Annotated in this window: 48 protein-coding genes (2 of these 48 running past the window's edge); 23 read left to right on the plus strand and 25 right to left on the minus strand. The window is 49.6% G+C overall.

The window, feature by feature from the left end:
• Positions 1 to 795, minus strand: partial view of a thiamine phosphate synthase gene (locus NDA01_RS17490; protein ID WP_431193431.1) — the 5' portion only. 264 nt of this gene lie to the left of the window's left edge; the window shows 795 of its 1,059 coding nt (coding positions 1-795); the start codon lies at positions 793 to 795; the stop codon falls past the left edge of the window.
• Between the two features lie 396 nt (positions 796 to 1,191).
• Here NDA01_RS17490 and NDA01_RS17495 point away from each other — a divergent pair, with 396 nt between their 5' ends.
• Positions 1,192 to 3,942 (plus strand): DUF1565 domain-containing protein, encoded by a 2,751-nt coding sequence (locus NDA01_RS17495; protein ID WP_348228950.1) that lies wholly within the window; start codon positions 1,192 to 1,194, stop codon positions 3,940 to 3,942.
• Here NDA01_RS17495 and dapF read toward each other — a convergent pair.
• Positions 3,934 to 4,800 (minus strand): diaminopimelate epimerase, encoded by an 867-nt coding sequence (gene dapF / locus NDA01_RS17500; protein WP_348228951.1) that lies wholly within the window; start codon positions 4,798 to 4,800, stop codon positions 3,934 to 3,936. The genes NDA01_RS17495 and dapF overlap by 9 nt on opposite strands.
• An 88-nt stretch (positions 4,801 to 4,888) precedes the next feature.
• On the opposite strand from dapF, the gene NDA01_RS17505 reads away from it, so the two are divergent.
• Positions 4,889 to 5,104 (plus strand): Hfq-related RNA-binding protein, encoded by a 216-nt coding sequence (locus NDA01_RS17505; RefSeq protein WP_190438881.1) that lies wholly within the window; start codon positions 4,889 to 4,891, stop codon positions 5,102 to 5,104.
• 45 nt (positions 5,105 to 5,149) lie between these two features.
• On the opposite strand, the gene NDA01_RS17510 is transcribed toward NDA01_RS17505, so the two are convergent.
• Entirely contained in the window at positions 5,150 to 7,492 is a 2,343-nt protein-coding gene (locus NDA01_RS17510) for a monovalent cation:proton antiporter family protein (protein WP_348228952.1), read from the minus strand.
• Positions 7,493 to 7,767: 275 nt separating this feature from the next.
• Here NDA01_RS17510 and NDA01_RS17515 point away from each other — a divergent pair, with 275 nt between their 5' ends.
• Together NDA01_RS17515 and NDA01_RS17520 are read left to right on the plus strand one after the other, a co-directional pair.
• Entirely contained in the window at positions 7,768 to 8,664 is an 897-nt protein-coding gene (locus NDA01_RS17515; RefSeq protein WP_431193432.1) for a M23 family metallopeptidase, read from the plus strand.
• Between the two features lie 118 nt (positions 8,665 to 8,782).
• Positions 8,783 to 9,331, plus strand: a complete 549-nt coding sequence (locus NDA01_RS17520; protein ID WP_190551926.1) for a late competence development ComFB family protein — start codon at positions 8,783 to 8,785, stop codon at positions 9,329 to 9,331.
• Between the two features lie 70 nt (positions 9,332 to 9,401).
• Here the strand turns inward: NDA01_RS17520 and NDA01_RS17525 are convergent, their stop codons facing one another.
• A complete protein-coding gene (locus NDA01_RS17525) occupies positions 9,402 to 9,983 on the minus strand; it encodes a L,D-transpeptidase (protein WP_242017017.1) in 582 nt (193 codons plus the stop codon).
• 166 nt (positions 9,984 to 10,149) lie between these two features.
• Positions 10,150 to 12,012 carry a putative bifunctional diguanylate cyclase/phosphodiesterase gene (locus NDA01_RS17530; RefSeq protein WP_348228953.1) on the minus strand — a complete coding sequence of 621 codons (1,863 nt, stop codon included), beginning with the start codon at positions 12,010 to 12,012 and terminating at the stop codon, positions 10,150 to 10,152.
• Positions 12,013 to 12,120: 108 nt separating this feature from the next.
• On the opposite strand from NDA01_RS17530, the gene NDA01_RS17535 reads away from it, so the two are divergent.
• Together NDA01_RS17535 and NDA01_RS17540 are read left to right on the plus strand one after the other, a co-directional pair.
• Positions 12,121 to 12,888, plus strand: coding sequence for a DUF1350 family protein (locus NDA01_RS17535; RefSeq protein ID WP_348228954.1), 768 nt, complete (start codon positions 12,121 to 12,123; stop codon positions 12,886 to 12,888).
• Positions 12,889 to 12,900: 12 nt separating this feature from the next.
• The gene (locus NDA01_RS17540) at positions 12,901 to 14,664 is read left to right on the plus strand and encodes a metallophosphoesterase family protein (protein ID WP_348228955.1); all 1,764 of its coding nucleotides are present in this window, start codon (positions 12,901 to 12,903) and stop codon (positions 14,662 to 14,664) included.
• Here the strand turns inward: NDA01_RS17540 and NDA01_RS17545 are convergent.
• Complete coding sequence (locus tag NDA01_RS17545) at positions 14,642 to 16,414, minus strand: sensor histidine kinase (protein ID WP_348228956.1); 1,773 nt, start codon at positions 16,412 to 16,414, stop codon at positions 14,642 to 14,644. The genes NDA01_RS17540 and NDA01_RS17545 overlap by 23 nt on opposite strands.
• A gap of 637 nt (positions 16,415 to 17,051) precedes the next feature.
• Between NDA01_RS17545 and lepB the strand changes: the two genes are divergently transcribed.
• Entirely contained in the window at positions 17,052 to 17,624 is a 573-nt protein-coding gene (gene lepB, locus NDA01_RS17550) for a signal peptidase I (protein ID WP_348228957.1), read from the plus strand.
• An 18-nt stretch (positions 17,625 to 17,642) separates the two neighbouring features.
• Here lepB and NDA01_RS17555 read toward each other — a convergent pair whose 3' ends face one another.
• Positions 17,643 to 18,203: a helix-hairpin-helix domain-containing protein gene (locus NDA01_RS17555; protein WP_348228958.1), complete on the minus strand. Its 561-nt coding sequence runs from the start codon at positions 18,201 to 18,203 to the stop codon at positions 17,643 to 17,645.
• Positions 18,204 to 18,211: 8 nt separating this feature from the next.
• On the minus strand, positions 18,212 to 18,610 hold the full coding sequence (locus NDA01_RS17560; RefSeq protein ID WP_348228959.1) for an SHOCT domain-containing protein: 399 nt from the start codon (positions 18,608 to 18,610) through the stop codon (positions 18,212 to 18,214).
• Positions 18,611 to 19,162: 552 nt separating this feature from the next.
• Between NDA01_RS17560 and NDA01_RS17565 the strand changes: the two genes are divergently transcribed.
• Positions 19,163 to 20,068, plus strand: coding sequence for a J domain-containing protein (locus NDA01_RS17565; RefSeq protein WP_348228960.1), 906 nt, complete (start codon positions 19,163 to 19,165; stop codon positions 20,066 to 20,068).
• A 127-nt stretch (positions 20,069 to 20,195) separates the two neighbouring features.
• A complete protein-coding gene (locus NDA01_RS17570) occupies positions 20,196 to 20,519 on the plus strand; it encodes a DUF1825 family protein (RefSeq protein ID WP_190438912.1) in 324 nt (107 codons plus the stop codon).
• A gap of 23 nt (positions 20,520 to 20,542) precedes the next feature.
• Here NDA01_RS17570 and NDA01_RS17575 read toward each other — a convergent pair whose 3' ends face one another.
• The 4 genes from NDA01_RS17575 to mrdA form a co-directional block, all read right to left on the minus strand.
• Entirely contained in the window at positions 20,543 to 22,798 is a 2,256-nt protein-coding gene (locus NDA01_RS17575) for a PBP1A family penicillin-binding protein (RefSeq protein ID WP_348228961.1), read from the minus strand.
• 233 nt (positions 22,799 to 23,031) lie between these two features.
• Positions 23,032 to 23,535 carry a signal peptidase II gene (gene lspA / locus NDA01_RS17580; protein WP_190438918.1) on the minus strand — a complete coding sequence of 168 codons (504 nt, stop codon included), beginning with the start codon at positions 23,533 to 23,535 and terminating at the stop codon, positions 23,032 to 23,034.
• A gap of 86 nt (positions 23,536 to 23,621) precedes the next feature.
• The gene (locus NDA01_RS17585) at positions 23,622 to 24,245 is read right to left on the minus strand and encodes a biotin transporter BioY (RefSeq protein ID WP_199295796.1); all 624 of its coding nucleotides are present in this window, start codon (positions 24,243 to 24,245) and stop codon (positions 23,622 to 23,624) included.
• A 246-nt stretch (positions 24,246 to 24,491) separates the two neighbouring features.
• Positions 24,492 to 26,306: a penicillin-binding protein 2 gene (gene mrdA, locus NDA01_RS17590; RefSeq protein ID WP_190551941.1), complete on the minus strand. Its 1,815-nt coding sequence runs from the start codon at positions 26,304 to 26,306 to the stop codon at positions 24,492 to 24,494.
• Between the two features lie 325 nt (positions 26,307 to 26,631).
• On the opposite strand from mrdA, the gene NDA01_RS17595 reads away from it, so the two are divergent.
• Genes NDA01_RS17595 through NDA01_RS17610 form a run of 4 tightly spaced genes read left to right on the plus strand, consistent with a single transcriptional unit; the run spans position 26,632 to position 30,700 of the window.
• Entirely contained in the window at positions 26,632 to 27,759 is a 1,128-nt protein-coding gene (locus NDA01_RS17595; RefSeq protein ID WP_190438921.1) for an ABC transporter ATP-binding protein, read from the plus strand.
• A 28-nt stretch (positions 27,760 to 27,787) separates the two neighbouring features.
• Complete coding sequence (locus NDA01_RS17600; protein ID WP_190558531.1) at positions 27,788 to 28,876, plus strand: polyamine ABC transporter substrate-binding protein; 1,089 nt, start codon at positions 27,788 to 27,790, stop codon at positions 28,874 to 28,876.
• Positions 28,877 to 28,908: 32 nt separating this feature from the next.
• Positions 28,909 to 29,805, plus strand: coding sequence for an ABC transporter permease (locus NDA01_RS17605; protein ID WP_348228962.1), 897 nt, complete (start codon positions 28,909 to 28,911; stop codon positions 29,803 to 29,805).
• Positions 29,780 to 30,700, plus strand: coding sequence for an ABC transporter permease (locus NDA01_RS17610; RefSeq protein WP_190558527.1), 921 nt, complete (start codon positions 29,780 to 29,782; stop codon positions 30,698 to 30,700). The genes NDA01_RS17605 and NDA01_RS17610 overlap by 26 nt, the downstream gene beginning before the upstream one ends.
• 24 nt (positions 30,701 to 30,724) lie before the next feature.
• Here the strand turns inward: NDA01_RS17610 and NDA01_RS17615 are convergent, their stop codons facing one another.
• From NDA01_RS17615 to pdhA, 5 genes are all read right to left on the minus strand, one after another.
• Positions 30,725 to 31,144 (minus strand): hypothetical protein, encoded by a 420-nt coding sequence (locus NDA01_RS17615; protein ID WP_348228963.1) that lies wholly within the window; start codon positions 31,142 to 31,144, stop codon positions 30,725 to 30,727.
• A 42-nt stretch (positions 31,145 to 31,186) separates the two neighbouring features.
• Positions 31,187 to 32,176 (minus strand): protein translocase subunit SecF, encoded by a 990-nt coding sequence (gene secF / locus NDA01_RS17620; protein ID WP_348228964.1) that lies wholly within the window; start codon positions 32,174 to 32,176, stop codon positions 31,187 to 31,189.
• The gene (secD, locus tag NDA01_RS17625; RefSeq protein ID WP_348228965.1) at positions 32,173 to 33,597 is read right to left on the minus strand and encodes a protein translocase subunit SecD; all 1,425 of its coding nucleotides are present in this window, start codon (positions 33,595 to 33,597) and stop codon (positions 32,173 to 32,175) included. The genes secF and secD overlap by 4 nt, the downstream gene beginning before the upstream one ends.
• Positions 33,598 to 33,676: 79 nt before the next feature.
• Positions 33,677 to 34,660 (minus strand): alpha-ketoacid dehydrogenase subunit beta, encoded by a 984-nt coding sequence (locus NDA01_RS17630; protein WP_190438929.1) that lies wholly within the window; start codon positions 34,658 to 34,660, stop codon positions 33,677 to 33,679.
• Positions 34,661 to 34,875: 215 nt separating this feature from the next.
• A complete protein-coding gene (pdhA, locus tag NDA01_RS17635) occupies positions 34,876 to 35,910 on the minus strand; it encodes a pyruvate dehydrogenase (acetyl-transferring) E1 component subunit alpha (protein WP_348228966.1) in 1,035 nt (344 codons plus the stop codon).
• 492 nt (positions 35,911 to 36,402) lie between these two features.
• On the opposite strand from pdhA, the gene NDA01_RS17640 reads away from it, so the two are divergent.
• From NDA01_RS17640 to NDA01_RS17660, 5 genes are all read left to right on the plus strand, one after another.
• A complete protein-coding gene (locus NDA01_RS17640; RefSeq protein WP_348228967.1) occupies positions 36,403 to 38,739 on the plus strand; it encodes an IMS domain-containing protein in 2,337 nt (778 codons plus the stop codon).
• Positions 38,740 to 38,942: 203 nt separating this feature from the next.
• Positions 38,943 to 39,704: a winged helix-turn-helix domain-containing protein gene (locus tag NDA01_RS17645; RefSeq protein ID WP_399313466.1), complete on the plus strand. Its 762-nt coding sequence runs from the start codon at positions 38,943 to 38,945 to the stop codon at positions 39,702 to 39,704.
• 74 nt (positions 39,705 to 39,778) lie between these two features.
• Positions 39,779 to 41,305, plus strand: coding sequence for a sensor histidine kinase (locus tag NDA01_RS17650; RefSeq protein WP_348228968.1), 1,527 nt, complete (start codon positions 39,779 to 39,781; stop codon positions 41,303 to 41,305).
• Between the two features lie 76 nt (positions 41,306 to 41,381).
• Positions 41,382 to 42,137 carry a pseudouridine synthase gene (locus NDA01_RS17655; RefSeq protein ID WP_348228969.1) on the plus strand — a complete coding sequence of 252 codons (756 nt, stop codon included), beginning with the start codon at positions 41,382 to 41,384 and terminating at the stop codon, positions 42,135 to 42,137.
• Between the two features lie 69 nt (positions 42,138 to 42,206).
• Positions 42,207 to 43,148, plus strand: coding sequence for a helix-turn-helix domain-containing protein (locus NDA01_RS17660; RefSeq protein WP_348228970.1), 942 nt, complete (start codon positions 42,207 to 42,209; stop codon positions 43,146 to 43,148).
• Between the two features lie 68 nt (positions 43,149 to 43,216).
• Here the strand turns inward: NDA01_RS17660 and malQ (NDA01_RS17665) are convergent, their stop codons facing one another.
• The 4 genes from malQ (NDA01_RS17665) to malQ (NDA01_RS17680) all read right to left on the minus strand — a co-directional run bounded on the left by malQ (NDA01_RS17665) (position 43,217) and on the right by malQ (NDA01_RS17680) (position 48,291).
• The gene (gene malQ, locus NDA01_RS17665) at positions 43,217 to 44,719 is read right to left on the minus strand and encodes a 4-alpha-glucanotransferase (protein WP_348228971.1); all 1,503 of its coding nucleotides are present in this window, start codon (positions 44,717 to 44,719) and stop codon (positions 43,217 to 43,219) included.
• A 79-nt stretch (positions 44,720 to 44,798) separates the two neighbouring features.
• Positions 44,799 to 45,275 carry a GNAT family N-acetyltransferase gene (locus tag NDA01_RS17670; RefSeq protein ID WP_348228972.1) on the minus strand — a complete coding sequence of 159 codons (477 nt, stop codon included), beginning with the start codon at positions 45,273 to 45,275 and terminating at the stop codon, positions 44,799 to 44,801.
• A 97-nt stretch (positions 45,276 to 45,372) separates the two neighbouring features.
• Positions 45,373 to 46,701, minus strand: a complete 1,329-nt coding sequence (locus NDA01_RS17675; protein ID WP_348228973.1) for an ABC transporter substrate-binding protein — start codon at positions 46,699 to 46,701, stop codon at positions 45,373 to 45,375.
• A gap of 81 nt (positions 46,702 to 46,782) precedes the next feature.
• The gene (malQ, locus tag NDA01_RS17680; RefSeq protein WP_348228974.1) at positions 46,783 to 48,291 is read right to left on the minus strand and encodes a 4-alpha-glucanotransferase; all 1,509 of its coding nucleotides are present in this window, start codon (positions 48,289 to 48,291) and stop codon (positions 46,783 to 46,785) included.
• A gap of 64 nt (positions 48,292 to 48,355) precedes the next feature.
• On the opposite strand from malQ (NDA01_RS17680), the gene NDA01_RS17685 reads away from it, so the two are divergent.
• Together NDA01_RS17685 and NDA01_RS17690 are read left to right on the plus strand one after the other, a co-directional pair.
• Positions 48,356 to 48,829 carry an NUDIX domain-containing protein gene (locus NDA01_RS17685; protein WP_431193433.1) on the plus strand — a complete coding sequence of 158 codons (474 nt, stop codon included), beginning with the start codon at positions 48,356 to 48,358 and terminating at the stop codon, positions 48,827 to 48,829.
• 193 nt (positions 48,830 to 49,022) lie between these two features.
• Positions 49,023 to 49,412: a RidA family protein gene (locus NDA01_RS17690; protein WP_348228975.1), complete on the plus strand. Its 390-nt coding sequence runs from the start codon at positions 49,023 to 49,025 to the stop codon at positions 49,410 to 49,412.
• Between the two features lie 174 nt (positions 49,413 to 49,586).
• Here NDA01_RS17690 and NDA01_RS17695 read toward each other — a convergent pair whose 3' ends face one another.
• The 4 genes from NDA01_RS17695 to NDA01_RS17710 form a co-directional block, all read right to left on the minus strand.
• Entirely contained in the window at positions 49,587 to 50,348 is a 762-nt protein-coding gene (locus NDA01_RS17695) for an HAD family hydrolase (protein WP_348228976.1), read from the minus strand.
• A gap of 99 nt (positions 50,349 to 50,447) precedes the next feature.
• Entirely contained in the window at positions 50,448 to 51,680 is a 1,233-nt protein-coding gene (locus NDA01_RS17700) for an aldo/keto reductase (RefSeq protein WP_431193434.1), read from the minus strand.
• Between the two features lie 21 nt (positions 51,681 to 51,701).
• On the minus strand, positions 51,702 to 52,412 hold the full coding sequence (gene rpiA, locus NDA01_RS17705) for a ribose-5-phosphate isomerase RpiA (RefSeq protein ID WP_190438955.1): 711 nt from the start codon (positions 52,410 to 52,412) through the stop codon (positions 51,702 to 51,704).
• Positions 52,413 to 52,571: 159 nt separating this feature from the next.
• Positions 52,572 to 54,758 carry a GAF domain-containing sensor histidine kinase gene (locus NDA01_RS17710; RefSeq protein ID WP_348228977.1) on the minus strand — a complete coding sequence of 729 codons (2,187 nt, stop codon included), beginning with the start codon at positions 54,756 to 54,758 and terminating at the stop codon, positions 52,572 to 52,574.
• Positions 54,759 to 55,469: 711 nt separating this feature from the next.
• Between NDA01_RS17710 and NDA01_RS17715 the strand changes: the two genes are divergently transcribed.
• From NDA01_RS17715 to glgB, 3 genes are all read left to right on the plus strand, one after another.
• Positions 55,470 to 55,616, plus strand: coding sequence for a hypothetical protein (locus NDA01_RS17715; protein ID WP_190438965.1), 147 nt, complete (start codon positions 55,470 to 55,472; stop codon positions 55,614 to 55,616).
• 510 nt (positions 55,617 to 56,126) lie between these two features.
• Positions 56,127 to 56,441: a hypothetical protein gene (locus tag NDA01_RS17720; protein ID WP_348228978.1), complete on the plus strand. Its 315-nt coding sequence runs from the start codon at positions 56,127 to 56,129 to the stop codon at positions 56,439 to 56,441.
• Between the two features lie 483 nt (positions 56,442 to 56,924).
• Positions 56,925 to 57,671 carry the 5' portion of a 1,4-alpha-glucan branching protein GlgB gene (glgB, locus tag NDA01_RS17725; protein ID WP_348228979.1) on the plus strand. The gene runs 1,560 nt beyond the window's last position, so 747 of the gene's 2,307 nt are visible here — the first part of the coding sequence; the start codon lies at positions 56,925 to 56,927; its stop codon lies off the right edge, out of view.

A 57,671-nucleotide genomic window follows, 5' to 3' on the forward strand; every position in this document is an offset into this window, starting at 1 on the left:
GGGCGTTTCATACACTGGTCCCACGCCAATATAGTCAGCCCCTTCCTGAATTGCCTGTCGCATTTCCTCTGAGTTCGTGGTGGAGCGACCAATCAACCGATGCGGGCCTAACAGTTGCCGTGCCGTGGCGATCGCAATATCTTGCTGACCTAAATGCACACCATCGGCATCCACAGCCAGCGCTAAGTCTACTCGGTCATTAACGATAAATAGAGCGTTGTAATCTTGGCAAATTTGCCGCAGTTTTTTGGCATTGCTGAAACGCACATTGTCGTCTGCGGTTTTGTCCCGGTACTGCACCAGAGACAAGCCGCCTTGGAGGGCTGCTTCCACCGTGGCAAATAGATTCTCGGCGGGAGAAGTGACGAGGTAGAGGTGCGATCGCTCTAGGAGTTGCTGCCGTTGAGGTACCAGCAGATTACTTTCTAGGGTATAGACGCGATAGCGCATTTGCTTACAGGCCATGCCCATTTCTGGGGTGTAAATCTTGCCGTATTCTTCCAGCACTCGAAGGGCTTCTTCAACACGGCACAAGTTAACCTGCAAAACTTGCTCAATACTGGAGCGCTGCTCTTCTTGCGGGTGAGTGAGTTCTGTGCCTGGATCGCCTGGTGTATCGCGAGCCGCTCGCAGTTCTGGAGCATGCCAACGCGCCAATTCCTGCCGCATTTGCTTGCACTCGTCAGTCAGCGGTGCGCTGTTGAGGCCAAATCGACACCATTCTTCGACGATCCTCAAGCCTTCACGAGCCCGATCCAGATTGGCATCTAGAATGCGGTAGAGTGCGGGCTGCACGAGTTTACTCCCGGTAGATCTATCGCCCATTAGAACAACCCCATTCCCATTCATGTTTCATCCTAGCGCCAGATTCCCCCTTCCTAGATAAAAATTTCTCGCCCGGAGAAGTCGGGTGTTTGCTGGAACTAAAACCCATTGCAAAGCACATGCGGGGGTAGGGGCAATAAAATCTTGCTATTTGTCGGTTGTTTAGTTTAACTATTCTTAAGTTTCTCAGTCAAACTTTGCAGATGGGGCAAGAGACGGTTATTTTTAGCGGGTATCTAGGGTAAGATAGCTCCCGATTTTATCGCTTGTTTTGTATCGCTGATTGGTGGGCTGTGTGGAGCGCCAGCGATCGCTAAATTCAACTACTGCCTTTCACCCAGTGCGGTCAAGAGGAGATTTGTGAGTATGACCCCCGACAACTATCAATCCTTGATCCAGCCCCCCAGCGGTCATGTTGGCTGGTATGCAAGTAACCGTTTGTTTTCCCACAGCTTGATGGGCGTAGGTCTGACCATTGCGGCTTGGGCAGGTTGGTCTACGGAACCTGCGATCGCTCAATTTGATGGGTCTGATGGGTCAATGCAGCTAGCACAGGTGCCAGCTAGAGCCAGGGCCATGTCTAGCTTAAACTTGCTCTACGTTAATCCAGTCGCAGGCGATGACGCAGTGGGCAATGGCGGTGAACGGGCTCCCTTCAAAACTATTACGCAAGCCCTCAAAGCAGCCCAGCCCAACACGGTGATTGTGTTAATTCCGGGCACCTACAGCGCCCAGACTGGCGAGGTTTTTCCGCTCAAACTCAAACCCGGCGTGACGATTCAAGGGGATACTCGCACTCGCGGCAAAGATATTTTGATTCAGGGTGGTGCTCCTTACCTCAGCCCCACCTTTGCCAGCCAGAACATTACGATTCTCGGAGTTCACCAGGCAGGTTTAGCAGGCGTTACGGTCACAAATCCCAACCCGCGAGGCTATGGTCTCTGGATTGAATCAGCCAGCCCTGTGATTCTAGAAAACACATTTACAGGCAATACTCACGATGGCATCTCTGTAGTAGGAAGTAGTGCGCCTGTGGTGCGAGGCAACTACTTCTATGCCAATGGAGCCAATGGCATCACGATTTACGGCAACTCTCGACCCGAGGTGCGCGAGAATTTATTCATCAAAACTGGTTTTGGCATCAATGTCGCTCAGGATGCCGCACCAACCATCATTGGCAACCGGATTGTGCAGAACCAAGACGGGATTGTGGTTCAAGCTAACGCTCAGCCGATTATCCGGGGCAACTTAATTGAGCAAAACCTGCGGGATGGCGTGGTGGCGATCGCCCAAGCTCGGCCTGATCTGGGCAGTGCAGCTGATCCTGGCGCTAATATTTTCAGCAACAATGGTCGGTTTGACATTAACAGTAGTGCTTCGAGTCAAGCAGTTTCTGCTTTCGGTAATGAACTGAGTAGCGATCGGACTAGGGGACGCATTGATTTAGCTGGCACAGCTTTAGCAAGCACGGCAAGCACAACTCCTTCGGTTAGCGTTGCCCCCACCTCCTCGCCTGCTAGCATCGCTGCCCGACCAGTCACCAATTCTGACAAAACTGCGACCATCGCTCCGTTGGAAGTGCGGGTCGAGCCTTTCAAGCCAGCCAGCACAGCTCAGGCGATCGCAACTGCTCCAACAACGCCAGCTTTACCCACTGTCAAAGCTGACTTTCCTGCGTTAAAGATCTTACCCAAAGCTGCCCCTCCAGCGGAGCCAACCGTTTCTGTTAAACCAACCACCGTTCCTACCCCAGTGGCAGCTTCAGCTCCCCCCAAATCACCTGTAGTTGAGGTTGCGGCCAAAGTACCACCCGCAGTTCCAAAACCAACCGTTGGAACTGTGTCCGAGCCGCCACCTCCTACAGCTAACGTTACCAACTCAACGGTTTCAACTTCTTTGGCTACCCCTGCGACAGTGGTAGTGGCCAACCCGCGCCCCACAGTCACCACAACCAAACCTGTCACCACTGAACCCGTTGCGATCGCGATCGAGGTACCGACCCTCGAACCCGCAACTCAGCCAGTCGCAACTCCGGTTGAGGTGCCGCGTCCAAAAGCCATCAGTCCAGTGTTACAGCCATCTCAGGCATCTCAGCCATCTGTCACCAGACCTCCTATTAGCAGTGCGATCGCGATTGAGGTACCACCACCTGAAGCGGCCCCCGCGATCGCTACTGCGCCGTCTAAACCAACAGCCCCGGCGATCGCAACTGCTCCACCTAAAGCCCCAGCGGTTCCCAGTATGACTGCCGCCGCTTTCCCGGTCCCGACCGAGTTAAAGCCGACTAGCAAGAAGATAGAAAAGCCAGCCGCGAAGGTAGCAGCCCAGCCATCTCCCGCTTTGCGCCCTCAACCGATCGCTGCCTACTCCTTCCGAAATCGGCGACCTGTGCCACCACCCATTAGCACAGCGCCGCGCTCCAATCCATCCAACTCCAAATCTCGCCAAGCTGCTCAGCAAATCACGTTGCCTCCCATCCCCAAATCTGGGACCACCGCGATCGCGATTCCAGTGCCACCGCCAGAGACAACTCGTACCAGCCCAGTCCGAGTAGCGGCTCGGCCTAGTCGTAGCCTCCAGTTACCCGTTTTGCCACCCAAGCCTGTTGCTGCTCAACCTGCCACCCCCGCGATTGTAACTGCTGCTCCTTCTACCAGCATCGAGATTCCGGTGCCTGCGCCTGAGACTAGCGCTGTTATCCCGACCATGCCTCCAGTGCCTACTTCAGCGCCAGCAATCGCGGCTATCCCTCAACCTAGCTCTCCCTCTATCAGCGGTGATGTCTTACCGGTACCGGGACCAGACATTCCTGTAGGTAGGGGAGGCGGAGATTTGCCTAGTGTATTGGTGGCGAGTAATCCCCTAGATGGCACCAACAGCCTGCCTTTCCCGAACCAAGGTGCGGCTTTGGGGTCGCGCTACCGCGTGGTAGTAGAGGTTGAGAGTGAGGGTGAGCAAGCGGAAGTTGCCGCGATCGCTCCCAACGCTTTTCGCACTTTATGGAATGGGCGCATGGTGATGCAGGTCGGCTCCTACAGCAACCGCGACAATGCAGACAAAATGATGCAGACGCTGAATAGCCAAGGGTTAAAAGCGGCGATCGAACCTTTAAATTGAAGATTGGCCTGCAAACACCATTTCAGCAGGCCCCGTCATATAAACCCGTTGGTCTAGCTCGGACCATTCGATTTCGAGCGGACCACCAGGAAGCTCAATCGTGGCGCGGCGATCGCAGATGCCGTTCAGCACTCCCGCGACCAGCACTGCACAAGCACCTGTCCCGCAAGCCAATGTGATACCCGCACCGCGCTCCCAGACTCGCATCTTTAAGTAGTCGCGGCGCACCACTTCAATGAATTCGGTGTTGGTGCGTTGGGGAAAAACGGCGTGATGCTCGAATTTGGGACCGATGGTTTCGAGAGCGATCGCGGCTACATCTTCGACAAACGTGATGCAGTGTGGATTGCCCATGCTGACACAAGTTACATCCCAAGTTTGGCCAGCCACTTCTAGGGGTTGGGCAATCACTTTTTGGTCTGCTGCGGCCAAGGTGGTTGGAATTTCTGCTGCCAGCAAATGGGGTTGACCCATATCTACTGTCACTTGACCGTTGGCTTCAATCTTGGGTACCATCACACCTGCCAGGGTATGAATTTTGTAGGATCGGGGCAACAAAGACTCCGAACTCACATTGGCATCAGCAGCTTCCAAATCTACTAAGAACTTAGCTAAGCACCGAATGCCATTGCCACACATTTCTGGCTCGGAACCATCTGAGTTAAAAATCCGCATTGTGTAGTCGTGGCCATCTTGATCTGGCAACGCAAAGATCACGCCATCTGCGCCAATTCCAAAGTGGCGATCGCACCACTTCACGGCTTGTTCTGGCGTGAGGCAAGGTTCTGCGGAGGTGCGGTTATCAATCAAAATGAAATCGTTGCCTAATCCGTGGTACTTGATAAACTCAATTCCCATAAACTTCTCCCTTAAGGTCGCAACCACTGTAAGCTGAACTGGGCAATTTAATGTTTAGCAATTTTCCCATAGCAAAGGATCGGAAGTTATGAGCAGCGAACTAGAAACAGGTTTGCCGAGCATTCGCCAACTCCAAAACTTTATTCGAGATGGTAAAGAAGTAGAGCTAAAGCTCTTGACTGGAGATTTGCTCACAGGCAAAATTCGCTGGCAAGATCAACACTGCTTTTGTTTGAGCGATCAGTATGATCAGCCCACTTTAATTTGGCGGCAAGCGATCGCTTTCATCAAACCCAAAATGTAGTCCGACTGCCCTCTATGGATAGGAGCCATCCTGCTACTTCTAGCTCTACAGTTCGCGGAGACTATCGGGTGGCAGGAACTCCTGTAAGGTTTCGCTAACGTTCGCCTTCACCACCGGAATTTGTAACATCGGCAGTTGCAAGGCGGGAGCAATCCACTGGCGCACCTGCACCAAAGAATCTCGGTTGCCACATAGCAGCAGGCGATCGCTCACCAAAATATCGGTGTCCCCAGTAGGAAAGCGGATAAATCTACCTTCCCGGCGGATAGCTTGCACCTGTACGTCATATTGCCCTTGTAGGTCTAGCTCAGCTAACGTTTGGCCTGCCACCGGACTCTCTGCGGGCACCATTAGCCATTGGCAAGAGGAACTTTCCTTGGGAACTGCTGCTTCTCCCCGAGCTAGCTCATCAAACGCTGCCACTTCTTCTGACTGCCCCACAATCAAGAGGCGATCGCCCGGTTCTAGAATAGTTCGCGCGTCTGGATAATCCACCTCATTACCACCCGCGCGACGAATCGCCATCAAACTCACACCTGTGAGGCGGCGCAAATCTGTTTCCTCTAGGGTCATTCCCAGCAACGGCGAATGCTCTGGCAAGCCATACCACTTGCTGTTCATATCCTGAGCTGCCACCCGCAGGTCGCGCGAAATTTGGTTGGCGGTGCGCTCCGGTCGTAGTCCGTAGTAGTGACTATTGCGAATTTGCTGCACTTCTAGCTGAATGCTGGAGAGAGGAGCGCCCATGCTAGTAAGTAAGTGAGTCGAGAGTTCTAGGCTCGCTTCAAATTCTGGCTGCACCACTTCACGCGCCCCCAGTTGGTAGAGCAATTCAATGTCTTTATCTTTATTGGCTCGCACTACCACATCTAAATCGGGCGCAATTTCTAAACAGCGTTTGAGGGATAAGCGAGTACTCATGGGGTCGGGTAGCGCGATCGCCATACCCTGCGCTTTATCCACGCCTGCCTTTTCCAACACATGCAAGCTGCCCGCATTGCCATAGACGTAGGGGATTTCGGCATCTCGGAGTTGTTGAATCCTTTGTTCCGATTGCTCAATCACCAGCACTGGGTACTGGTGTTCCTGCAACAGTTGCACAATGTTGCGTCCGACTCGGCCATAGCCACAAACCACCACATGATTTTTTAGGGACACTTCTTCTGAAGCTGCCAATGGCAAATCAGTTCGGTCGAGATGCCGCTTCAGCCAAGGCCAAGATTCCGCCCAGACAAATAATTGCGGCACCAAGCGCAACAAGAAAGGGGTTACCACCAAGGTCACCGCTGTCGTGCCCAGAATCAGCAAGTAAACCCGCCGAGACACTAGCCCCAAGGCTTGTCCTTCGCTCGCGAGCACGAAAGAAAATTCACCAATTTGGGCTAATCCGAACCCGGCAATCAAAGCTGTCTTTAGTGGGTAGCGAAACAGAGTGACCAGAGGTGTGATGATGAGAAACTTGCCCACCAACACTAGTGCAACTAAGCCCAGGATCAGCTCCCAATTGTTCCAAAGAAACACAGGGTCAATCAGCATCCCGATCGCGGCAAAAAACAAGCTGGCAAAAATATCCCGCAACGGCTCCACGTAAGTCAGCGTCTGGTCGGCGTACTCCACCTCCGAAATCATCAGCCCCGCCACAAAGGCTCCCATTTCAATTGAAAGCCCCAAATGCTCTGTCAGCAGGGCAATCCCTAAGCAAAGCGCTACCACACCTAGCAAGAATAGTTCGCGGCTCTCGGTGCGAGCCAGCAACCGCAATAGGGGAGGAATAATCCAGATACCAACCGCCACTGCCCCCGCCGCAAATAAGCCAATGCGTAACAAGGCCCATCCCACCGCAATTCCGATCGCTTCGGCAGGCTGATCGAGGGCAGGCAATACGGCTAGCATTAAGCCCAACGCCAAGTCCTGCACCACCAAAATCCCCAGCATCACCTTGCCGTGGGGGGTTTCAGTTTCGTTGCGCTCCATCAAGCACTTGAGCACCACTGCCGTAGACGACAACGACAGAATGGCTCCCAAGAAGACGCCTTGGGCAGGGGAAGTGACCCAACCCATCGTGACTGAGGCGATCGCTGTCACCAAAATCGTTAGGGCAATTTGCAACCCACCGCCGCCCAAACTGATCGCTTGGACTTTCTTCAGCTCGGCAAATGAGAACTCGACCCCTAAGGCAAATAGTAAAAAGGCCACTCCAAACTGGGCCAACGTTTCTACTTGGACGAGTTCTTTAATTAGCCCTAAACCAGCAGGTCCAATAATTACTCCACCCAGCAGGTAGCCCAACAAAGCCGGCTGGCGTAGTAAAGCCGCAATCAGTCCCCCTGCCGCAGCCGCAGCCAAAACAGTCACCAGATCGACGATCAGCCTAAAGTCTTCTTGCACAGGTTCTTAAAAAAATGAGAGAAATATTAACGTCTACAAACTTCAGAATAAGAGGTTTTTACGACTCTGGGGAGAGTACAGCGGAGGTTTAGCTAGGAAAACGTCGCGATCGCACCGTTATTCGCCGCTCATCTTAAGAATTGGTTGACTCCTAGGAAGTTACTCCTCTAAAATTTGTCCCGAAATGACTGGACAGACTTGGAAACAGATACAGAAATACTTAGTCTAAGTCTGACAGTAGGTCTGACAATAGTCGTGAAGGACATCTTGAGATTGTGATTGCTTCCCCTCCATCTCACCGCTTCAGGAATTGGTTGTTTCAGCTCGGACTCGCACCGTTAGGCGTGGCTACAGGAGCGATCGCCTCAATGACTCCTGCTCAAGCCCTACAAGTTCAAATTACGCCTACAGCCCCCCAGCTTGGAGACACCATTTCTGTAGTCGTGCGGCAAGATAACCTGGAGGTCAGCAGCAGCCCCAGAGTGACCTTAGGGCAGCAAACCTTTGATACTTACCTCATCGGCCCCAATCGCTTCCGAGCTTTATTGCCAACTACCCCCCTCGATAAACCTGGCACGCTGAAGATTCAAGTCACTGGGGAAGGGCAGGTGAAGAATTTGGCAGTGCAGCTCCGCAATCGCTCCTTTCCAACTCAGAGCATCTGGCTCCCACCGAGCAAAGATGAGGACATTAGCGATGCCGAATTTAATCGCGTAGACGCCTTCAAGCGTTTAGTGACGCCCCAAAAATTCTGGAGCGGTCCTTTTGTGCGGCCTAACCAAGGAGAAATCACCACAATTTATGGCATTCGCCGCTACTACAACGGCGTATTTGCCAAAGATTATTACCATTCAGGCGTGGATTATGCAGGAGCCACAGGCTCCCCTGTCGTTGCCGCCGCAGCGGGACGAGTCGCCCTCGTCGGTCGTGAATCCCAAGGGTTTAAGATTAATGGCAATGTCGTTGGGGTTGACCACGGCCAAGGCGTGCAGACGATTTATTTACACCTGAGTCGCATCAATGTAAAGGAAGGTGATATGGTCCGAGCGGGCCAAGTGATTGGCGCAGTCGGTTCTAGTGGAGCTTCGACTGGGCCACATTTACACTGGGGCTTGTATGTGCAAGGAAAGGCTGTAGACCCAGTACCTTGGCGTTATCAAGGCATGGAATAATCTTGTGGGAAGTTTTGGTAAATTTCGTCCAACAGTACGATTCTGGGGCAAACTAAAGCAAGGTGCTTGCAGCAAGGTTGCCCATTTGTAAGATGGTGGCGGGGAGCGAAGAGGCGTTATGAGTATTGAGAAAATTGTAGAGCAGGCCTTGCAGGACGGTTACCTCACACCAGCGATGGAAGCTGAGGTGGGTCGCATCTGTGACACGGCTTCCGAATTATCGATTGAGGAATATATGGCCCTCGATCGCTTGATGGGAGCGTTACTAACGGGTGAAGTTGTGGCTGTACCCAGAAAGCAGTTCATCAACGTGATGGAAGAATTGGTGCTAACTGAAGCGATCGCTCGGGTCGCCGAAATTGAAGCCACGAGTGATTGCACTTTAGATTTAGGTGATATTGCTGCCTACGCCTTAAACCGTCTGCCACCCCTCTACGCCACCACTGAAGAAGGCGCTAACTATCAGCGCAACCGCGCCAAAGAAGAACTGCATGGCTTGATTGCACAACAGGTGAGTGAAGCGATCGCCCGTAACCTAGACCGACCGGAGTTCTTCCCCGAACGGCAAGCGATCGGCAAAAACTCTGGCGATGAAGTGTTAACTCAAGTCAGTACGTTGCTCCAGGTTTACGCACCCAAGTTTGAACCCCAGCCCTCCGATAACTAATTGCATTGGCAGATTTTGGGTGGTGTAGGTTTCATCTACACCACCCAAATCATTACCTATGTAAATCCTTTTAAGGCTGCACTATGACTGGCGTTCCTTCGGCAACTTGCTGATAGAGCGCCACAATATCTTGGTTTCGCATGCGCACACAGCCGTGGGAAACAGCCTGACCAATTAACTCTTCCTGATTCGTGCCGTGAAAGCCAATTTGGTTGTGGCCATCGGACCAAAAACCGATCCAGCGCAGTCCCAAAGGGCTATCAGGTCCAGCGGTGATGAGCTGCTCGGTAATGGGGTGCTGCCAAACTGGATTAGTTTGCATCTGAGTGATGGCAAAAGTGCCTGTAGGCGTCTCCCAGCCTACTTGACCAATCGCAATTGGGTAACTCGCTTGCAATTTTTGGCTGCGGTACAGAGAAACCTTGCGATCGCTCAAATCTACCACAAGGCGAGTTTGAGCTTGAGCTAGCGTGACAGGCTTAGGCTTCAAGGACGCAGAAGCAGTCTTAACAGGTTGAAGCGGTAGGTTAATAGCGGGTTGCTGTGGGGTGAGGGAAGCAGCATTGGTCTGCGATCGCACCAGCAACGTTAAAAAAGCTGCGCCTAGGCACAGCAGCATAAAACTACGAGTGATCGATTCATCTCTAATCATGACTTCGTCACTTCATTGCGCCACAAACAGCTCCAGCACTAGCCAAAATCTGGATTCAACTTCTATTGTCAATCTACTCTGTCAAATTCCAAAGGGGCTATCTGTCTCTCAGGTGGTTTTTGTAAACCCTTTTTTCAGCAACCACGCATTTTTGTCAATAACAACTCTACTTAACTGCGATCGTTCCCTGAAGCACTAAAGCTGTAGCTGCTTCGCAATTAAGTGGTCTAGCAAAGAAATAGCCTTGAGCATACTCACACTTCAAAGCTTTGAGTTGCGCCAACTGCTTAGCAGTTTCCACTCCTTCGGCAATTATGTCCATGCCTAAATTCCAAGCTAGGGTAACGATGGTGCGGACAATTTCTAAGTTCTCGCCATCAATATCGATGCGGTTAATAAAGGAGCGATCGATCTTTAGCGTGTCAATGGGGAAGCGGTGCAAATAACTGAGTGAAGAGTAGCCAGTGCCAAAATCATCAATAGCTAGCTGAATCCCTAAGCTTTTGAGCTGTTGCAGCATCGTTGTAGCCACCTCAGCATTTTCCATCACCACACTTTCAGTAATCTCCAGCTTTAAGTAGCGAGGATTCAGATTCGTTTCTTGCAGAATTTGACTAATTTGGTCTACTAAATCAGGCTGGACAAACTGACGGCTGGAGAGGTTGACGCTGACGATGAGTGGACAAGGCGAGGAGATCAGTTGGTGCCAGACAGAGAGCTGATGGCAAGCCTGACGCAATACCCACTGACCAATCGGTACAATCAGCCCAGTTTCTTCGGCCAAGGGGATAAAGTCGGCAGGCGAGATCAAACCCCGCTCTGGGTGATTCCAACGAATTAAGGCTTCAAAACCCATGATGCGATTGGTTTTGAGAGACACAATCGGTTGGTACTGTAGCCAAAATTCTGGGGCTTCTGTTTCTCCAGAAATGGCTTGATCCTGAGTCTTGGCGATCGCTCGTCTGAGGTCATGCTCCAGTTGCATATGGGCCAGCGTCCCCCGATGCATGGAAGCATCAAAGATTTCGTAGCGCGTGCGGCCCATCGCTTTCGCTTGGTATAAAGCCAAATCTGCATCACGCAGAATTTCTTCAGGTTGGCTGTAATCGGTACAACTGAGGGCAATGCCAATACTCGCTGTGGTAGAAATTTCGTGACCGCTGAGATAGAAGGGCAGTTGCAATTCTTGCTGTAGACGTTCTGCCACTCGAATGGCATCTTGAACGTCTTTAATATCTTCTAGCAGGATCGTAAACTCATCGCCACCGAATCGGGCAACGGTATCGCCAATTCTCAGGCAAGATTCCAAGCGCCGGGCGATCGCCACCAACAGTTGATCGCCAACCAAATGCCCTAGAGTGTCATTCAGGGTTTTGAAGTAGTCCAAATCAACAAAGAGTAAAGCAAACACAGCACCAGAACGCCGCTTTACATGCTCGATCGCTCGGCCCAAACGGGCCATAAACAAGGCTCGGTTGGGTAACCCTGTGAGGACATCATGAAACGCATCATGCCGCAGCCGTTCTTCAATGCGTTTGCGCTCAGTGATATCGAACTGAATGGCTAAATATTGAAAGGGTTGTCCTTGCTCGTTGAGGTAAGGCACGATGGTTGTGTCTACCCAATAGTAAGAACCGTCTTTGGCTTTATTGCGAATTTCTCCTTGCCAAACTTTGCCTTGGTCAATAGTGGACCATAAGCTTTGAAAAAATTCCTTGGGGTGACAGCTAGAATTAAGCATCCGATAATTTTGCTGCACCAGCTCTTCACGGGCGTACTGGGATAGCCGACAGAACTTGTCATTCACATACTGCATCACGCCAGTCGTATCTGTCAGAGCCACAATGGCAGCTTCATCCAGCGCGAGCTTGATGTTGGACAACTCTTGCTGTACATTTTGGAGCTTTTCCTGCCACTGCTGACATTCAGGTTGCTGAGGGGCGATCGCTTCTGAATGCAAGCAGTCTGCTGAAATTGGCGGCTGCTCACTTGCATCCTGGCTCTGTATGTCCCGCTGCTTAGTGTCCATATCTTTTCTCGGATGGGTGTCCCGCTACATTCATAGTTCCCTCCTGTTAGGGGAAAACAGAGTTTAGGATGAAGGCAGGACGTAACGTATTGTTTACATGTTGTGGGCATGGATTGGCAGGAAGTTTCTGGTAACTGGGTTTTAATTCCGCCGCGACCCATCGCGATCATCCATTTCTTGGGAGGAGCTTTTGTTGCGACTGCACCTCACGTCACTTACCGTTGGTTGCTAGAACATCTCAGCCGCCAAGGCTATGTAATCATCGCCACTCCTTTTGTCAACACGATGGATCATGGTGCGATCGCCCATCAAGTGCTGCGGAACTTTGAACGAGCCTTTGCGCAACTCCAAACCAGAGGATTGCTGCAAAAGCGCTACCTCCCCATTTACGGCTTGGGACATAGCATGGGCTGCAAGCTACATTTACTGATTGGCAGTTCGTTTGCTGTGGAGCGAGCGGGGAATATCTTAATTTCCTTCAACAACTATGCTGCCCGCGATGCCATTCCCTTAATGGATCAGCTTTCGCCTAGCTTTGCCGTTGAGTTCACACCATCTCCGCTAGAAACGATGGCTTTAGTTGCTGAGCGCTACCAAGTACGGCGAAATTTGCTGATTAAATTTACCAACGATACGCTGGACCAAACCATAACCATGAGTGAAGTGCTGAAGGAGCGTTTTCCTGACATGGTGACGCTGCAAAAGCTACCGGGCAGCCATACCACTCCTCTGGGTCAAGATGTGGCTTGGAAGAGTGGCTCAGTTTTCACCCCGCTAGACGCGATCGCCCAATGGATGAAGCAAGAGGTGTATCGGGAACTCAATCAACTCAAGCAATCAATTCTGCTTTGGCTCGATCCATTTATGAAGCTGTGAAATTATACGTTTATGGCTGTGACTCCTCGGCTATTGACTGATCCATTTTTGCAACTGCCGACTCCTACTTCCATCCGGGTCGTCTGGTTCACAGAATTTCCTGGTTCCCAACATTTTGTTACCTATGGGCCTGGCTTAACGACACCCGCCGAGAAAAGTCGCGATCGCACTGTCATGGCAATTAGTAGCCAGCTTAGTCGGACCCGTGAAGATCAAAAGTCACACTTGAATTCCCAAGTTATTGATCTGATCAATGCTAGACCTGAGGAACGGCAGATTTGGCGGCATGAGGCGATCGTGAACAATCTCACGCCAGGAGTGCGGGTGCCTTATCAAGTAACGAGTGTGCAGGATGAGCAAGTAATTACGAGTCGAGTTTTTAGCTTGATGGCTCAGCCCACCCCACAAACGGCCCTCAAGATTTTGCTGACGTCCGACCATCAACTCAAATCTTTGGTTTCGGCGAACTTACAAAAGGTGGTGGAAACGGTTGGCGCCGTAGATGCGGTGTTTTTTGCGGGAGACTTGGTTAACATTCCCGATCGCGCCTCCGAATGGTTTGATGACAATCGTGGCGGAGCCTTCTTTCCAGTGTTGCAAGGCCGAGCTGCCTACAAGCTGGAGAAACAAGGGCAGGAAACTATTTACCGGGGAGGCAAGATTATTCAGCATGCACCTCTGTTTACCACGATTGGTAATCATGAGGTGATGGGCCGCTTCTCAATGGAGAATTCCTTAAGTAGCCAATTTGACGATGCCGTCCCTCGGGCGATCGCCTCAGCTCGTTATCCAGAGCAAGTACCGAGCCAATCCGCAGACGATGCCAGAACTCGCGCGGCTTGGATCAAAGATCATTCCTTCAATACAGATACCTACGAAGAGATCTTTACGCTGCCTACCAGTGAGACAGGCGGCAAAACTTACTACGCGGTTACTTTTGGCGACATTCGTTTAGTGGTTCTATACGCAACCAGCATTTGGCGTGTCCCAGAAATTGGCCCTGAGGTTCGCGGCAAATATAGTGACCCAGTCCCGCAGGAGAATCAGGAGGCCAAAGAGCTATCTCAACTCAACCAAGATGCTTGGGGCTATGGGCAACACATCTTCGAGCCGATCGCCCAGGGAAGCCTCCAGTACAGGTGGTTACAGCAGGAATTAAACAGCCCAGAGTTTCAAGAAGCCAAGTACAAAGTGGTGATGTTGCACCATCCTCTCCACTCCTTAGGCGGCAATGTTGTCCCGCCTTACACCGACCCCGTAACTGTGAGCGATCGCGCTCCAGATGACACGATCCAAGCGGTTCGCTATGAGTACCCCCAAGAGAACAACTACTTGATCCGAGACGTGATGCCACTGCTAGAGGCAGCAGGCGTGCAGTTAGTGTTCTACGGTCACTGCCATTTGTGGAACCGATTTGTCAGTCCCAGCGGCATGCATTTTCTCGAAACCTCTAATGTGGGTAACTCTTACGGTGCTTATCTAGAACAACCCAGGCCAACAGCTCCCAGATCTGACTCAGCGACTGGTACAGCGGTCGGCAATCCTAACGGTCTAGCGCCTGTGGTCCCGACGATCGCGCCACTTAAAGATGAGAATGGGCGATCGCTGCCGTATCTATCGAGCAACGATCTCACCGCATTCAGCATTTTCAACACAGCCGATGGCACGGTTAGTAGCTATTACTTTGATACCCGTCAGCCTCAATCATCGGTGATCAAATTTGATGAGTTCCAGCTCCTGCAAACTTCACCCACTAAACCAGCAACGCAGAGTTAGTCGGTGAAGCTAGTTTTTGGGTTTTGATTGGAATTTCAATCCGAAATTCTGTGCCTTGCCCGGGAGCTGAGCAACAAGTTAGTTCACCGCCATGCTTGTCCGTCACAATTTGATAGCTGATTGATAAGCCTAGTCCTGTTCCCTTTCCTAACGGCTTGGTGGTGAAGAACGGATCAAATAACCGTTGTCTGACGGCTTCTGTCATACCTATGCCGTTGTCGGCAATTCGGAGCACAACTCGATTGGAGTCTAGGACTGCGGTCTCAATGCGAATAAAGGTTGGCTGAGCTGATTGATCTGTAGTGGCTTGGTGCAACTCATCTACAGCATCGATCGCATTAGCGATTAGATTCATAAAGACTTGGTTGAGCTGTCCTGCATAGCACTCAACCATTGGCAATGGGCCATATTTCTTGATCACTTGAACGCCAAACCGCCCCACTTTCTCCTTAAAACGATGCTGTAGCAATAGTAAAGTGTTGTCTAAACCTTCATGAATATCCACAGGCTTCATCTCTGATTCTTCTAAGCGAGAGAAGTTGCGGAGAGACAAAACAATTTGCCGGATGCGCTCTGCTCCCACCTTCATGGAAGACAGCATTTTAGGTAAGTCTTCAGTTAAGAAATCAAGGTCAATTGCTTCAGCTTTGGCTTGAACTGTTTCAGCAGGATGAGGATAGCTTTGCTGATAAATCTCCAGCAAATTTAGCAAGTCTTGAGCGTATTCGTTGGTATGGCTCAGATTGCCATAGATAAAGTTAATGGGATTATTAATTTCATGCGCAATGCCAGCGACCAATTGCCCTAAGCTGGACATTTTTTCAGTATGAATGAGTTGCGACTGAGTCTTTTGTAGCTCCTTGAGAGTTTGCTCTAGTTGTTGGGTACGTTGACGCAGATGATCCTCGGATTCTCGTAGCGCTGCATCTGCTATTTGACGCTCTGTAATATCTTCATAAATCCCTAAAATTCCTACAACTTGACCTGCGGCATTATGCAACGGAATCTTACTGCTATCTAACCAAGCTTGCTTGCCGTCCGCTTGCAGTTGCGGCTTAATGATGTGATATTCTGGCTGATTTGTTTCGATGAACTGGCGATCGCAACTTTGAAAAAACTCGGCTTCTTCTGGTTTCCAAGCTAACTCATAATCTGTGCGGCCTACGATTGCTTCTGATGCTGCTAAGCCTGCATCCAGGGCAAAGCTACGATTGCAACCCAAATAAACTGACTCGTGGTCCTTCCAGAAGATCGCTTGTGGAATTGTGTCGATCACCAGCTTCAACATTTGTTGGGAGTCACGCAAAGCGATTTCCATCCGTTGGCGTTCTACAATCTCATCTTCCAGCTTTTGATTGGCGGCTTCGAGTTGCGCTGAACTGGGTAACGATAAAACTTGAGGAATCAAAGACCTTAACTCCAAGGCAGTGTAGAAAGAAACTGCCGCAGTGATAGCTTTGAGGAAACCCGATATCCAATAATGGGGGTGCCAAAGCGTCCAGATATCCATTAAGTGGGTGGTGCCACAAGCGACAATAAAAATACCAAATAAAATAAAAATCCCATTGAAAGGAATGTCCCGCCGCTTGTGGACAAAGTATACCAACATCAGCGGAATCGAATAGTAAGCTAGGGCAATAATTGAGTTGGAAGCAATATGCAGCCAAACCAGTCCGGGTTGCCAAAGATAGCAATGTCCATGCGGAATAAACTGACTTGAATCTAAAAATGTTTTCAAGAATTCCGGCATAAACCTACCTCAAAAAATTGCCACAGCAAGAGATATTTTTCAACATCTTAACTAAAGCTCAAAAATTTTTGTTTCAAGAAGCAAAAATCTATAAAACAAAATTTGAGCATTCCAGGATTCATACAAATTCTGTATCTCAAGTTTCACTCAACTCGATTTATAATTCGCTAGCACCCTAAGCAATCACTCCACAGTGTTCTTAAGCTTCTCTCTAGTAATACTCCATTCACTTGAAAACTAACCTGACAATTATTCGGTATTAGCCAGTTCAATTCTGAGAAATCAGTCCGTGATGGCACTGAATCAATATCAATGAATTCAGTAATCCGGATATTTTTTATTAGTAAATTATGCAGTTGTAGAGTTTTTATCAATTGATAGAGCAATCAAAATCAACTACTTACAGTCTTAGAAGCTCTCTTGTCAATTCGATTGCACGGCTTTTGATGCCTCAACAGCCTAGCCCTGCCAGAGCACGAAAAAACTAGAAGAGCGGAGTATATTAGTTGATGGCAGAGGCTCGTACAGGTGTCAGAAGGCATCGTCTCTAGGCGATCGCTGATGATCCTTAACTGGGCTGCTAACTACTTGGCAGAGTTGCCGCTTCGTATCTGGTTCCACTCTATTCATCGTTGCTATGACATCTGAAAAACAAGATTTGGCAGATTCTTCCGGGCAGTCAGGGTTCTGGAAATCCCAACGAGAAAATTTTCAGATTCTAGCGATCGCTTTAACTTTGGCCCTTTTCATTCGTGCCTTTGTTGCAGAACCTCGCTTTATTCCGTCTGACTCAATGGTGCCAACTTTATTAGTTGGCGATCGCTTGGTGGTGGAAAAGCTTTCTTACCGCTGGCACCCACCGGAAACGGGCGATATTGTCGTCTTCGATCCACCATTGCAATTGCAGACCCAGGGTTATAGCAAAGAGCAGGCTTTTATCAAGCGCATTATTGGCCTGCCTGGTCAGATTGTGCAGGTACAGCAGGGCAAGGTTTATGTAGATAACCAGCCGCTGAAAGAACCGTATATTGCCGAGCCACCTGCCTATGAGTGGGGGCCAAGGCAAGTCCCGGAGGGGCAGTTTTTCGTCATGGGCGACAACCGCAACAACAGCAACGACTCCCACATTTGGGGCTTCTTGCCAAAGCAAAATATTATTGGTCGAGCTTGGTGGCGCTTTTGGCCGTTCTCCCGAATTGGGCAGTTCTAGCGCAGCTTAGAAGCGCAGCTAAAAACGCAAATAGTGCATCAAATCAGTTGTTACGGTACTAGGCAGAGAAAGCCGTCGTTGCAGATCTGCCAGGTTGCGGTAAGGCCCTGTAGCTAAGCGGTTTTGCACGATCGCTCTAGCTAAGAATAAATCAATCGGTGGTACTTTGAGCAAAACTTCTACAGAGGCCGTGTTGGGATTAATGGGCTCAATTGTGACCAAACTCTCAGCATCGTAATAACAAAAATTGAGAATCGGTGCGAAGGGTCGTAGTCGCTGGGCGGGCACTCCTAAAACAGCGGCCATATCTTCCAGGCAGCAAAACTGCACGCCTGCCTGAGTGAGTTCTGCTAGCGATCGCGCTTGATGGATAGAAATTCCGGGTAAACGTAACCAATCGTCCACTGTGGCTTGATTGGCATCGATTTTAACTCCCAAGGAGACGGCTAACTGAACTTCTTCTAGCGATTGCAGACGGTAATAAGGATCATTGATCAACCGCGATCGCAGTGTTGTAGAGGCAGCCGCGATCGGAGAACGAGTCCGAGCTACAGAGGTTAACCAATCTAAAAATGCCATCTCAGGTTTCAAGTCACGCTATCTAATAACTGTCGGCGCTTTTGCTCAAACTCATATTCTGAAATCAAACCATCTTGGCGCAGTTGATCCAGTTGGCGTACTGCCGTTGTGATCGCGCTAACTTTCGCCGGATCAACAGTTGGCCCTGTAGGGTAACGGACGGTGGGGCTAGCTGCTATTCCATCGTTAAAGTTGCGATCGAACTGATCGGAGTCTTGACTTAGGTACCAAACTCCTTCAATTGCACTGGCAATTTTAGGAATGGGCGTTGCCAAAGACAACAGTAGGTACAGCATACCCCAGCGGTATTGACCGAGATAGAGCTTGTGCAACCCTGCGATCGGTACGATCACGCCAGCAAAGGCTAGGACTGCTGCTATTTGACGATTTTTGGGCTTATTTAGCATACTCTGCTCCTTGGCGGCACCTAGATGCATCACGGTCGATCCTATGGATTAAAGGTAACAGCAGCGGTTCTGCTAGGAATAGATTTCAATTTGCGAAATAAGCCCGTAGACTTTGGACATCGTAGTTGTGATTTAAGTTACTGACACCTACCCAGGATCACCCAGGTGCCTGATGTCGAGTTCTAGCAAACACAGTACAGTAGTAAAAGAGTTTTGTTTCAACGCAGGGTACTGAAACCAACCTGGAAACCGATATTAAAGTTGCTAGTAACCAAGCTCAGCAGCGTAAGTCGTCTCTAGCTTTGCTCGCAGCTTAGTCATCTCGTAACCTTAGATGCAGACCAGGTGGGCACCCTAGTTAACATCTACCTATCCTTATTTTTTGCCATTGCTAAGGCTTCTGGGCAATAACTCTTAGAACAGCTGCAGCTTGGTACTTAGCAGAAACCAGTGACTAAATTGCCTGAAACGGGTGATTTATAGTTGTAACTGTTCCTTTAATCTGCTGGGATTCGTTGATTTTTTATTCAAAAATTTTAAGGCCGCTGATCAATGCCACAGACTTCTTTTTCAGCAGACTGGCTTCAGAAATTTTCCGATCCCTACGCCATTCTCGGTATTTCTGTAGCGGCTGATGATAGTCGAGTTCTGAAGCGCTATCGTAACATTGCTAAAGTTTTACATCCTGATAGTTTTGGAGCTACTGAGAGTGAGACTAAGCAGTTAGCCAGCCAAATTTTTGCCCGTTTGGTCAACCCTGCCTATCAGAAGCTGAAGCAAGAGAAAGACCGCACTGAATCTTTAGGATTGCTACGGTTTCAAGTACGACGCTTGAAAAGAGAAGGAGCGATCGCTCCTAAAACCAAATTAGCTCAACAGCTTAGCCAGCTCAACCTCAAAGATGCTGAGGTATTTTATGAGCAGGCGGTCGCCGAACTTGGCGCGACCCAGTTTCAGCCCATCGAGCGCTTTGCCTCAGTCACTCAACAACTGTTAGAACTAAATCTGGTCTATCTACAGTTGAAGCTAGATGACGTAATTCTGCGCGAAAAACGCACAGGGCTTGTCTCTAGTGCTCCCGCCCAAACCATTGAATTTGCGCCCGCTAGCCCGCAAGAAGCACCTGCAACGGACTATGCCTACCAACATGCTAAGCGAGCCAAGGAATACTTAAAGAAAGAAAACTTAGCTCAAGCAGTTCAGGAGTTGCGAGATGCCATTAAAATCGAGCCAACTCAAGGGGAGTACCACGCTTTACTAGGATTTGCCTACTTCAAGCAAAACCTTTCCGGAATGGCTACCGTTCATTTTCGTCAAGCTCTCAAACTCAATCCTAAAGAACCCTTAGCGCTGCACTATGCGGCTAAACTCAACCTCAACCTAGAAGATAAAGTGCGGCCTACCCAAACCACTAAAAAAAGTGGTCTTTTTGGCTTGTTTGGCGCCAAAAAACCTTGACCGAACCAGCTGAGGTACGGATTCGCGCAGCTATCCGCCGATCAAGCCCTGCATTAAAATTAAAGTAAGCCATGAGGAGGCGATCGTCGCTTCTCATTCTGCTTGGTAGTTGACCCAAGAAATAGCAATGGGATTTTTTGACTCTGAGATTGTGCAGCAAGAAGCAAAGCAGTTGTTTGAGGATTATCAATCCCTAGTGCAACTGGGCAGCAGCTACGGCAAATTTGACCGAGAAGGCAAAAAGCTTTTCATTGAGCGGATGGAAGGGCTGATGGAGCGCTACCGCATTTTTATGAAGCGCTTTGAGCTATCGGAAGATTTTATGGCGCAAATGACCGTGCAGCAGCTGCAAACACAGTTAGGTCAGTTTGGGATGACGCCCCAACAGATGTTTGAGCAGATGAACCTTACCCTAGAGCGAATGAAGGCTGAGGTAGAAAAAACCTCTTAGAGGAGCAAGCTGGATAGACTAGGTCAACGCACGACCTGGCCCATATACTCGCCCCATAGCTGAGCTGCTTGGCCGCTACTACCAGTAGTGGGATCGTTGTTGTCATTGCCCAACCAGATCCCAGTGACTAAGGAGCGGCCAGGAATGTATCCAACGAACCACAAGTCAACGCTGTCGTTTGTAGTTCCTGTTTTTCCTGCTTCTCCCAGGCCTAGTGAGGCACTGCGTCCCGTTCCGCTCTGCACAACTCCCTGCAACAGCCCGGTCATTGTATCTGCGACTTCTGGCGGTAGCACAGAAACGTTAGCTTCCGAATCTTGGTCGTAGGTATAGATCACTCGACAAGTTTGGAAGTTATTGCGGTCTTGACAATCACTGCTATCCAAAATGCGTTGAATAGCATGGGGACGATGGCGGACTCCGCGATCGGCTAGGACGCTAAAAGCGCCTGTCATTTCCAGAGGGGTGACTTCACTTTGCCCTAAGACGAGACCTGGGACAGGATTAAGCTCAGACTGGATGCCCATTCGCCGAGCTGTTTGCACGACCTTATCTAAGCCCGCATCTTGAGCAATCCTGAGGGCGATTGGATTTTCGGAGAGGGATATGCCGCTATACATATCTAAGCTGCCACCCCCAGTGTTACAGCCACTAAACGATTGGCCACCCCAATCTAGAGGAGCGCAGGAATAAGGCTTTCCCGGCGAAATTCCTTGCTCTAAGGCTGCGGTGTAGCTAAAAATTTTGAAGGTAGAACCAGGCTGACGTAGAGCTTGGGTTGCTCGGTTAAATTGACTTTGCTGGTAATCGACTCCGCCGACTAAAGCCAGGATAGAGCCGTTGCTAGCATCTAGCGTGACGATCGCGCCTTGGGAAAAATTGTAAGTAGCCCCAACATTAGCGACTGAATTCCGCAAGGCAGTTTCTGCCAAGGTCTGCATTTGCAGGTCCAAGTTGGTCTCAACAATAAAGTTACCTTCTTCTGCTAGTTGCTTGCCGAGCAGAGTTTGCAACTCATCAAACACATAGCCATAGAAGTAAGGCGCACGAGTACTCTCTAGAATTTCCCTAGCTTTGGGATTAATTTCAATGCGCGATCGCCGGGCTCGCTGGGCCTCTTCCAAGCTCACCATGCCCATCGCTGCCATCCGGTTAATCACGCGATCGCGGTACTCTACTGCTGCCTGGTAATCACGAATGGGGTTGAAGCTATTCGGGGCGGGCAAAATCCCTGCCAGTGTGGCCGCTTCTGAGAGGGTTAGATCTTTAGCCGACTTGCCAAAGTAAAACTGAGCCGCATCCTCAAAGCCAAAGTTACCATTGCCCAAGTACACCCGGTTCAAATACATCTTAAGAACCGCGTCCTTGCTGTAAAGCATTTCCAGCTTCAGCGCTACGATCGCTTCTCGGAGTTTGCGTCCAGCTGAATCTTGAGTGCCTACATAGTCACGGAACAAGCTGCGAGCGACTTGCTGGGTGATCGTGCTGGCACCTTCGCGAATGCCTCCACCCCGGATATTGGTTAGTAAGGCTCTTAAAATTCCGATCGGATCAACGCCTAAATGCCAGTAAAATCGGCTATCTTCCGAGGCCACTACTGCCTTGGGTAAATAAGCTGAAAAATCCGAGAGTTTATTCAGTTCTAAGTGGGCGTTGTTGCGGGCAGGGCTTAGCGGTGTTTGGCGATCGCGAGCGTAGACCATGACGGGTCCTTGGATCGACTTAGGCAACGGGCGTACCGAAAACTTAGTCCACTCAATGCCCACAAATAAGGCTGTGATCGCTGTAAGGCCGCTGACTCCGTAGAGACTATAGCGAAACGCTTTGACGTACCACGGGGGAGGGTTGTGATACTGAATGCGAACCGCTGCGGCAAGCTCTGGTGGTCCCAGAGTCAAAATGTCACCGTGATACAACGTGGATGTATTTACACGTCGTTTGCCCCGGTAAATGCCATTGGTAGAGTTTTCATCCTTAAGCACAAAGGGCGTTTGCTGTTGGCGATCGCGAGTCAGGGAAAGATGAATCTGACTGACGACGGGATTACGCACCACAATGTCACAGGACTTGGAACTCCGCCCCAAAAGATAGCGATCGCCCAACAAAGGATAGACTTCCGCCTTCTCAGTCCCAGCATCTTGCACCCACAGTTCTGGCACCCTCGCATCCGGATTCAAGGCCAGTTTGGAAAAATCAATCTTAGCCTGAATGGTCTGTACAGCTTGGGTCAAGTTACCCAACAGGGTTTTAGACTGACGAGGGGGCTGAGGAGGAGTCATTCACTACCAACACAAATTTAGCTAAAGCAATCGGAAGCAGTATAAACAACATTTGACTGAAGTTGAGTCAAGGATGTTGCGCTTGTTGCAGTTATTCAGCGGCAATTCAGAGTTTAGGTGGCAACCTCATGAGTTGATAATATTGATTGCCCAACTATCTTTACCCGCTTCATCCCCAATCATACAAGCTAGACTTAACTGCTGCTGTCAACAAACCGCTAAGTAGTCTGAGCTTACCGCTGAGTAGAATCAGGATGCGAATCTCCCTTAGCAACATCCTCTCCTCTGAAAGTAGCAATTAACAAACAAACAATCCCAACATTAATAAACACATCAGCAATGTTGAAGACCGGAAAATCAATCAGCCGAAAATCCAAAAAATCGACGACTCGACCCTCCAGAAAGCGATCGATGCCGTTGCCCGCTGCACCACCTAAGATACAGCCATAGCCAGCCTGTTCCCAGCGATTCATCCTCGGCCCAAACAAACCCAGGGCTACCAGAATTAAGCTAACTCCCAAAGATAACCAACGCAGCCAGTCACCGCCTTGACTGAACAAGCTAAAAGCAGCACCCGTATTAGTCACATAGGTAAAGTGAAAGACATTGGGCCAAAGTGCCCAAGATTCGGGAGGAATCGTCAAGTCAAACTGAGTCACAACCCAGTACTTAGTCACACGATCTAAAATCAAGCTAATGAGAGCTGCAAGCCAAAAAAAACGATTCTTCCAATTCATAGCAACTGGGTCAGAGAATTTCAAACCAACTAGGCACCCACCAAGCACTACGAGGCAGCAGACAACGTTACTTGATTTAGTCCACTTCAGTAAAACATTAAGTGTCGAATCGTAAAGGCTAAAACTGTGACTGCACAAGTAAGAGCCAATTGGCCTGGCAAAGCATAATAAGAGTACTTCAATACTGCTTCTAGCAATGGACTTGTAGCATTCACCCAGCTAAAAAGATAGCCAACAATCAAATACACCAAACCAACTAAGTGAACGCTCAGCAACCCGCAAAGACAGCTAAAAGTTAAAGCCTCTAAGCGAGGTGGAGCCTTAAAAGCCAATGAACCACATACCCAGGCTCCTGGCACAAATCCTAGTAAGTAACCAAACATTGGCTCTCGGATATAGCCAAAGCCCCCACCTTGAGTAAACACTGGGAAGCCCGCTAGACCCAGTGCCAGGTAAGCAATTTGAGAAAGTACCCCTGCATTTCTCCCACCCAAGCAGCTAGCTAATAACACTGCCCCAATTTGACAAGTCACCCCTAGTGGATAAGCTTGAATGCCAGAACTGTCCCAGCTCCAAGGCGGGCTAGTAATCGACGCCCCTAAAAAGGTGCCACCAATCGTTAAGATTAGGCCGATAAAGGCCCAGAGTAATTCAATGGGAGCAGCCACTATGGGTTCAAGAATACAGAGCGATGGGGGCGGGAGTAACAAGATTATCCTCTCCTAAGCTAGAGGTTTAGCGACCTCCAAGATCTAAAGCGCTGATCGCAATAAGTCTGTAAAAGCTTATTTATAACGCTTGAGAATCAACTAGCGTGAGAAGCAATATCAGTTGATTTGCCTTTAGTGTTGGCATTGTATCACTGGATTGGAAGCACCTACGCTCCTGGGCTGGAAGTACAGCCTTCAACGCCAGAGTCGTTTAATTCAGGCAGTAAGCATCAGCTCAAAATTGCCTTAATCTGTTAAAACAGGCTCAATTGCAGCCGCCTGATTTACTGTTTTGTTGGGATTGAAGTAAGCTTCTAAAACTTGCCGCACCATGGGAGCTGCAAACGAGCCGCCACCGCCACCAGAGTTTTCGCCAAACGCCACAACTAATACTTGCGGCTTATCAAGGGGAGCATAAGCTCCAAACCAAGTATGAGATTCGCGGCCAAAGTCCTCAGCAGTACCACTTTTACCAGCCGTTGGCGGAATTGTTGATACATTGAGAGCAGCGCCAGTGCCACCGTCCACAACCTCTCGTAAGCCTGCCCGCAAAACATCAACGGTTTCAGGTCTGAGCTGTAAAGATTCACGCCAATTTCGGGCGGCTTCATTGTCCTTGAACAGGTGAGGCTTAACTTTGTAACCACCATTAGCAGGCACAGCAAACATCACTGCCACTTGCAAAGGTGTGGACTGAAGAAAGCCCTGGCCGATCGACATATTAACGGTATCCCCCAGGTACCAGCCTTCCCCTAATTCCTTGCGTTTCCAGGCATCATCTGGCACTAAACCTGCTGCTTCTTCAGGTAGCTCAATACCCGTTTTCTGGCCAAATCCATATCGTCGAGTCCAAGGAATAAGGGTCTGGTCCCCAATTCCCATGGCGATTTGGTAGAAGAATGTATCGCTGCTCCATTTCAAGGCTCCCGCAAACCCTAAAACGCCAAATCCAGCTCGGTTCCAGTCACCAAACTCGATGCCTCCTACAGTGATAGAAGGGTAGGTATTCAGGACAGTGTCCGGAGAATATTTATTAGATTCGATCGCGGCTGTAGTGGTAACAATTTTGAACGTACTTGCAGGTGGATACCCCTGCACGGCTCGGTTGACGAAGGGATGGTCTTCACTTTGCAAGCGCTGCCATTGAGCATCTGTAATTCGGGTCGAAAACAGGTTTGGATCGAAGGCAGGGCGGCTAACCATGGCCAGAACTGCGCCATTGTTCGGGTCCATGGCTACGATCGCGCCTTTGCGATCGCCCAACGCCGTTTCCGCTGCTTTTTGCAACTTCAAATCCAAGGTTAAGCGGACATCTCTACCTGCCTGCGTTTGCTTCTCACCCAGAATGCGGACAACTTGACCCATGCCATCAACTTCCACTTGCTGGCCGCCCCATTCACCCCGCAATTGTTTCTCATAGGCCGACTCTACGCCCATTTGGCCAATCACATCGCCGAGGCGGTATCCTTCATCCTTACGTTTTTCCAGCTCTTCATCGCTCATCTCACCTGTGTAGCCCAGCACATGAGCCGCCAAGTCCCCGTGAGGATAGTATCGAACGGCTTCTGCATCAACCTCCACCCCCTCCATCTCGCTGGAGTACTCGGCTAAAGCCGTAACTTGAGCTGGACTTACACCCCGCGCAATCCTGACTAAATAGGGAGAAGTATACCCTGCTTGTTCTAGCCGCTTTTGGATTTCAGCTTCGGGGATCTGCAAAATCTGAGAAAGTCGGTTTAAAGTCGCAGGCCACTCAGACTGCTTCCGCGCCAATGGCCACAAAAACACTGAGTGCGACAGGCGACTACCAGCCAAGATGCTGCCGCCTCGATCTAAAATTTTGCCGCGCTCTGGTTGCTTGGGGATCAAGCGAATGCGATTATTTTCTGCCAACTGGCGATTCCGATTCCCTTCGACCAACTGTAAGTAAGCCAACCGACCGCCAATTCCACCCAACATTAATAAACTGACAACCAACATGAAAGCTATAGACTGGTAGCTTCTGCCAACCGTACGCGCTGCGGGTTGTTGAATGATGGGAGGAGATTGTGTCAAAGTCATAAGGTCGGAAAAATTGTGTCCGGAGAAATTAGTGGCAGTGAGTTTTTACCTAGTCTACCGCTAGTCTCCCCGCCAAGCGCAAATCTTGATTTAGTGAAGAATTATTGCATGCTCACTGGGTTGCCCTGTTAAAGTTATTTGCTTAACAGTGTTTAGCTTTTAATCTACAAAACCAGTTTGGGCAAGCTATAGATTAGAACAGTCCCATTCCTTAACCTTGGTTAGGTGGATAAAATAAACCAAAGCCGAATCTTGCCTCTCTCAAAGGGTAGAAATTTAATTTGGCTTTGCGTTCGTGGGGAAATCAGCGCAGGAAATCGCCACTATGTCTCAGACTGCTACACAGCGTCAGGATGCGATCGGCATCGATACTGAGTTTGATGTTGAACTTCGTAAGGTTTTCAAGGTCTTCAATAGTGAAGCAGTCGTCCGAGGCATCGATCTTAGTATTCGCAGAGGTGAATTCTTTAGCATCTTGGGTCCCTCTGGGTGTGGCAAAACGACAACCCTTCGATTAATCGCTGGCTTTGAAACTGCTACTGCTGGGGAGGTGCTGATTCGACGCCAAACCATGAATCAGATTCCACCTTACCGTCGTCCTGTCAACACAGTTTTTCAAAGTTACGCCCTATTCAATCACTTGACGGTTTGGGACAACATTGCTTTTGGCTTGAGAATTAAACGCCAAAGCCGAGGCGAAATTCGTGAACGTGTAGGCGAAGCATTGCGGTTGGTCAAGATGGAGGCTTATGCCCATCGATTCCCAGCTCAACTCTCTGGAGGGCAGCAACAACGAGTTGCTTTGGCACGGGCTTTGGTGAATCGTCCGGCTGTGGTGCTCTTAGATGAACCGCTAGGGGCGCTAGACCTGAAGCTACGAAAAGAAATGCAGGTCGAGCTGTCCAATCTACATCAAGAACTGGGCGTCACTTTTATTATGGTGACTCATGACCAAGAGGAAGCTTTGAGCTTGTCAGACCGCATCGCTGTCATGCATGAGGGCAAGATTGAGCAAATCGGTTCGCCTACTGAAATTTACGAACGACCCCGCACGCCATTTGTGGCAGATTTCATTGGAGACACAAATCTTTTCCGAGGCAAGGTTGTAGAAGCAGATACCGCTTCCTTAAAGGTAGAAACAGAAACTGGACTCAAAGTTATAGCCAAACCTTGGGAATCTGGCAATTCACCCATCACGGCTCCAGTCGTGGTGAGCGTCCGACCGGAAAAGATTCAGGTGAGTTTGTATACACCTAGCGTGTCCCATAATTGTTTTGAGGGACGACTGAAGCATGTGATGTATTTAGGAACGCATGTTCATTATGTGGTGGAACTGCTTTCCGGCGATCGCGTCACAGTCATGCAACCGAATACAGTCGGTGCCCTGCCCGATCCTGAAACTCCTATCTACGTTTATTGGGCCGCTACAGACTGTCTGGCTTTAACTGCATAGGTAGCACAACAACATTTTTCGAGACAGCATGTCAACGCGACGGCAATTCTTAAACACTACAGCATCCGCGCTTTCGGGGCTGGCGCTTTCCAGTTGTGGTTGGACTCTGGCCCAAGTTAGGCAATCCGCAGCTCAGCCTGGCACCTCCAACAAGCTCTATATCTACACCTGGTCTAACTACACAGATGAAGATTTACTCAAGAGCTTTAGTGAGCAAACTGGCATTGAAGTCATTACCAATGTCTTTGACTCAAATGAGTCGATGTTGGCCAAAATTCGGGCAGGAGGTGGTTCGGAGTACAGCATTATTTCGCCATCCGACTATATGGTCCGCCAGATGAGCGAAATCGGACTCTTGAGCGAGCTGGATCACAATCGTTTAAGCGGTCTCAACCAGCTTTTGCCACGCTTTCAAAATCCCGTTTATGACCCTGGCAATCGCTATAGTATCCCGATTAGTTGGGGTACCACCGGACTGATCTATAACACGCAAAAGCTAAAGGAACCTCCTACAGATTGGAATTATCTTTGGGACAACCAAAAGCAATTAACTCAACGTATCACCTTGATCAATGATGTGCGCGAGGTGATGGGCGCGACCCTACGGATGCTGGGCTATTCTTACAACTCCACGCAACCTGCCCAGTTAGAGCAAGCTTACGAGAAGTTAGCGGCTTTGAAACCCGCGATCGCTACGTTTACTTCCGATGCTTGGCGCGACCAAATGGTGGCAGGAGATTTATGGTTAGCGATGGGGTACTCGGCTGATGCCATTAAAACAGCTCAAGACAATCCAAATCTCAAGTATGTGATTCCTCGCAGTGGCACATCTTTATGGACTGATACGATGGTGATTCCCAAGTCAGCTCCAAATCCTGAAGCCGCTTATGCTTGGCTCAATTTTATTTTGCAGCCATCGATCATGGCTCAGGTGTGTTATCGCCTGAAGTTTGCTACTCCTAATCGCGCGGCGATCGCTCAGCTACCCGCCGACATCCGCAACAACACCAACCTATTTCCGCCAGAGTCACTGCTGACTAAGTGCGAACAAATCGCTCCTATTGGGCAGTTCAGCGAAGTCTATGATCGCTACTGGACGCAGCTAACCAGCAGTTAAATAATAGTCGTCTCATCTCCCTAGGTCTACGCATGACGCCTCTTGCTTCCAGAAATACTCCCGCTGCATCAGATATAGGTCGTCCGGAGTCAAAGTGGTTAGGGCCATTGGTCTTGCTAGGGCCATCTGGCATTTGGCTAAGTTTGTTGCTAGTGATGCCAGCCTTAGTAATTTTGGAACTAAGCTTCGTCCCAGGCATTCGACCAGGAGATGTCGTTAACCCCTCAGGTTTAGACAACTACAGTCAGATCTTTCAGCCGATTTATCTACAGGTCATCGGGCGATCGCTATTTTTTGCCATTAATACCACCATCATTTGCCTGCTGCTGGGCTTCCCGGTAGCTTATTGGATTGCCCTTCTGGCTCCGGCGCGTTGGCGCAATTTATTGTTACTGTGTTTCGTGCTACCGCTTTGGACTTCGTCGTTGCTGCGCTCTTACGCCTGGATCACCATCTTGAGGCCGACAGGTGTCCTTAATACTTTGCTCGCGAGTATCGGCTTGCCGCCTTTGACTTTACTGAACAGCAGCTCGGCTGTATTAATTGGCATGAGCTACAGCTTATTGCCTTACATGGTTCTAATTCTTTACGCCTCTTTAGAAAAACTCGACCGCAGGCTATTAGAAGCGGCGGCTGATTTAGGAGCTCATCCCAGCGAAGCGTTTTGGAAGGTGACAGTACCACAGACCTTACCAGGAATTGCGGCTGGCTCCTTACTCGTGTTTATTACCGGGTTAGGCGATTTCGTGGACCCCGAACTATTAGGCGGTGCTTCTAGCATGACTGCGGCTCGCCTCATTTACAACCAGTTTCTGGGGGCTACGCAAAACTGGGGATTTGGGTCCGCTTTGAGTATGCTGCTAATTTTGGCGGTTAGTCTGGCGATCGCTTTACTAATTAAGTATGGCGATTCCACGTCGAAACGCTAAATTGGGCGATCGCCGGGTCATACTAAGTCATCAGGGTGCCAACATTCAGGATTCAGACACTATCGCTCGAAGGATTCATGTTTCTGTGATTGGACCGCAAGCCAAAACGAACCCCCGTGCTTCCTGGCAGGCCCTGTTCTCCCTGCTCATGTTTGGGTTCATGTATTTGCCCATTGTCGTCCTGACGTTCTATAGCTTTAATCAGTCAGCCTATAGTGCTAGTTGGACAGGGTTTACTTTGGCCTGGTATCGCAAGTTTTTCGCTGACGAGCGCATTTTAGCCGCTCTACAAACGAGTTTAATCGTGGCCTTAGTAGCGGTGGCGATCGCAGCCGTGCTAGGAACGCTGATGACAGTTGGTTTAACCCGCTATCACTTTCCAGGAAAAGGGCTGTACCGAGGGATGTCGTATTTGCCCTTGATTATCCCCGACATCGCGATCGCCGTTGCCACTTTAGTTTTCTTAGCCGTGGTGGCAATTCCCCTCAGCCTATGGACGATTGTGGCTGCCCATGTGGTGTTTTGCTTATCGTATGTGGCGATCGTCGTCTCCACTCGTTTAACTGGGCTAGATTCTCACTTAGAGGAAGCAGCGCTAGACTTAGGAGCCACGCCCACTCAAGCTTTCATGCAGGTGTTGTTACCTGAACTCATGCCAGCGATCGTCTCTGGTTGTCTGTTGGCCTTTGTGCTGAGCATGGATGACTTTCTCATTGCCAGTTTCACGGCCGGAGGGGGAGCAACTACGCTACCAATGGAAATTTTTAGCCGCATCCGCACTGGAGTGAAACCAGATATCAACGCGCTCAGCGTCGTCTTGATCTTGGCGTCCGGTTTCGTTGCCTTTGTGGCTGAATCCATTCGCTATCAAGGTTCGCAAAAGCGATTCAAGTAGCTAAAGTCATTTGCTTATAGGAATCTACTTGTCTGGAGTAGCGCGATCGCCATAAACCCAGCGCCAGAGAGGATGGCTCGGTCCTTGCTGCTGAATTCGCTGCACTTGTCGCTCTAAGCGTTGTTTTTCTGGTGCAGGCAGCCCCAGGAGAATGTTGCGGCTTTGCCAAACCAGAGTTGCTACGGTTAAACCGATACATAAACCCAGCCCAAATGTGGGTACTGGATTGTAAGCAAACCCATAGCGAACGGCTGACCAAGTAAAATACTGCACCCACAAAGCAAATTCTCCTCGTAATCCCCAAAGACTGAGGATGCCAATCGTTAGCCAGAGGCAGAGAACAAAACACCATCGCCCCCAAACTGTTAACTCATGCAGCCTTACCAGTTCTGGCGAAAGCTTGGGGGTGTGGGTCAATTCTGGGGTGTGGTCAGACTGCTCCATAAGTTCTAGCTAGCTCGAAGCAGCAATTGCTCTGAGGCAAAGTTAGGCATCCTCAGAGCTAACAGAAGCATCGATCGCCGGAGCACTGGTGGCTAACGCTGGGATTGCTTGACCATTACGCCTGCGCCACCAAGCCAGCAGAGTACTGGCAATGAAGATGCTAGAGTAGGCTCCCATCGTGAAACCAACAATTAAAGCGAGGGCAAAGTTCTTTAGCGTTTCTCCACCAAAGAAGAAAATTGACGACAGGGTTAACAGGACGGTGAGAGTGGTGTTGATGGAGCGAGTCAAGGTTTGGTTGACTGCATCCTCAACAATATCGTCAATATGGCGTTCAGGATTGAGGATAATAGTCTCCCGGATGCGATCGTAAATCACGACGGTATCGTTAACCGAGAAGCCCACAATCGTGAGCAGCGCCACAATAAACAAGCTATCCACTTCGGTCCCAAACAGTAGGCCAAAAATTGAAAACATGCCAACTGTGACCAAAACATCGTGGAACAAAGCCACGATCGCCATAAAAGCGTAGTCGAACTGAAACCGGAAGCTCATGTAGACGATAATTCCGGCAAAAGAAACAATCAGCGCCAACATCCCAGAAGTGAATAGCTGACGACCAATCGTGGGGCCAACCGTGTCAATCTGAGTAGTTTTGGCATCAAACTTACCGACTGCTTGGACTAAAGCAGCTTGGAGCTGGGTCCGTTCATCTACATTCAGGGTTCTGGTGCGGATGGAAACGGCTTGCTGATTTTGCCCTACTACCTGAATACTGCTCCCACCCAGACCTTGTTTGTCCAGCACTTCACGTACTGTACCTACATTCACTGGTTGGTCACAGTTGTTGGGTACTGCACAATCCAGTTCAAATTGAATCCGAGTTCCGCCAACAAAGTCTAGGCTGGGGCGTAGAGGCGCTTTGATGTCAGGGCGCGTCCAAGAGATCGCCATTGCCACCAAACCAGCCAGAATGATCACCAATGAAATGCTCCACCACAGCTTTTGCTGCTTCATGACATTGAGTTTCATGGAGTCACCCCTGCTTGAGGCTGATTAGACGCGGGTACTTTAGGGCAATAGAGTTCAGTTTTGCGTAGGGCAGGAAAGCTGATCGCGAGCAGCATTAAAGTACGGCTACAAGTAACAGCGGTAAACATACTAATCATGACTCCTAAAGCCAGCGTCAGGGCAAACCCTCGCACTAAACCTGCGCCTAGCCAGAACAAAGCACCACAAGCAATTACCGTCGTGACGTTACTATCTAGGATGCTAGAGAAAGCTCGATAGAAGCCAGATTCTACAGAACGATACAGAGTTTTACCTGCGCGTAATTCTTCACGGGTCCGTTCAAAAATCAAGACATTGGCATCTACGGCCATACCAATACTGAGGATAAATCCTGCGATTCCAGGCAGGGTGAGCGTCACACCCAGCAGGGTAAAGGTGGCAAAGGTTAGTAGCGAATAGATGACTAAGGCTAGATCGGCGATCGCACCGGGCAGGCGGTAATAAACCACCATAAAGATCAACACTAGAAACAAACCACCCAACCCAGCATAAATACTGCGCTGGATGCTATCTCTTCCTAGAGTCGCTCCCACTGTGCGGTTTTCCACGATCTCCACAGGGACAGGTAAAGCGCCACCCCGCAATTGCACTGCCAAATCGTTCGCTTCTTCAGCCGTAAAACGGCCTTCGATTACAGCGCCACCACCTGTAATGCCAGTTTGAGCAAACTGAACGCCGACGGTGGGGGCACTAATCAAGCGATCATCTAAGAGAATGCCAATGCTTCGTCCGGTTCCCGCCAAACTCTTGGTTAAATCTGCAAACAGCGTTGCTCCCTTAGAATCAAACTTGAGGGAGACATTCCAGTTATTCCCACTGGCTGCGGCAGGCTCAGCCGATGCATCTTGGAGGTTTCCTCCCGTTAAGCCACTCCGCTCAAACAGCTCTGCGATCGCCGCATTACTGCGCTTGATCGCCGCTTGGTTTTCGGCCAGTGCTGCCTCATTACCAGCGCCTTGTTTCTGCAACTCTGCCTGCTTAGCCTGCAGTTCTTGCCGCACCTGAAACTCCACGCCTAGCTGAGCTTCTGTTCCTGGTTTTTGCTTCCGGAAGTCTAACTGAGCGGTACCACCCAGCACCCGCTCTGCCTGCTCCGGATCGCTAACTCCGGGAAGTTGCACCAACAGTTGGTCTTCCCCGACCGTCTGAACCACCGATTCAGACACTCCTAATCCGTTGATCCGTCCTTCTACCACCCGCTGCACAGCTTCCATCACGCGAGGAGTGATTTCCTTCACATTTTCGGATGGTTTTACTTGCAGGGTAAGTTGAGATCCCCCTTGTAAGTCCAACCCTAGCCGCACTGGAACTTTCGCGATCGTCACAATCGAGGCGATGACGAGGACGATAATTAAAGCCAATAATGAACGCTGTCTTTGCATAAATCCTGAGTTTGGAATTTTGAGTGTTGAGCTTGAAGGTTAATTCAGAGTTCAACCTCAACACTCAAACCTATCTTAGCTACACCCGTAGGGCCACCATTTTTTGCACAGCTTCAACAATTTGTTGTGGCTGCACAATTGTGAGATTTTCTAGGGTGCCGTTGTAAGGCGTGGGAATGTCTTGGGAGGAAAGACGCAACACGGGAGCATCCAGTTCATCAAACAAGCGATCGTTGATTGAAGCAATCAGCTCGGCAGCAATCCCACCGGTTCTCATGCACTCTTCTACGATGATCACCCGGTGCGTTTTGCGAATCGAAGCCCCGATCGTGTCAAAGTCCAATGGCTTGAGGGAGATTAAATCAATCACCTCTGGGTCATAGCCATCTTTTTCCAAGGTTTTTACGGCTTGTAAGACATGATGACGCATCCGAGAGTAGGTCAAAATCGTCACATCTTTGCCTTGCCGCACCACTTCCGCCTTGTCTAGAGGCAGCGTGTATTCTGCTTCGGGCAGATTCTCCTTCAAGTTGTACAGCAGCACATGCTCGAAGAACAAAACTGGATTGTTGTCTCGGATGGCAGACTTCAATAAACCCTTAGCGTTGTAAGGAGTTGAGCAAGCCACAATCTTCAACCCAGGTACTGCCTGGAAGTAAGCTTCTAGACGCTGGGAGTGTTCTGCCCCTAGCTGTCGGCCAACTCCACCCGGACCTCGGATCACCATCGGGATCTTGTAGTTACCACCAGATGTATAGCGCAGCATCCCAGCATTATTAGCAATCTGGTTAAAGGCCAGCAGCAAGAAGCCCATGTTCATGCCTTCAATGATCGGGCGCAGCCCTGTCATTGCGGCTCCTACTGCCATGCCTGTAAAGCTGTTCTCGGCAATAGGCGTGTCTAAAATCCGCAGCTCACCGTATTTTTTGTACAGATCTTTCGTGACTTTGTAGGAGCCGCCATAGTGGCCTACATCTTCCCCCATCACGAGCACGGAGGGGTCGCGGGCCATTTCTTCGTCAATGGCCTCACGTAGGGCGTTAAACAAGAAAGTCTCTGCCATCGATACCTCTGAGTTGCGGCAACAGTCTACTGGTCAAAATCTAATGGTCGAAATTGGTTTGGTGATCCAAATTAATAATCATAACTGCTGAAGTGAATCATCCGTATATTCAGATTCTGGCTATGCAGCAGGGCGATCGCCCACTCTAGGAAAACAGCAGACAAAAATCGGACAAGCTGCTCACCTGCCCGATTCCAGCCGCAAGGGTAACTAGATTATTCGTCCTCGGCAAACACAAATCGATACAGTTCGCTAGCGTCAGGTTCAGGGCTGGATAGCGCAAACTCCACGCCCTCATCGACCGTCGATTGAATTTTGCGCTCGATTGCCTTGAGTTCCTCTTGATTTACCAAGTTTTGCTCAATTAAACAAGCCGCAAACTTCTTGATGGGGTCACGAGCCAGCCAAGCTTCTTTTTCATCCTTAGTACGAAGTTCGTCCGGATCAGCCAAAGAGTGGCCTCGGAAGCGATAGGTCAGGGCTTCAATGAGGGTCGGGCCTTCGCCAGCCCGTGCCCGTGCCACAGCTTCTTGAGCGACAGCCCGTACTGCCATCACATCCATGCCATCCACTTCTACACCAGGCATGCCAAAGACGCTGGCTTTTTTGTAGATTTCTGGTTGAGAAGTAGCCCGCTCATGGGCCATCCCAATTGCCCACTTGTTGTTCTCTACCACAAACAGGATGGGTAACTTCCACAGAGCTGCCATGTTGAGGCACTCGAAGAATTGGCCATTGTTAGTGGTGCCGTCTCCAAAGAAGCAAGCGGCGACTTGGTCTGCCGTCTCATCTCCTAAGACTTCCCGACGGTACTTGCTCTGAAAAGCAGCTCCTAAAGCAATCGGAATCCCTTCACCAATAAAGGCAAACCCACCCAGCAGATTGTGCTCAGCTGAGAAGAGGTGCATCGAACCACCCCGCCCTTTGCTGCAACCTGTAGCTTTACCAAATAGCTCTGCCATTACTTCTCGGGCTGGAACCCCAGCACTGAGGGCATGCACGTGATCACGGTAAGTGCTGCAAACGTAGTCTTCTCCGGGTCGCATCGATTGAATCACCCCTGTCGATACAGCCTCTTGGCCGTTGTAGAGGTGAACAAATCCGAACATCTTGCCCCGATAGTACATCTCCGCACACTTATCTTCGAAGAAGCGGCCCAAGATCATGTCTTCGTAGAGCCTTAAACCTTCTTCTTTGGTAATTTGTGCCGAAGCAGCTTGAAATACTGGTAAAGTCCGTTCCTGAACCATTGATTTGTAGTACCCTCGCAGCAATACCCAAGCTAAATTTTATCGAGCTAGTTTGACTTTCCTGTGGAAAGCCAGCTTCTTGTACCTGCCAGATTTTCCCAGTCTACTTAAAACGAAGGCATAGCGCTCTCAGTGTTTTGGCAATACCGGGTGAAGCTGCACACTAAATATTTGATGTGCTGAAGTGCTGACGTTTTGCCACTAGCACCTGAATCAAAATAGCGTCCTCATGACCCAAAAATCAAATTTTGTCACCTTAACCGCAGCAGGCTGCATAACAGCGAAGTTTGCTAGCCAAGGTTTTACTGCTTAGAGTTTCAACGTTTAACTTGTTAAAACTTATATAAAAGTTATATTCCTTGGTACAAATTTTTCCTTATCTTGGTACACTCGCCCAGTAAGGGTCACGGGTTATGATTGTGGCACTATCTTGACAACCTCTTGGGTTTTCACAGATTAATATTTAGTTGCTTGCCGCTGGGGAAGTGAACCGTGCGAATTCCGCTCGATTACTACCGAATTTTGGGCCTACCTATCCAGGCCACTGCTGAACAGTTGCAACAGGCTCATCGCGATCGCGCCTTGCAACTTCCTCGGCGTGAATACTCTGAGGCAGCGATCGCTGCCCGAAAGCAGCTGCTTGACGAAGCATATGCTGTTCTATCCGACCCTGATCAGCGTCAGGCCTATGACGCTAATTTTCTCGCTAAAACCTACGAGCTCGAGCCCGATCGCCCTGGCACCTCGTCAACTACAACACCTGCAGAATCCACAGATGCCAGCAGCGACCCGTACACGCCTAGTGTTGACATCCACGATGACCAACTTGTGGGTGCCTTGCTCATCTTGCTAGAGCTTGGTGAGTACGAACTAGTGCTGAAACTGGGGCGTACCTATCTGGGTAACAACAGCAGTCTTAAGAATGGACGCTTTGGCGAGCCAGATATTGTTTTTGCCGACATTATCCTCACCGTCGCTTTAGCTTGCTTAGAGCTAGGACGAGAGCAATGGCAACAAGGACAATACGAAAACGCTGCAGAGTCCTTAGAAGCAGGGCAGGAATTGTTATTACGCGAAGGATTATTTGCTACCGTTCGGGGTGAAGTTCAGACGGACTTATACAAGTTGCGACCTTACCGAGTGTTAGAGCTGCTAGCGCTACCTGAAGAAAGCACGACCGAACGACGGCAAGGACTGCGTTTGCTTCGGGAAATGCTGCAAGAGCGGGGTGGGATTGATGGCACTGGCACCGATCAATCTGGTCTTAACGTTGACGACTTTCTCCGCTTTATTCAGCAGCTACGGGGCTACTTAAGTGCCGCGGAGCAGCAAACCTTATTTGAGGAGGAAGCACGTCGTCCTTCGGCTGTGGCTACCTATTTAGCCGTCTACGCTTTACTCGCCCAAGGATTTGCTCAATGCGAGCCTGCCCTAATCCGACGAGCCAAGCTGATGCTAGTGCGGCTAGGTAGCCGTCAAGATGTGCATCTAGAGCAAGCGGTTTGTGCGCTCCTTCTAGGTCAAACTGAAGAAGCAAGTCGCGCTTTAGAGCTAAGCCACGACTACGAGCCTTTAGCCTTTATTCGAGAGAATTCGCAGGGATCACCAGATCTGTTGCCAGGTCTCTGTCTCTACAGTGAGCGCTGGCTGCAAGAGGAAGTCTTTCCTCACTTCCGTGACCTAGCTCAGCAGCAAGTTTCTTTGAAAGATTACTTTGCTAACGAACAAGTTCAGGCTTATTTAGAAGAGTTACCCAACGAATCTCCTAACAGCAATGGTTGGGCAGGCTCCTCCAAAGTTGAGACCAATGGACAATCTAGCTCGACGCGAAACGCGGGTCAGTTTAGCAATGGGCGCGAAGTCGGCAGCTACTCACAACCACCTGCCACCGCTACCCGCCTACAGCAAAGCGTGGAGTCAGAACCTAGAGTTGCCCCTGCGACTCGGGCAGTCACCACAGTTTCTCAATTAGGGCAAGTGGGGGCAGAGCACACAACCCCAGTGCCCTCGAATTCAGTTCCAGTAACTCCGCCCTCTAGCCAGCGTCCTACCTCGGGAATCGTTACCAGAGACGGCAATGCTCATAATTCATTGCGCCCTGCGGCACTGGATCATTCAGGGCCACCACCTAGAGAGCGATCGCGGGGTCAGGTTGCCAATGGCCTCCGAGTTCCCGATCCGGAAGACTTACCGCCTCGGCGGGGAGGAGAGGCCACCTCAACATCTGCAAAAAAATCCAAGCCGATTTTGCTGTTTTTACTTGGCTTACTAGGACTCGCAGCCCTAGGGTATTTAACGACCAAAGCCTTTGGCTGGGCCACAGGTGCCCTCCAAGACTCACGGGGACCCAAGTTAGAAGCAAATCAACCCATGATCTCGCTCGATCGCCCACTGATTGCCGTACCTGACCCTGAAGATACGGCCCAGGCTACCGCAGGTCCCTTGACTAAAGAAGCAGCTCAGACAGTGGTGCAAACTTGGTTGTCTGCTAAGGCGGCTGCTCTCGGTCCCAATCACGCTACTACTCAGTTAAATCAAATTTTGACTGATGGTGCTTTGGCGCAATGGCAACAACAAGCTGAAGACGACAAGGGTAGCAATTCCCACCGAGAGTATCGGCACTCGATTGGATCAATTGATGCCGTCGAAATGAGCGATGTTGACCCCAATCAAGCCAGGATTGATGTGGAAGTGAGTGAAGCTGCTGCCTTCTACGTCAATGGGCAACTCGATCGCAGCTTATCCTACCCTAGCGAAACCATTCGAGTGCGCTATAACCTAGTGCGCCGCGATGGTAGGTGGCTGATCCGGGAAATGGATGTGCAGTAGCAGCATTAGATCTAATCCACAGCTAGATCAATGCTGCGGTTCCATTCAGACCAAGATGGCAATGAGAATTTGTTTCCAAAAACTTTCACTGCCATTTTGCCCGCTGACCAGTAAGTAGATATACCTTACTTGAGGTTGTCGCTAACCGCTTGGGGGACCAATGATAAGATCAGCCTGGGTTCCCAAAAAACAACTGCAACAAAATGGCAACTATGTTATCGCTAGAAGCGGCTAGGGCACAACCTAAATTGAAACTGGGACGAGTCTTAATTGTCGAAGATGAAGAGCTGATTCGTGAAACGATTGCTCTAGCGCTAACAGAAGAAGGATATGAAGTTTTAGTCGCTGAAGATGGACGCAGTGTGGCAGAGCTGACCCTAAAATCTGAAGCAGGCAGCGAAAATGAAGCGGCCCAACTCGATTTGGTCATCCTTGACCTCATGCTGCCCTACATCAACGGGCTGGATCTGTGCCGATTGATTCGCCATGAGGGCAATAGTGTCCCAATTTTAATGCTGAGTGCGAAAGGCAGCGAAACCGATCGCGTAGTGGGGCTAGAAGTGGGTGCAGACGATTATTTGACTAAACCTTTTGGCATGCGAGAACTCATTGCTCGCTGTCGTGCTCTACTCCGTCGGCATCGGCATACACAACCAACCATTCCGGAACCGATTCTAAAGTTTCAAGAGATCACTCTTTATCCCCAAGAATGTCGGGTTATGGTGAGGGGTGAAGAGATCAACCTTTCTCCCAAAGAGTTTCGGATTTTAGAGCTATTCATGAGTCATCCTCGGCGAGTTTGGTCCCGCGAGCAGCTAATTGAGCGGGTTTGGGGACCAGATTTTATGGGAGACAGCAAGACGGTTGATGTACATATTCGTTGGTTACGAGAAAAGCTAGAGCTTGATCCGAGCCACCCTGAGTATTTACTCACGGTACGCGGATTCGGTTATCGGTTTGGCTAAAACAGGCTCGTTCGCAAACTTCGATGGCCCCTAGGTATGTCAATTTTTGGTAGAAACGCTACGCAAAGACATGATTGTCCTCTGCGATCGCCATTGCCGTTACTGTGGAATTCCTAGGGTTTTTCCTCGGACTCGCACTTGGTCTAGCTCTGCTGGGGTGGTATCGGCTGCGGCTGAATCAGCGATTGGCGATATTAGCGCGAGATTTACAGTCAGAAATTTGGGGTTCGCCTGCTTCTCTGACTTCGCGGCTTACGCTCGCGATCGCCTACCAAAAACAACTCAGCCAACAGCTAGAACAAGAAGTTGAAACCTGGAAACAGGTACTTTTTAGTGCCCCTGTGGGTTACTTACAAGTAGACGAAGACAACCAATTAACTTGGTGTAACGCCCAAGCGCGCCAGATTTTAGGGATTCAGCAATGGGAATCTAGCAAACCCCGTCTGTTGCTGGAACTGGTGCGCTCCTATGAACTCGATCAACTGATCGAGCAAACTCGTGATGCCCAGCAACCTTGTGATAGCGAGTGGGTATTTCACCTGAGTAGCCCTGATCCCGTTAGCATTTCCCGCCAATCCACCTGCCCGCTGCGAGGCTATGGCTTGCCCTTGTTAGGAGGTCAGGTAGGCGTTTTTCTAGAGAATCGCCAAGAAGCCGCAACCCTCGCTCAGCAGCGCGATCGCTGGATTTCGGATGTGGCGCATGAACTCAAAACTCCTTTAACCTCAATTCGTTTGGTAGCCGAAACCTTACAAACTCGCCTAGAGCCACCGTTACGCAACTGGATCGATCGGCTGCTAAACGAAGCAATTCGGCTGAGCAATTTGGTCCAAGACCTTCTGGACCTGAAACAAATTGAGCGCGGGGCTCCTTACTGCCTTAACCTAGGCCAGCTCAACCTGGCAGAGCTAATTCAGTCAGCTTGGCTTAGCCTCGAACCCCTAGCTCGCAAAAAACACGTGCAACTTTCGTACCACGGGCCTGAGGTAATCCTCATTCAGGCGGATGGTCCCCGGCTTTTCCGGGTATTGCTCAATTTGTTGGATAACAGTATCAGATATAGCCCTTCCCAAGAGGCAATCAGGGTTCAGATCAGGGTTCAGGAGGTAGCTCTTAAGGCTACAGAATCAGTTGAATCACAGGTTTGCTTGGAGGTGATTGATTCGGGATCTGGTTTTCCAGAAAGTGCTCTACCCTACGTATTTGACAGGTTTTATCAAGTTGATCCCTCGCGATCGCGCCAGTCTGGTACCAGCCCGTCTTTAGAAGTGCAAAACCCCGTCACCCGGATCAAGGTGCCAATGCCCGAAAAATCTAATGGGCTTGGTTCTCCCACACCAACGATGCATCCGGGAAACCCACTAGAGGTAACAATTAGTCAGGCTACAACTGCCTCCCCGCGAAGAGAGCTACACAATTTTGGCCCTCCAGAGGCAGAGGTTCAACGGAGTGGTAGCAGTGGACTAGGACTCGCTATTGTCCGGCAGATTGTGGAAGCGCATCAAGGCTCTGTAAGTGCTAGCAATCATCCAGAAACGGGAGGTGCATGGTTACAGGTTTTTCTGCCTTGTCAGCAATCTCACCCATTTATAAAAAGCTGAGACTCGTTTCTCTAGCCCATCTTCCTGTAATATTTGTACATATCTGATGACCACATAGTCTACAGAGCAGTCCCCTATGGAAGAACGGCTGCATAAAATCTTGGCCCAATGGGGCATCGCTTCTCGCCGCCATGCGGAGAAGATGATTCTTGATGGGCGAGTTCGCTTAAATGGTACTGTAGCGCAACTAGGCCAGAAAGCGGATACACAACGCGATCGCATTGAAGTGGATGGAGTCATCATCCAACCCACCCAGCGACCTCAGCATCTGTACCTCCTGCTCAACAAACCCGTAGGGGTCGTTTCTACCTGTGATGATCCTTGGCAGCGGTCTACAGTTTTGGATTTACTGCCTGAAGCCCTGCAACAAGGTCAAGGTCTGCATCCTGTCGGTCGTCTAGATTTTGACTCCACTGGAGCTTTATTGTTAACTAATGACGGTGAATTAACGTTTTTGTTAACGCACCCTCGTCATCAAATTCCTAAAACTTATAATGTTTGGGTGCAAGGTCGTCCTTCGGAGGCAGTTTTGCAGCAATGGCGTCGGGGGGTCATGCTATCGAACCGAAAAACTTCACCGGCACAAGTCCGTGTACTAGATCGGCAAATGGGGAAAGCTCTCTTGGAGATTGTGCTGCATGAAGGTAGAAATCGCCAAATTCGACGAGTTGCAGAACAGCTAGGGCATCCAGTTTTAGAGTTACACCGGGTCGCGATCGGCCCCATTCAACTCAAACAACTTCCTCCTGGCCAATACCGAACCCTGACAGATTATGAAATTAACTTTTTACAGACGGAAACTATTAACCCTAAACAAGGCACTGGTCCGTAAGACCAGTGAGTATACAAAAATACTAGACAAATTTATAAATAGTGCGGCAGACGTCAAGGAGCATAGCGTATGAAGAAGTCAACCCTACAACTAGAGCAAGAACGAGTCAACAAACTTCAGGAAATGGGGTCCTACTTACGCCAGCTTCGCCAAGACCAAGGAATGTCTTTAGAAGAAGTTGCAGCGAAGACCAAAATCCAAATGCGCCTTCTAAATGCTATTGAGGCAGGTGATCTAGAGCAGTTGCCTGAGCCAGTTTATATTCAAGGTTTTATTAAACAGTTTGCCGATGCCTTAGGGATTAACGGGGCAGCATTTGCTAGTTCATTTCCTACGGCTCCCATCTTGCGACCAATTCAACAGCCTTGGCGCAACCTACCTGCCGCTCAATTACGGCCCGTCCACTTGTATGTGGTCTATGTCTGCTTGATTGTGTTTGCAGTCAATAGCTTGTCCTATTTGATGAACCGTTCTGGTACATCAACAATTTCCAACATAGAGGCATATCAACCACCTGGCACTCAACCAGGCCAGGCTGCTAACTCAGTAGTAGCCAACCAAGCTTTTGGGCCTTTTAGCCCTGTTAAAGTGCCTGCTCAGGGCAAGATAAAACCTGCGACTTCAGGTTTGGCAGGGCTCCTGGCCATGCCTCAAAACGCCAATGATTCTGGTAAGCCAGTCCGAGTCAGCGTCACTTTCAAGGCTCAATCTTGGATTCGAGTGGTCACTGATGGTAAGACCGAATTTGAGGGAGTTTTACCAGAAGGAACTCAACGCACTTGGATGGCTGATGAACAGTTAACTCTAAGGGCTGGTAACGCCGGGGGTGTGCTTGTAGGACTTAACGATCAGCAGGCGAAGCAGCTGGGCGACCCAGGCTCGGTAGAGGAGGTCACTTTTGAAGCGAATACGAATGCAGCCCAACTCTCACCCGGAGCACCGGGAGCGGAGCCAAACAACTTGACTCCTACAGTCCTCCCGGTACCATCCGATCGCGTGGCAATCCGTTAATCGATCATCCTTAAGCCCAGCGATTCAAACTTGAACCCAAAGCCGTTCAGCCTGGATTAGGTTTGAGTTTAGGGAGCGCGACCGAATAACTCCGTCATTGTTCTGAGGCGATCGCGGACTTCTGGAGTCAAAGCATCTGCCTGGTATCGCCAGGTCCAGTTGCCTGCGTTGTCGCTGGGGTCATTCATGCGGCCCTCGTTGTCTAGACCTAGCACGTCTTGCAACTGGATGATAGCTTGATTGGAAACCGAGGCAAGAGCTAGACGGATAAAGTCCCAGTTGACCCCTGCTTCGCTTAAACAACCCAAATACTGAGTGACAGCGTCGCGATCGCTAGAGGAAAGGCGATTGAACCAGCCCACAATCGTTTCATTGTCGTGGGTGCCCGGATAAACCACGCTGTTAGCTAAGTACTTGAAGGGTAAAAAGTTTTTGTCCCCCATGTCGCCAAAGGCGAATTGCAAAATCTTCATGCTGGGGAAACCAAAGCGATCGCGCAAGGCATCCACTTCTGGCGTGATCACACCCAAATCTTCCGCGAGTACGGGCAGTTGCCCAAATTGCTGCTTCAGCGCTTCAAATAAAGCTTCACCTGGAGCTTCAATCCACTCCCCATTCATGGCAGTGGTTTCACCTTGCTTGACCGCCCAATAAGCCTGGAACCCTCGGAAGTGGTCAACCCGAACCATATCCACGTAGTCGAACAGGGCTTGAAACCGCTGCACCCACCACTTGAAGCCAGTTTGTTGCAGCCGCTCCCAGTTATAAACGGGATTGCCCCAAAGCTGCCCAGTTTCACTGAAGTAATCGGGTGGAACCCCCGCCATCAACGCAGGCTCTCCCGTTTCAGGATCGAGACAAAAGTTTTCTGGGTTTGCCCACACATCGGCGCTGTCCTGAGACACGTAAATAGAAATATCGCCGATTACTTTGATCCCGCGTAAGTTGGCGTATTTGCGCAGCGCTGACCATTGCTGAAAAAACTCAAATTGCAGGAATTTGTGCAGCCAAATCTCAGCCTGAAGTTTGTCTTGCCACTGAGCGATCGCGTCTGCTTGGCGTTTGGCGATCGCGGGTTCCCAAGTGGGCCAACTGGTATCCTGGAACGCATCTTTCAGCGCCATGAATAGGGCGTAATCGTCCAGCCAGTATGCGGTCCCTTTGCAAAATCCTTCAAATTCTTTTTGCTGTACGGCTGAAGCTTTTGCTTGAAAGTTCTGCCAAGCTTTTTGCAGCAAGGGTATTTTGATTTGACGCACTTTGGCAAAGTCAACTACCATTGGCAACTCTGGCAAATCGGCTAAATCTGTTTCTGCTAGTAACCCTTTGTCGCGCAACAGTTCGAGGCTAATTAGCAGATGGTTACCTGCCATCGAAGAGTAAGACGACAGATAAGGTGAATTCCAGGGCTCACCCGTCGGCCCTAGGGGTAGAATCTGCCAAAGTTGTTGGGCACTGTCGGCTAAGAAATCAATGAAGCGATAGGCTTCTAAGCCTAAGTCACCAATACCAAATCGGCTAGGAAATGAGGTGGGATGCAGTAAGATGCCGCTAGCTCTGGGAAAGGGCATAGATAACCTGAAATATAAACAGCAAGCGTCCTGAATTTAGCAACTGTTTATTATTACAACATCAGTCTCGAGTTTCGATTTATTGCTGCCAAAAGCTATCTCTTTGGCTAGATGATAGTGCTCCAAATTTAAGAGCTAGGGAGCATTGCATAATATAGTGTGTCTTCGTCTCCCCAACGCTAATAAAGCCTAGCCGCTCGTAAAGGCGCTTAGCTGGGTTCTGTTTAAGCACCTGCAACTGCACAGGTAAATTTAATGCTTGCCCATGTTCAAGGACATTTTTTAGGACTAAAGTGCCAATGCCATGGTTTTGAAATCTAGGCAGAATCAAGAGATTGCCAAGATACAGTTCCCCTCCACACTGCAATAGCTGTAACATTCCTACCTCGATCTGGTCAACCAGAACTACTCGGATCAGATGAGGATTAAAGGTTTCGCCAAATAAGTCAGGATTCCAAGGATAAATGCGCTCTACATGTTCTTTGAGACAAGCTGCGTGCATTTTGTTCAGGAAATCAAAATCTGCTTCGGTTGCCTGCCGAAATCGTACTTTCATGCTTTCTCGCGCCAGAAAATGTCGAGGGTGCTGAAAGCCAGGGTTCTCGGGTAATTAAGAGTAAGCGATCGCCTCCAGCTGTAAAACTAATCTAAACCTACTGAGCAGGATTCACCTTACCAATAGTCTGTAGCGTGCCGTCATCCTTTACCGTCCAGACATCGTAGCTGCTAACCACATCGCCATTCTCGTCAATATCTACATTGCCGCTAGCGCCTTGGTAGTCAATCTGCTCGCCCTTTTGTAAACGGGCTAAACCATCACACACATCAGTCACAGGAGTTCCAGTTGGGCCAGCTACTTCTCGGAGTTGGTTCTTAATGCCTTCACCAGTATTGCTGTCTGCTGCTTCTGCTGCTAGTACTAAGAGTGCTGCCGCATCCCAAGCATGGGGGACAAAAGCACTCAAGGGTTTAGCTTGTTTCTGTTGCCAGAGCTTCGTGAAAGCGGCCAGAGCTTTACCGTCCGCACTTGGAATCGTCCCGATCGCCCCTGCCAGAATAAACTTGCCATCCTTGGTTTTGCCTACTTGTTCGGCAAAGTCTTCTGAATAACCGCCATCGGTCAGCATAATCTGTACCCCTTGGCTCAGACCTTGTTGATAAGCGGCTTTGAGAAACAAGCTGCCTGTCTCACCATAGATAAATGCGGCAACGGCATCGGGTTTGTTGGCAAAGGCAAGTGCGGCCTCTGATTCAAAGGTCGTTGCTTTGGGGTCATAGCGGGCAGGTTTGCCCTCACCTGTTACCGTACCTCCGCGCTGCTTAAAGGCTTGAGTAAACTCTCTCTCCAACCCCACACCGTAATCATCATTGATCACAATCGTTGAAACTTGCTGATAGTTTCGCTGCTGGGCCAATTTAGCTAAAGCTTGGGCCTGGTAAGTGTCCGGTGGGGCAGTCCGCGCCCAAAATCCCTGAAAGTCACCTTTTTTAGCGCGTTCCGTAAACGTAGGACTGGTGCTAGCCGGAGAAATCAGCATCACCTTGTTGCGTACCGCCACATCTACCGCTGCGCTCGAAACGCTACTGGGAAAGGAACCCACCACACCCGCAACTCGATCCACTTCCACCAGCTTCGCCATCGCCTCAGCCCCAGCCGCAGGTTCAGTCTGGTCATCTTCCGACACCAAACTCACAGGTGCCTGATTCACCCCACCACATTGGTTAACAGTCTGCACTAACAAAGAAACAGCATCCAAAAGCGGCGGCCCTACCGCAGACAAATCACCTGTAGCGGGCAGCAAGGCACCCAACTTCAGCCCTTTGGCATTATCAGTAGTGGTTGTAGTAGGAGACTGATTTGCTCCGCCAGAATTGCTGGTGCTTTGGCAAGACGCGATCGCCAAACCAACGACACCAGCAGTGATAACCACAGCCGTTGCCGAGCTACACTTCAACTGTTTCAGCAGAGCAAATCTGTTCATCACGGTGCCGTACCAGATAGGTCAAGGAAAGCTGGCAAGATAAAAATGGGTGTTCATGCCAGAGAGCGATCGCGCTTAACTCTACACCTTATCCCCTTGGCGACCGTAGATGTAAACCATCTCTTTGAGGCGGTTGCTGTAGTCTTGGGTCATTGCCTCGGCTCGGAATCGCCAAGCCCAGTTATTTTCTGATGTACCGGGAGCATTCATTCGGGCATCAGAACCCAAGCTAAACACGTCCTGAATTGGAATAATGGCTTGATTGGCCACAGAACTCATAGCCAGACGGATCAGATCCCAAACAATTCCATAAGGCCCAGTGCAGGCAAGGTATTGGTGCAGGCGATCGCGCTCGTAATCTGGCGCTTGCTGATACCAGCCCAGCGTCGTGTTGTTGTCGTGGGTGCCCGTGTAGATCACACTGTTCGCGTCCACATTAAAAGGTAGATAAGAATTTTTGGCATCACTACCAAAGGCAAAATGTAAAATCTTCATGCCAGGGAAGCCAAAATGATCGCGCAGATCGAGCACAGCTTGATCAATATCCCCTAAATCCTCGGCAATGATTGGCAAACTACCAAGTTGTTGGCGAATCACTTCAAACAACTTATAACCAGGAGCCTTAACCCATTGCCCATTGATTGCCGTCTCTTCACCCGCAGGAACCGACCAGTAAGCTTCTAATCCTCGGAAGTGATCGATGCGAATCATATCTACATGGGCCAAGATTTCCCGGACTCGCTCCACCCACCAAGTAAAGTTGGTTGACTCCAGGTAACCCCAGTTGTAGAGCGGATTACCCCAAAGCTGTCCTGTCTCAGAGAAATAATCGGGTGGCACACCCGCAACTTCCAGAGGTTGACCTGTTTCAGAATTGAGTTGAAACACTTCTGGATTAGCCCAAACATCGGAACTGTTGTGGGCAACATAAATGGGAATATCACCAATAATCCGGATGTTTTGAGCATTACTGTAAGTCTTTAGCTCTCTCCACTGCCGAAAGAACTCGAACTGCAAGAATTTTTGAAAGAAGATCTGATCCGCTAGCTTATCCCGCCACAAATCCAACGCTTCTGGCTTGCGTAGCCGTAGTTCTTCTGGCCATTCCACCCAGCTACCACCTTCCTGTGCCTCTAGCAGCGCCATGAATAAGCTGTAGTCTTCTAGCCAAGTTGCTTTGCCCCGACAGAAACCTTCAAATTCTGTCCGTTGAATTGGGCTAGCTTTCTGCTTGAAGTTCTCACAGGCTTGCCGTAGCAAAGGCATTTTCCAAGCAATTACCTGCTCGAAATCAATCTTGTCGGGCGCAAAGCCAGGAGCATCGCGGAGGTCATCTTCACTCAGGAAGCCATTGTCTCTCAGAATGTCAGGGCTAATCAGCAGCGGATTCCCTGCCATCGTCGAAAAACTCATGTACGGGGAGTTGCCGTAGCCTGTGGGGCCTAGAGGCAATATCTGCCACAGGCGCTGTTCGCTGCGAGCCAGAAAATCAATAAACTGGTACGCTTCCAGCCCTAGATCACCAATGCCATAACGACCGGGTAGACTCGTTGGATGTAGCAGGATACCACTGGCACGGGGAAAGGGCATAGAAATTTGCCTCCAAAAAATACTCTGTCAGTGTAGCCACCCCTCATCTTAGTGGAATCTTCCCTTGGTAGAATTACTTCTGCCTCCCTTTCAGGAGTTGAAACCTTTGGCCTACCGTAATCCAATCCCCACTGTTGACATCATTATTGAGCTGAGCGAGCGCCCTCATCGCCCGATTGTGCTGATTGAGCGGCTGAATGAGCCTTATGGTTGGGCGATCCCAGGTGGGTTTGTGGACTATGGAGAGCCTGTGGAGGCGGCAGCTCGCCGGGAAGCACGGGAGGAAACAGGTTTAGAGGTTGAACTAATTGAGCAATTTCAGGTTTATTCCGACCCAAGTCGTGACCCGCGTAAACATACGATGAGTGTGGTGTTTATCGCGGAGGCGAAGGGAGAACCGCAGGCGGGAGATGACGCGAAGGGAATTGCGCTATTTGAGCCTTGGCGGGTGCCTGAGAATCTTTGTTTCGATCACGATCGAATTTTGCGGGATTATTGGCGGTATCGGCATTATGGGTTGCGCCCCCATTTAGTTTAGGGTTGCTTGGGAAGAGTTTGGTTTGAGAATGCTTGGGTTTTGACTAAAATCCGAACCCTTGGGGGCGCTTGCCCTCAAACTCCCGCTGGGGGACGTAGCCGTCCCCCAGACCCCCTCCAGACGAAGTTGGGTGTCAGTGTTTCGATAGGTTTGTGCGAAAATGCCTTGGTTTCATATTGATGGTTGAAGGGATATGACGCGCAAGGTAATTCGGACAGAGCAGGCTCCCGCTCCGGTGGGGCCATACAATCAGGCGATCGCGGCGAGTGGGCAGTTGGTGTTTGTAGCAGGGCAGATCGCACTTGATCCGCAAACTGGGGCGATCGTGGGTGAGGGAGATGTAGTGCGGCAGACGGAACAGGTGATGGCCAATCTGGAAGCGATCCTCAAGGAAGCAGGAGCCACTTTTGCAGATGTGGTGAGAACTACAGTATTTCTAGCTGACATGAACGACTTTGCAGCAGTCAACAGCATCTACGCCCGCCACTTCGACGAAGCCACCGCCCCAGCCCGCGCCTGCGTCCAAGTCGCCCGCCTCCCCAAAGATGTCCAAGTTGAGATCGACTGCATCGCCGTAATCTAACCAAACCTAAACAAAACCCTCCTGAGGAGAGCCACACTTGGCCAACCAAAGCACTTTTGGAGGGGGCCTGGGGGACGCAACCGTCCCTCAGCGGGAGTTTGAGGGCAGGTGCCCTCAAGGGTTCGGATTTCACAAACTCCAACTAAGACAACTCAATCAAGCAGATGCGATCGCCTAGCGACCGTGCAAATGCTGCACCAACTCCATATCCACAAAAGTCGTCCAACCCACCTCACCAGAAAGCACCGTAAACGGCATACCCGGATCACCCAGATGATCCAAAACCACTACAGCTCCTGGAAAATCTTGGTCTTTGGTGTAATCATTAATCGTCACAATCGTCTTGAGATCCGCTTTGTCAGCCGAAATCAAGCCATTGTGTGAATCCTCAAACGCGATGCAATCCTGAGACGCAATCTGCATTTGCTCTAAGGCATAGAAATAAATGTCAGGAGCAGGTTTCTTCGCTGGCACAATATCACCCGCCGCAATTACATCAAACCAGGCAATGCTTTCGTGGCCCAAAGTACTCTCTAAAAGAGCTGTGACATTGGCAGGAGTGGTCGTAGTCGCGATCGCCAAGCGAAACCCTTGGGCACGCGCTTCATCCAACAACCGCTTCACCCCAGGTCGCAGCGGAATGCTGCCTTCGCTGAGTAGTTGCGTATAGTGCTTGGTTTTAGCCTTGTGTAACGCTGCGATAAACTCGTCCAAATTATTAGGACGCTGGAAGTCTGAGCGATATTTGTCGAGGTAGAACTTCATTCGCTCTTTGCCGCCTGTGACGGCTAATAGTTCTCCGTATAGCTCGACAGTCCAATCCCAATCCAACCCAGCTTCCGCAAAAGCGCGATTAAAGGCAACCCGATGACCATCCCGCTCGGTATCGGCCAAGGTGCCATCGACATCAAAAATTAGTGCTTGCAGTTTGGTCATAATCAGCCGTCAACCAACGATGAGAGAATTTCCAAAGGCGAGTTCAACCCTTTGGCACTCTAGCTCAATTAGGGTCAAAGGTTAAGTAGGCAAAATCTTTCAGCTTTGCGATAACCGCTGTACCGTTGCACCACCCAAAATTTCATGAGCTTCTGCTAATAACGCAGGGATTTTGTCAGCGTGAGGGCTATTCTCCAAGCATTGCCGTAAATCTAGTTCTGCCACTTTTTCGGCTCTGGCACCGGGAAACCAATGATCCGCTTGACCCAGCAAGTTGTAGCGCATCTTGCCGTAATCCACCATGTCATAAGCGATCGCTAGATTTCGCAACCCGAGAATGGTATGAATGTTCATGCCTCCTGGGGTTTCCTCAGGTTTAGGCAAGCCAACATGCCAAGTTCTCCACCACTCTTCACCCAGAGCCGCGATCGCTGCTTGTTCCAAGCAAGCCAAAATCGGGGGCAAAATTTCATCAGCGCGATCGAGCAGGTCTAGGGTTCTCAGATGTTCGTCAAAGTCGGTGGGACGAGACGCGCCAATACTCAGCGTGTGTACCTGGGGGTGACTCAGACAGAACAGATCGTTAAAGACCATCGGGCTGAGAGGCGCACACAAGTCCACCAACTTTTGAGGGGGTTTGTAGAGGTCACCACCTTTGTTGGTAGGGCTGATGATAAACACACCCATATCGTGCTTCCCAGCAGCCTCGATCGCGGGCCAATTGTTTTGGTTGATGTAGTACCAATGCAAGTTCACATAGTCGAACTGGTCCGTGGCGATCGCCTGCAAAATTACTTCTAGAGGCGCGTGGGTGGAAAAGCCAATAAAGCGTACTCGACCTTGCGATCGCAGCTTTTGGGCTACTTCTAAACAACCGCCGGGACGCAGGCAGTACTCCAGCAGTTCGGCATTATTTACGCCATGCAACGACAACAGCTCCACATGATCGAGTTGCAGGTAAGCCATTGATTGCTCAAAGGTTTGCAAAAACCCTTGCGGATCTGCGGTCGGAATGATTTTGGTTTGCACAATTAACTGGTCGCGTGGCAGTTTTGGTAATACCGCTCCCAACTGCATTTCGGAGCTACCATATCCCCGCGCCGTTTCGATGTGGTTGATCCCTAGTTTTACAGCCCGTCGAACCGTTGCCTCTAAATTCTGTTGGTTATCAGCAGGAACTGTATCTTTGGGGACATCTTGCCACTTGTATTGGTAGCGCATTCCTCCACAAGAAAACACAGGCATGGATAACTCTGTCCGCCCAAACCGCCGATACTGCATCTTTAACCCCTGCGTCTCTACCACGGTAGGGGCGAACGGTCGTTCGCCCACATTGCCAGGTTAATTCAACAATTATGCTTCGCGCACGATCGGTTGCCCGTCTTTCACTTCACCGACCAACACGAGATCGGTTAGGCCGACAAACAAACCATTTTCCAAAACGCCGGGAATGTTGTTGATCGTCTTTTCCATCTCAGCGGGGTTGTCGATGCTGTCAAACTTCACATCCAGCACCATGTTGCCCTGATCGGTGATCACGGGGCCAGCTTTCTTGACACCCATCCGTAGTTCTGGCTTGCCACCCAACTTCTCGATCGCCCGTGCCACTGGTGTAATTGCCATCGGGATCACTTCAACAGGCAGCTTAAAAGTAGTACCTAAGCGATCAACTAGCTTAGAGCTATCCACCACCACAATGAATTCTTTGGCTAAGGCATCCACAATTTTTTCGCGAGTATGAGCCGCACCGCCACCCTTGATCAAATTGTGCTGCGGGTCAACTTCATCGGCTCCGTCGATCGCAATGTCGATGTACTCAATTTCATCTAGCGTCACTAAGGGGATGCCATACTGCTTCGCCAGTACCGAGGATTGGAAGGAAGTCGGCACGCCTTTGATGTCCTTGAGTTCTCCAGATTGCAGGCGATCGCCCAAATACTGAATCATCAATGCTGCGGTTGACCCGGAGCCTAACCCCACAATAGAACCGGAGTGCACACGAGCGGCTGCGGCCTTGGCAACTTCTTGCTTCATCAACTGAATGGGGTCTACTGACGCGGTCATTCCCAAAGCTCCTTGCATATCAATGGATTAATCTGCACGGTCTATAGCATGACCTAAAGTGAACTCCCTGCCTAGTCTGCCGAGTCAGTTCACGTTTTTTGATCCCTGGCAAAAGTCAGGGCAGGACTCAAGCGAGATATGAGCAAAAGTTGCCCTGGATTAAGCTTCTGGAGCAACAACTGTCGGCACCGATGCGATCGCCTCCGTCACCCGAGCAAATTCAGAGGCCAATGTAGAGGTTTGCTCCAAGGCTTGCGGATCTGAGAGTAGGTGAAAATATTTCACAGGTAGCTCAATCGCAAACTCGGTTCCTTGCCCTGGCTCAGAGTGGCACCGGAGTTGGCCCTGATGCTGATTGACCACAATTTGATAGCTGACGGTTAAGCCGAGCCCTGTTCCTTGACCAATTTTTTTGGTAGTGAAGAAGGGATCAAATATTTTGGCTTGGAGTTTGGGAGAAATTCCAGGACCATTATCTGCGATCGCAATCCGAGCAAAGTTTTCCTTTCCTGACGCACCCAAGACCAGTTCTGTCCGAATCGTAATGGTTTTGAGCTGCGTAATAGTTTTGGTCTGGGTGGCCCCACCACTGAGCGCTTCGATCGCATTGGTGATCAAATTTAGAAAAACCTGATTGAGTTGTCGCGGATAGCACTCTAGCGGCGGCAGAGCGCCATAATCGCGAATCACTTGGATTTCATTTAACTGATTTTGCAAGATCGCTAAAGTACTCTCTAAACCATCATGCAAATTCACAGTTTTGCGACTCGACTCATCCAGGCGGGCGAAGTTTCGTAGCGACAGCACAATTTCCCGAATCCGGGAGGAACCCACCTTCATCGACTTCAGGATACGGAACAAATCTTTGAGCAGAAAGCCAAGTTCTACTTCATCAATCAAAGTTTGCACTTCTGCCACTGGCTGCGGATAGTGGACTTGATAGGCAACTAAAAGGCGGTTGAGCTCCTCGATATAGCGCTCAATATAAGGAATATTGCCGTAGATAAAACTAACGGGGTTGTTAATTTCATGCGCGACCCCTGCCACCATCTGCCCCAAGCTGGACATTTTCTCACTCTGAATCAACTGAGCTTGAGTGAGTTGCAGTTCTTGTAACGTTTTTGCTAAATGTTGAGCTTGAGCTGCACTTTCTAAGGCTTGCTGCTGAGTTTGAGCATACAAATTTGCCTGCTGAATGGAGATCGCTAATTGGTCAGCAACTGCTTGAGCGAGTTGCTGGTCGTTATCTGACCAATAGCGTGTATGAGAGCACTGGTTTAAGTACAAAATGGCGTGCAGAATCCCATTGGTTTGCACTGGCACCACTAAGGATGATTGAATCTGGGCTTGTTTGTATTCCTCGTTGTAGGGACCGACTCGCTCATCTTGAGCCACATCCATCATCACCACAGGTTGGCGATGCTGAATCACCCACTGAGTAATGGGGCCATGCGTGTCAAAGTCGTTAATGGAAGGGGAGAAGGATTCTCGGCAAATTTCGTATAAGTGTTTGCGCCGAAAAGCAGCGCCAGGAATGGATTCTTGGACAAGCTGTGGCAGTACATTCAGTGGCTCTACTTCACCATGTTCCACTAAATGCACTAAACAGCGATCGGCCTCTAGCGCTTTTAGTAGCTGCGCGATCGCCTGCGTCAAAATGGTTTCCAAGTCAAAGCTTTGCCGAGTTTGGCTGGTAATCTGATTTACTAGTTGCTCGCGTTGGGCCTGCCGTTGTGTCTGCTCATAAAGCCGAGCTTGGCGAATCGCAATTTCTAATTGCTGCGCCAACGACGCCATAAACTCCACCTCAGCTGTTTTCCAGCGGCGAGGTTGGTCTGACAAACAAACTAAATAACCGATGGAATCAGCTCGATCCAAAACAGGAACTAATAAGTTGGCTCGTGCTTCCAGCACCTGAAAATTTAGCCCACTTTTAGAGCGTTGCCATTTCGCTAGCCACTGCCTTAGCCAGCGAGTAGTAGCAGAAGCATGAGCATCGCCACAACTCACAATCAACTGACCTTGGGCGATCGCCTCAGCCGCATCTCCGAAAGCGGCCAATGGTGTATAGCCTAGCTGAGAGCCGCGATCGCTCCCTAGGCGTTCACAGACAACCTGCACTCGGCAAGTGTCACTGAAATACCAAAAAAAAGCACAGTAATCCAGATTCAGTAACGTGCCAACCTCATCCACCGCTGTTTGAAGTACAACGTTCAACTCCAAAGAATTACGGATGCGGTCAACAATCTTGCGCAATAGAGCGCTTTGCTGATGATACTGGCTCAGAGCTAGCCGACCAGAAAAGTTGGTAAAGGGAAACACACGGTGTAACAGGGGAAAGAGCATAAGGCACTAGAGAGTCTACCATTGGACCGATAGATGCTTCTAGATTCAAACTGCAAATACTGACACTGAAATCCCTATGAAGATGACGCTTTTGAGCGAAAACTTCAGTAGTTTATTTGACATTTATCGAACCATCAATCAGCTAGTGCCAAAGCTTACGTTCTACTGAAACACACGGACGAGGAAACAACTCAACAACAAACAATACTTTTCAACCTTATTTTCTGTTTAGTAAGTTCTCTGCCGCCAGCCAAGACTGACACATCCCTAAACAGTGTCGTTGCTTCCTTTGGTAGTCGATTTGTATCTACTTAATCTCACACCACCATACTTTTCGTGAAATGAAGAGCAGATCACTCGCAATGTCTACATCAGCTAAAGGTTTTGCCAGTTCGCTCAGAAACAGGCTTTTTGCCCTCTTGGGTTGGAAGCCATTAATTATGCTACAAATAACTCAGTACCTAAAGAAACTGGGAAACTACTAGCTTTATAGTTGGTAGGTGCTTAGGTCATCCCGGCAATCTCGGTAGACGAATTGCTAAGGTTAGGTACTACAGCCTGAACTACTTTATGTAGAGCTTTGAGGAGCAATCCTCAGGCAATCAGCAACCTAGAAATCCTGTTGTTTTACGGCAGGAAGGTCCAGCGAGCCCAGTGCTGTATTCAACTAGCAACTTGTTATCCTTGCCATAGATAGTGAAAGAGGAGTGTATGAATAAGAAAGTAATTAGCCTCGCCTTAGTACTCAGCTTGGCCGCTGCTTTGGGAGCTTGCGGTGGTGGTGATACCACTACTAGCCCTTCCCCTGGTGAATCCCCTGCGGGTTCCCCAACCACCTCTCCTACTACATCTCCCTAGGCTTTTTTCCCATACTTGACAAGCCCTATCCCTCAGTCAGTGTACAAAACTGCCTGAATAGTGGATTTAGCCTCAAAGTATGAAACAGCCAAGAGATTGCTCCTCACAACCTATTGCAGTCCAAGTCAAGCTTTTAGCGTCGTACTGCTCTAAGACCGATCGCTATATGAACTGGATCTAGGTTGAAGGTGGCCGTCCTCTAACAACCCTGTAATTAATTTGGTGGCTTACAAGAGCCCAGTAGTCGAGTTTGGCAACCATTCCAAGCTTTAGCAAACTGGCTCTTGTGAGCTTATTGTTATTTAACGGTGGCTAAAATTTGTGGTGAGCACTAAGTAACTTGAACCAAGGCCTCAGCGATCGCCAAGTTGATTGCTAACCTAACCTTATTAATTTTTTAAGAGACTTTATTCCTTGAAAAATGCTTTACCTAGTTAGGAATCGCTGCCTTGTAGCTTAGGATGACAGAAAAAGGCTGTCTGCATGAACCATAAAAGGCAAATATTCCTTATGGGCTTGAAGCTCAGCGCTACTTCTATCTTAGGTTCAATTGTCTGCTTGTTTGCTTTAGCTACTGAATTTGCTTACGCATTACCCCCTGCGGAGGATACCCCTGAAGAAATTCTAAGGACTGAAATTATTACTGAAGCGCGATCGCCCGTCGATGGAAAGCCCTTGACTCCAGCACAGTACGCTGAGTTGCAGGCCCAACTGGAGGCAGGACCGCCTATTGATCCCAAGTTGTCTCCCCAGGTCAGACGAACCATCACCTTACTACGCTTACGCCAGTTTATTCGGACTTTTTTCCCCTTTTTATTACGCTGAGTCGCTATGTCTTTTCTCTCTAAGAGCGCCAATTGAGGTCGCGATCGCACACCCACCTTCGTAGTTTTCAGCCCTAGCCGCAAGCCCAGTTTTTCCTAACATCTCTGACAAAATTTGCCTGCCTAACCCGAGAACTAGCCAGAACTCATCCAGTAAACCCTACCTGACCACCGCAAACATGTCTGGATTTAGGCAGATGATTTGAGACTTTAGCTATGATTTGCTACGGTTTACTACAGTTCATTACCTGATTTTTACATTTGGGTTTTATACACCTTGCCAATTATCAGTTACGTGCGTCCACCCCATTCAACGTTCGGAGTGGGCGTAAGCTGTTAATGCTAATTCTTTCAAAGGTTTTCAGTGCCTTCAGTTTCTCCCAACTAAGACAACAGCCTCTGGATTTCAGAGCCACACGCATATTACAAAACCTTTTTCCCGAGTTGGAACGCATTCAATAATCTCGTTTAGGTAGGTAGTTTCATGTCAATGACCGTCGCCCCTGAGCAAATTGAGCGGATTGTTTGGAATCAGCACCATGACCCCTTTGAAGTTTTGGGCCCTCATGCCGTACAAAGGGATGGCCAAACTGTTTGGGTCGTGCGAGCTTATCTGCCCAATGCAGATGCAGCCTGGGTGATTTTGCCAGAAGAACGGGCAGAGCATGCGATGCAACCCATTCATCATCCTCATTTCTTTGAATGCACCATTGATACTCCAGAGTTAGCTAATTATCAATTACGCATTCAAGAGGGGAATCATGAGCGTGTCATCTACGACCCCTATGCCTTTCGTTCTCCTTACCTCACAGACTTCGATCTACATTTGTTTGCTGAAGGTAACCACCATCGCCTTTACGAGAAATTAGGGGCACATCTGACAGAAGTCGAAGGGGTCAAAGGCGTTTATTTCGCAGTTTGGGCACCTAACGCTCGTAACGTTTCTGTTCTAGGTGACTTTAACCACTGGGATGGCCGTAAGCACCAGATGCGTAAAGGTCCTTCCGGGATTTGGGAACTATTCATTCCAGCCTTAACAGAGGGCGATCGCTACAAATACGAAATTAAAAACCAAGCGGGACATATCTACGAAAAATCTGATCCCTTTGGTTTTCAACAAGAAATTCGGCCTAAAACAGCCTCCATTGTCACTAACTTAGATAATTACACCTGGAACGATCAGGATTGGATGGAGCAGCGTCGTCATACAGAACCGCTCACCCAACCTATT

Origin of the sequence: Trichocoleus desertorum AS-A10 (assembly GCF_039962155.1) — a bacterium.
GTDB lineage: Bacteria > Cyanobacteriota > Cyanobacteriia > FACHB-46 > FACHB-46 > Trichocoleus.

Bases quoted from the DNA above. Each gene is read 5' to 3' on its own strand.
- NDA01_RS17720 (WP_348228978.1), top strand. From the start codon at position 56,127: ATGGGCTTGAAGCTCAGCGCTACTTCTATCTTAGGTTCAATTGTCTGC.
- NDA01_RS17545 (WP_348228956.1), bottom strand. From the start codon at position 16,414: ATGCCGGAATTCTTGAAAACATTTTTAGATTCAAGTCAGTTTATTCCG.
- NDA01_RS17695 (WP_348228976.1), bottom strand. From the start codon at position 50,348: ATGACCAAACTGCAAGCACTAATTTTTGATGTCGATGGCACCTTGGCC.
- NDA01_RS17560 (WP_348228959.1), bottom strand. From the start codon at position 18,610: ATGCTAAATAAGCCCAAAAATCGTCAAATAGCAGCAGTCCTAGCCTTT.
- NDA01_RS17675 (WP_348228973.1), bottom strand. From the start codon at position 46,701: ATGAACAGATTTGCTCTGCTGAAACAGTTGAAGTGTAGCTCGGCAACG.
- NDA01_RS17520 (WP_190551926.1), top strand. From the start codon at position 8,783: ATGAGTATTGAGAAAATTGTAGAGCAGGCCTTGCAGGACGGTTACCTC.
- malQ (WP_348228974.1), bottom strand. From the start codon at position 48,291: ATGCCCTTTCCCCGTGCCAGTGGTATCCTGCTACATCCAACGAGTCTA.
- malQ (WP_348228971.1), bottom strand. From the start codon at position 44,719: ATGCCCTTTCCCAGAGCTAGCGGCATCTTACTGCATCCCACCTCATTT.
- NDA01_RS17525 (WP_242017017.1), bottom strand. From the start codon at position 9,983: ATGATTAGAGATGAATCGATCACTCGTAGTTTTATGCTGCTGTGCCTA.
- NDA01_RS17660 (WP_348228970.1), top strand. From the start codon at position 42,207: ATGAAGAAGTCAACCCTACAACTAGAGCAAGAACGAGTCAACAAACTT.
- NDA01_RS17565 (WP_348228960.1), top strand. From the start codon at position 19,163: ATGCCACAGACTTCTTTTTCAGCAGACTGGCTTCAGAAATTTTCCGAT.
- NDA01_RS17710 (WP_348228977.1), bottom strand. From the start codon at position 54,758: ATGCTCTTTCCCCTGTTACACCGTGTGTTTCCCTTTACCAACTTTTCT.
- secF (WP_348228964.1), bottom strand. From the start codon at position 32,176: ATGAAACTCAATGTCATGAAGCAGCAAAAGCTGTGGTGGAGCATTTCA.
- NDA01_RS17555 (WP_348228958.1), bottom strand. From the start codon at position 18,203: ATGGCATTTTTAGATTGGTTAACCTCTGTAGCTCGGACTCGTTCTCCG.
- NDA01_RS17670 (WP_348228972.1), bottom strand. From the start codon at position 45,275: ATGAAAGTACGATTTCGGCAGGCAACCGAAGCAGATTTTGATTTCCTG.
- NDA01_RS17535 (WP_348228954.1), top strand. From the start codon at position 12,121: ATGGATTGGCAGGAAGTTTCTGGTAACTGGGTTTTAATTCCGCCGCGA.
- lspA (WP_190438918.1), bottom strand. From the start codon at position 23,535: ATGAATTGGAAGAATCGTTTTTTTTGGCTTGCAGCTCTCATTAGCTTG.
- NDA01_RS17605 (WP_348228962.1), top strand. From the start codon at position 28,909: ATGACGCCTCTTGCTTCCAGAAATACTCCCGCTGCATCAGATATAGGT.
- pdhA (WP_348228966.1), bottom strand. From the start codon at position 35,910: ATGGTTCAGGAACGGACTTTACCAGTATTTCAAGCTGCTTCGGCACAA.
- NDA01_RS17505 (WP_190438881.1), top strand. From the start codon at position 4,889: ATGAGCAGCGAACTAGAAACAGGTTTGCCGAGCATTCGCCAACTCCAA.
- NDA01_RS17575 (WP_348228961.1), bottom strand. From the start codon at position 22,798: ATGACTCCTCCTCAGCCCCCTCGTCAGTCTAAAACCCTGTTGGGTAAC.
- NDA01_RS17595 (WP_190438921.1), top strand. From the start codon at position 26,632: ATGTCTCAGACTGCTACACAGCGTCAGGATGCGATCGGCATCGATACT.
- NDA01_RS17495 (WP_348228950.1), top strand. From the start codon at position 1,192: ATGACCCCCGACAACTATCAATCCTTGATCCAGCCCCCCAGCGGTCAT.
- dapF (WP_348228951.1), bottom strand. From the start codon at position 4,800: ATGGGAATTGAGTTTATCAAGTACCACGGATTAGGCAACGATTTCATT.
- mrdA (WP_190551941.1), bottom strand. From the start codon at position 26,306: ATGACTTTGACACAATCTCCTCCCATCATTCAACAACCCGCAGCGCGT.
- lepB (WP_348228957.1), top strand. From the start codon at position 17,052: ATGACATCTGAAAAACAAGATTTGGCAGATTCTTCCGGGCAGTCAGGG.
- NDA01_RS17630 (WP_190438929.1), bottom strand. From the start codon at position 34,660: ATGGCAGAGACTTTCTTGTTTAACGCCCTACGTGAGGCCATTGACGAA.
- NDA01_RS17600 (WP_190558531.1), top strand. From the start codon at position 27,788: ATGTCAACGCGACGGCAATTCTTAAACACTACAGCATCCGCGCTTTCG.
- NDA01_RS17530 (WP_348228953.1), bottom strand. From the start codon at position 12,012: ATGGACACTAAGCAGCGGGACATACAGAGCCAGGATGCAAGTGAGCAG.
- NDA01_RS17615 (WP_348228963.1), bottom strand. From the start codon at position 31,144: ATGGAGCAGTCTGACCACACCCCAGAATTGACCCACACCCCCAAGCTT.
- NDA01_RS17570 (WP_190438912.1), top strand. From the start codon at position 20,196: ATGGGATTTTTTGACTCTGAGATTGTGCAGCAAGAAGCAAAGCAGTTG.
- NDA01_RS17645 (WP_399313466.1), top strand. From the start codon at position 38,943: ATGGCAACTATGTTATCGCTAGAAGCGGCTAGGGCACAACCTAAATTG.
- NDA01_RS17655 (WP_348228969.1), top strand. From the start codon at position 41,382: ATGGAAGAACGGCTGCATAAAATCTTGGCCCAATGGGGCATCGCTTCT.
- rpiA (WP_190438955.1), bottom strand. From the start codon at position 52,412: ATGACCGCGTCAGTAGACCCCATTCAGTTGATGAAGCAAGAAGTTGCC.
- NDA01_RS17690 (WP_348228975.1), top strand. From the start codon at position 49,023: ATGACGCGCAAGGTAATTCGGACAGAGCAGGCTCCCGCTCCGGTGGGG.
- NDA01_RS17715 (WP_190438965.1), top strand. From the start codon at position 55,470: ATGAATAAGAAAGTAATTAGCCTCGCCTTAGTACTCAGCTTGGCCGCT.
- NDA01_RS17610 (WP_190558527.1), top strand. From the start codon at position 29,780: ATGGCGATTCCACGTCGAAACGCTAAATTGGGCGATCGCCGGGTCATA.
- NDA01_RS17540 (WP_348228955.1), top strand. From the start codon at position 12,901: ATGGCTGTGACTCCTCGGCTATTGACTGATCCATTTTTGCAACTGCCG.
- secD (WP_348228965.1), bottom strand. From the start codon at position 33,597: ATGCAAAGACAGCGTTCATTATTGGCTTTAATTATCGTCCTCGTCATC.